The 56,077-nt window shown below is 67.3% G+C and carries 53 protein-coding genes and 2 tRNA genes (1 of these 55 cut by a window edge); 23 read left to right on the top strand and 32 right to left on the bottom strand.

What is annotated here, in order from left to right:
- Positions 1–83 precede the first annotated feature (83 nt).
- From ACFVUS_RS04145 to ACFVUS_RS04170, 6 genes are all read right to left on the bottom strand, one after another.
- Complete coding sequence (locus ACFVUS_RS04145; protein WP_387761688.1) at positions 84–1,307, bottom strand: hypothetical protein; 1,224 nt, start codon at positions 1,305–1,307, stop codon at positions 84–86.
- Positions 1,304–1,528, bottom strand: coding sequence for a hypothetical protein (locus ACFVUS_RS04150; protein ID WP_387761689.1), 225 nt, complete (start codon positions 1,526–1,528; stop codon positions 1,304–1,306). The genes ACFVUS_RS04145 and ACFVUS_RS04150 overlap by 4 nt, the downstream gene beginning before the upstream one ends.
- A 99-nt stretch (positions 1,529–1,627) precedes the next feature.
- Positions 1,628–3,994 carry a GMC family oxidoreductase N-terminal domain-containing protein gene (locus ACFVUS_RS04155; RefSeq protein ID WP_387761690.1) on the bottom strand — a complete coding sequence of 789 codons (2,367 nt, stop codon included), beginning with the start codon at positions 3,992–3,994 and terminating at the stop codon, positions 1,628–1,630.
- Positions 3,995–4,011: 17 nt separating this feature from the next.
- Entirely contained in the window at positions 4,012–5,025 is a 1,014-nt protein-coding gene (locus ACFVUS_RS04160; protein ID WP_387761691.1) for a hypothetical protein, read from the bottom strand.
- 10 nt (positions 5,026–5,035) lie between these two features.
- On the bottom strand, positions 5,036–6,565 hold the full coding sequence (locus ACFVUS_RS04165) for an aldehyde dehydrogenase family protein (RefSeq protein WP_387761692.1): 1,530 nt from the start codon (positions 6,563–6,565) through the stop codon (positions 5,036–5,038).
- Between the two features lie 131 nt (positions 6,566–6,696).
- The gene (locus tag ACFVUS_RS04170) at positions 6,697–7,416 is read right to left on the bottom strand and encodes a FadR/GntR family transcriptional regulator (protein WP_387761693.1); all 720 of its coding nucleotides are present in this window, start codon (positions 7,414–7,416) and stop codon (positions 6,697–6,699) included.
- A gap of 176 nt (positions 7,417–7,592) precedes the next feature.
- Between ACFVUS_RS04170 and ACFVUS_RS04175 the strand changes: the two genes are divergently transcribed.
- Complete coding sequence (locus ACFVUS_RS04175) at positions 7,593–8,723, top strand: glycosyltransferase (RefSeq protein WP_387761694.1); 1,131 nt, start codon at positions 7,593–7,595, stop codon at positions 8,721–8,723.
- Here the strand turns inward: ACFVUS_RS04175 and ACFVUS_RS04180 are convergent, their stop codons facing one another.
- Positions 8,724–9,839, bottom strand: a complete 1,116-nt coding sequence (locus ACFVUS_RS04180; RefSeq protein WP_387761695.1) for a hypothetical protein — start codon at positions 9,837–9,839, stop codon at positions 8,724–8,726. It abuts the gene before it with no gap.
- Positions 9,840–9,990: 151 nt separating this feature from the next.
- Between ACFVUS_RS04180 and ACFVUS_RS04185 the strand changes: the two genes are divergently transcribed.
- The 3 genes from ACFVUS_RS04185 to ACFVUS_RS04195 all read left to right on the top strand — a co-directional run bounded on the left by ACFVUS_RS04185 (position 9,991) and on the right by ACFVUS_RS04195 (position 12,072).
- Complete coding sequence (locus tag ACFVUS_RS04185; RefSeq protein WP_387761696.1) at positions 9,991–10,500, top strand: hypothetical protein; 510 nt, start codon at positions 9,991–9,993, stop codon at positions 10,498–10,500.
- A 35-nt stretch (positions 10,501–10,535) separates the two neighbouring features.
- Positions 10,536–11,081 (top strand): AAA family ATPase, encoded by a 546-nt coding sequence (locus tag ACFVUS_RS04190; protein ID WP_387761697.1) that lies wholly within the window; start codon positions 10,536–10,538, stop codon positions 11,079–11,081.
- A 127-nt stretch (positions 11,082–11,208) separates the two neighbouring features.
- Positions 11,209–12,072 carry a DUF4389 domain-containing protein gene (locus ACFVUS_RS04195; protein ID WP_387761698.1) on the top strand — a complete coding sequence of 288 codons (864 nt, stop codon included), beginning with the start codon at positions 11,209–11,211 and terminating at the stop codon, positions 12,070–12,072.
- Here ACFVUS_RS04195 and ACFVUS_RS04200 read toward each other — a convergent pair.
- The 8 genes from ACFVUS_RS04200 to mihF form a co-directional block, all read right to left on the bottom strand.
- Positions 12,062–13,477, bottom strand: coding sequence for an amidase (locus ACFVUS_RS04200; RefSeq protein ID WP_387761699.1), 1,416 nt, complete (start codon positions 13,475–13,477; stop codon positions 12,062–12,064). The genes ACFVUS_RS04195 and ACFVUS_RS04200 overlap by 11 nt on opposite strands.
- 49 nt (positions 13,478–13,526) lie before the next feature.
- Complete coding sequence (gene mgrA / locus ACFVUS_RS04205) at positions 13,527–14,570, bottom strand: L-glyceraldehyde 3-phosphate reductase (RefSeq protein ID WP_387761700.1); 1,044 nt, start codon at positions 14,568–14,570, stop codon at positions 13,527–13,529.
- 27 nt (positions 14,571–14,597) lie between these two features.
- Positions 14,598–14,981 carry a hypothetical protein gene (locus tag ACFVUS_RS04210; RefSeq protein WP_387761701.1) on the bottom strand — a complete coding sequence of 128 codons (384 nt, stop codon included), beginning with the start codon at positions 14,979–14,981 and terminating at the stop codon, positions 14,598–14,600.
- Between the two features lie 116 nt (positions 14,982–15,097).
- Positions 15,098–16,114: an Rpn family recombination-promoting nuclease/putative transposase gene (locus tag ACFVUS_RS04215; protein ID WP_387761702.1), complete on the bottom strand. Its 1,017-nt coding sequence runs from the start codon at positions 16,112–16,114 to the stop codon at positions 15,098–15,100.
- A 130-nt stretch (positions 16,115–16,244) separates the two neighbouring features.
- Entirely contained in the window at positions 16,245–19,046 is a 2,802-nt protein-coding gene (locus ACFVUS_RS04220) for a tetratricopeptide repeat protein (RefSeq protein WP_387761703.1), read from the bottom strand.
- A complete protein-coding gene (locus tag ACFVUS_RS04225) occupies positions 19,046–20,839 on the bottom strand; it encodes an HSP90 family protein (RefSeq protein WP_387761704.1) in 1,794 nt (597 codons plus the stop codon). Before ACFVUS_RS04225 ends, ACFVUS_RS04220 begins: the two co-directional genes overlap by 1 nt.
- 74 nt (positions 20,840–20,913) lie before the next feature.
- Positions 20,914–21,001, bottom strand: a tRNA-Leu gene (locus ACFVUS_RS04230).
- A gap of 151 nt (positions 21,002–21,152) precedes the next feature.
- Positions 21,153–21,467, bottom strand: coding sequence for an integration host factor, actinobacterial type (gene mihF / locus ACFVUS_RS04235; RefSeq protein ID WP_067563442.1), 315 nt, complete (start codon positions 21,465–21,467; stop codon positions 21,153–21,155).
- 251 nt (positions 21,468–21,718) lie between these two features.
- On the opposite strand from mihF, the gene ACFVUS_RS04240 reads away from it, so the two are divergent.
- A complete protein-coding gene (locus ACFVUS_RS04240) occupies positions 21,719–22,552 on the top strand; it encodes a tetratricopeptide repeat protein (protein ID WP_387761705.1) in 834 nt (277 codons plus the stop codon).
- Positions 22,553–22,631: 79 nt separating this feature from the next.
- On the opposite strand, the gene ACFVUS_RS04245 is transcribed toward ACFVUS_RS04240, so the two are convergent.
- A complete protein-coding gene (locus tag ACFVUS_RS04245; protein WP_387761706.1) occupies positions 22,632–24,920 on the bottom strand; it encodes an ATP-binding cassette domain-containing protein in 2,289 nt (762 codons plus the stop codon).
- A gap of 176 nt (positions 24,921–25,096) precedes the next feature.
- Here ACFVUS_RS04245 and ACFVUS_RS04250 point away from each other — a divergent pair, with 176 nt between their 5' ends.
- The 3 genes from ACFVUS_RS04250 to ACFVUS_RS04260 all read left to right on the top strand — a co-directional run bounded on the left by ACFVUS_RS04250 (position 25,097) and on the right by ACFVUS_RS04260 (position 26,568).
- Positions 25,097–25,414, top strand: coding sequence for a hypothetical protein (locus ACFVUS_RS04250; protein ID WP_387761707.1), 318 nt, complete (start codon positions 25,097–25,099; stop codon positions 25,412–25,414).
- A 71-nt stretch (positions 25,415–25,485) separates the two neighbouring features.
- Positions 25,486–25,569 (top strand) — tRNA-Leu (locus tag ACFVUS_RS04255).
- A 201-nt stretch (positions 25,570–25,770) separates the two neighbouring features.
- Positions 25,771–26,568 (top strand): SDR family NAD(P)-dependent oxidoreductase, encoded by a 798-nt coding sequence (locus ACFVUS_RS04260; protein ID WP_387761708.1) that lies wholly within the window; start codon positions 25,771–25,773, stop codon positions 26,566–26,568.
- 9 nt (positions 26,569–26,577) lie between these two features.
- Here the strand turns inward: ACFVUS_RS04260 and ACFVUS_RS04265 are convergent, their stop codons facing one another.
- The 3 genes from ACFVUS_RS04265 to ACFVUS_RS04275 all read right to left on the bottom strand — a co-directional run bounded on the left by ACFVUS_RS04265 (position 26,578) and on the right by ACFVUS_RS04275 (position 29,211).
- A complete protein-coding gene (locus ACFVUS_RS04265; RefSeq protein ID WP_375967292.1) occupies positions 26,578–27,762 on the bottom strand; it encodes a hydroxylase in 1,185 nt (394 codons plus the stop codon).
- Positions 27,763–27,872: 110 nt separating this feature from the next.
- Complete coding sequence (locus tag ACFVUS_RS04270; protein ID WP_387761709.1) at positions 27,873–28,493, bottom strand: cytochrome b/b6 domain-containing protein; 621 nt, start codon at positions 28,491–28,493, stop codon at positions 27,873–27,875.
- The gene (locus ACFVUS_RS04275; RefSeq protein ID WP_387761710.1) at positions 28,477–29,211 is read right to left on the bottom strand and encodes a molybdopterin-dependent oxidoreductase; all 735 of its coding nucleotides are present in this window, start codon (positions 29,209–29,211) and stop codon (positions 28,477–28,479) included. The genes ACFVUS_RS04270 and ACFVUS_RS04275 overlap by 17 nt, the downstream gene beginning before the upstream one ends.
- Before the next feature lie 97 nt (positions 29,212–29,308).
- On the opposite strand from ACFVUS_RS04275, the gene ACFVUS_RS04280 reads away from it, so the two are divergent.
- On the top strand, positions 29,309–29,503 hold the full coding sequence (locus tag ACFVUS_RS04280) for a hypothetical protein (protein WP_387761711.1): 195 nt from the start codon (positions 29,309–29,311) through the stop codon (positions 29,501–29,503).
- Here the strand turns inward: ACFVUS_RS04280 and ACFVUS_RS04285 are convergent, their stop codons facing one another.
- Positions 29,504–30,322 (bottom strand): SDR family oxidoreductase, encoded by an 819-nt coding sequence (locus ACFVUS_RS04285; protein ID WP_387761712.1) that lies wholly within the window; start codon positions 30,320–30,322, stop codon positions 29,504–29,506.
- Between the two features lie 246 nt (positions 30,323–30,568).
- On the opposite strand from ACFVUS_RS04285, the gene ACFVUS_RS04290 reads away from it, so the two are divergent.
- The 3 genes from ACFVUS_RS04290 to ACFVUS_RS04300 all read left to right on the top strand — a co-directional run bounded on the left by ACFVUS_RS04290 (position 30,569) and on the right by ACFVUS_RS04300 (position 32,671).
- Positions 30,569–31,213, top strand: coding sequence for a DedA family protein (locus ACFVUS_RS04290; protein WP_387761713.1), 645 nt, complete (start codon positions 30,569–30,571; stop codon positions 31,211–31,213).
- A 73-nt stretch (positions 31,214–31,286) separates the two neighbouring features.
- Positions 31,287–32,162, top strand: coding sequence for an SGNH/GDSL hydrolase family protein (locus ACFVUS_RS04295; RefSeq protein WP_387761714.1), 876 nt, complete (start codon positions 31,287–31,289; stop codon positions 32,160–32,162).
- Positions 32,163–32,218: 56 nt separating this feature from the next.
- Entirely contained in the window at positions 32,219–32,671 is a 453-nt protein-coding gene (locus tag ACFVUS_RS04300; RefSeq protein ID WP_387761715.1) for a T6SS immunity protein Tdi1 domain-containing protein, read from the top strand.
- 34 nt (positions 32,672–32,705) lie between these two features.
- Here the strand turns inward: ACFVUS_RS04300 and ACFVUS_RS04305 are convergent, their stop codons facing one another.
- Positions 32,706–33,524: a class I SAM-dependent methyltransferase gene (locus ACFVUS_RS04305; RefSeq protein ID WP_387761716.1), complete on the bottom strand. Its 819-nt coding sequence runs from the start codon at positions 33,522–33,524 to the stop codon at positions 32,706–32,708.
- 63 nt (positions 33,525–33,587) lie between these two features.
- Here ACFVUS_RS04305 and ACFVUS_RS04310 point away from each other — a divergent pair, with 63 nt between their 5' ends.
- From ACFVUS_RS04310 to ACFVUS_RS04325, 4 genes are all read left to right on the top strand, one after another.
- A complete protein-coding gene (locus ACFVUS_RS04310; RefSeq protein ID WP_387761717.1) occupies positions 33,588–34,178 on the top strand; it encodes a TetR/AcrR family transcriptional regulator in 591 nt (196 codons plus the stop codon).
- Between the two features lie 73 nt (positions 34,179–34,251).
- On the top strand, positions 34,252–34,665 hold the full coding sequence (locus ACFVUS_RS04315; RefSeq protein WP_387761718.1) for a nitroreductase family deazaflavin-dependent oxidoreductase: 414 nt from the start codon (positions 34,252–34,254) through the stop codon (positions 34,663–34,665).
- A 224-nt stretch (positions 34,666–34,889) separates the two neighbouring features.
- On the top strand, positions 34,890–36,398 hold the full coding sequence (locus tag ACFVUS_RS04320) for a PucR family transcriptional regulator (RefSeq protein WP_387761719.1): 1,509 nt from the start codon (positions 34,890–34,892) through the stop codon (positions 36,396–36,398).
- Between the two features lie 77 nt (positions 36,399–36,475).
- Positions 36,476–38,104: an amidohydrolase gene (locus tag ACFVUS_RS04325; RefSeq protein ID WP_387761720.1), complete on the top strand. Its 1,629-nt coding sequence runs from the start codon at positions 36,476–36,478 to the stop codon at positions 38,102–38,104.
- Between the two features lie 154 nt (positions 38,105–38,258).
- Here ACFVUS_RS04325 and ACFVUS_RS04330 read toward each other — a convergent pair whose 3' ends face one another.
- The 3 genes from ACFVUS_RS04330 to ACFVUS_RS04340 all read right to left on the bottom strand — a co-directional run bounded on the left by ACFVUS_RS04330 (position 38,259) and on the right by ACFVUS_RS04340 (position 41,552).
- A complete protein-coding gene (locus tag ACFVUS_RS04330) occupies positions 38,259–39,413 on the bottom strand; it encodes a polyprenyl synthetase family protein (RefSeq protein ID WP_387761721.1) in 1,155 nt (384 codons plus the stop codon).
- A gap of 155 nt (positions 39,414–39,568) precedes the next feature.
- Entirely contained in the window at positions 39,569–40,549 is a 981-nt protein-coding gene (locus ACFVUS_RS04335; RefSeq protein ID WP_387761722.1) for a hypothetical protein, read from the bottom strand.
- A gap of 433 nt (positions 40,550–40,982) precedes the next feature.
- Entirely contained in the window at positions 40,983–41,552 is a 570-nt protein-coding gene (locus ACFVUS_RS04340; RefSeq protein ID WP_387761723.1) for a TetR/AcrR family transcriptional regulator, read from the bottom strand.
- A 74-nt stretch (positions 41,553–41,626) separates the two neighbouring features.
- Here ACFVUS_RS04340 and ACFVUS_RS04345 point away from each other — a divergent pair, with 74 nt between their 5' ends.
- A complete protein-coding gene (locus ACFVUS_RS04345; RefSeq protein ID WP_387761724.1) occupies positions 41,627–42,841 on the top strand; it encodes an FAD-dependent monooxygenase in 1,215 nt (404 codons plus the stop codon).
- A gap of 87 nt (positions 42,842–42,928) precedes the next feature.
- Complete coding sequence (locus ACFVUS_RS04350; protein ID WP_387761725.1) at positions 42,929–43,378, top strand: nuclear transport factor 2 family protein; 450 nt, start codon at positions 42,929–42,931, stop codon at positions 43,376–43,378.
- Here ACFVUS_RS04350 and ACFVUS_RS04355 read toward each other — a convergent pair.
- The 3 genes from ACFVUS_RS04355 to ACFVUS_RS04365 form a co-directional block, all read right to left on the bottom strand.
- Positions 43,336–44,076, bottom strand: coding sequence for a hypothetical protein (locus ACFVUS_RS04355; RefSeq protein WP_387761726.1), 741 nt, complete (start codon positions 44,074–44,076; stop codon positions 43,336–43,338). The genes ACFVUS_RS04350 and ACFVUS_RS04355 overlap by 43 nt on opposite strands.
- Before the next feature lie 14 nt (positions 44,077–44,090).
- A complete protein-coding gene (locus tag ACFVUS_RS04360) occupies positions 44,091–44,669 on the bottom strand; it encodes a hypothetical protein (RefSeq protein WP_387761727.1) in 579 nt (192 codons plus the stop codon).
- Positions 44,670–44,743: 74 nt separating this feature from the next.
- Complete coding sequence (locus ACFVUS_RS04365) at positions 44,744–45,619, bottom strand: LLM class F420-dependent oxidoreductase (protein WP_387761728.1); 876 nt, start codon at positions 45,617–45,619, stop codon at positions 44,744–44,746.
- 184 nt (positions 45,620–45,803) lie between these two features.
- Between ACFVUS_RS04365 and ACFVUS_RS04370 the strand changes: the two genes are divergently transcribed.
- Entirely contained in the window at positions 45,804–47,039 is a 1,236-nt protein-coding gene (locus tag ACFVUS_RS04370; protein WP_387761729.1) for a transcriptional regulator, read from the top strand.
- A gap of 230 nt (positions 47,040–47,269) precedes the next feature.
- Positions 47,270–47,677, top strand: coding sequence for a DUF779 domain-containing protein (locus ACFVUS_RS04375; protein ID WP_387761730.1), 408 nt, complete (start codon positions 47,270–47,272; stop codon positions 47,675–47,677).
- Positions 47,678–47,737: 60 nt separating this feature from the next.
- Here ACFVUS_RS04375 and ACFVUS_RS04380 read toward each other — a convergent pair whose 3' ends face one another.
- The 3 genes from ACFVUS_RS04380 to ACFVUS_RS04390 form a co-directional block, all read right to left on the bottom strand.
- Complete coding sequence (locus ACFVUS_RS04380) at positions 47,738–48,742, bottom strand: immunity 49 family protein (protein ID WP_387761731.1); 1,005 nt, start codon at positions 48,740–48,742, stop codon at positions 47,738–47,740.
- Positions 48,743–48,841: 99 nt separating this feature from the next.
- Complete coding sequence (locus ACFVUS_RS04385) at positions 48,842–50,395, bottom strand: succinic semialdehyde dehydrogenase (RefSeq protein WP_387761732.1); 1,554 nt, start codon at positions 50,393–50,395, stop codon at positions 48,842–48,844.
- Positions 50,396–50,597: 202 nt separating this feature from the next.
- Positions 50,598–51,446: a hypothetical protein gene (locus ACFVUS_RS04390; RefSeq protein ID WP_387761733.1), complete on the bottom strand. Its 849-nt coding sequence runs from the start codon at positions 51,444–51,446 to the stop codon at positions 50,598–50,600.
- Between the two features lie 151 nt (positions 51,447–51,597).
- On the opposite strand from ACFVUS_RS04390, the gene ACFVUS_RS04395 reads away from it, so the two are divergent.
- From ACFVUS_RS04395 to ACFVUS_RS04405, 3 genes are all read left to right on the top strand, one after another.
- Positions 51,598–53,025 (top strand): MFS transporter, encoded by a 1,428-nt coding sequence (locus ACFVUS_RS04395; RefSeq protein WP_387761734.1) that lies wholly within the window; start codon positions 51,598–51,600, stop codon positions 53,023–53,025.
- A gap of 11 nt (positions 53,026–53,036) precedes the next feature.
- Positions 53,037–54,005 (top strand): sigma-70 family RNA polymerase sigma factor, encoded by a 969-nt coding sequence (locus tag ACFVUS_RS04400; RefSeq protein ID WP_387761735.1) that lies wholly within the window; start codon positions 53,037–53,039, stop codon positions 54,003–54,005.
- A 145-nt stretch (positions 54,006–54,150) separates the two neighbouring features.
- Complete coding sequence (locus ACFVUS_RS04405; RefSeq protein WP_387761736.1) at positions 54,151–55,050, top strand: alpha/beta fold hydrolase; 900 nt, start codon at positions 54,151–54,153, stop codon at positions 55,048–55,050.
- Between the two features lie 86 nt (positions 55,051–55,136).
- Here ACFVUS_RS04405 and ACFVUS_RS04410 read toward each other — a convergent pair whose 3' ends face one another.
- Together ACFVUS_RS04410 and ACFVUS_RS04415 are read right to left on the bottom strand one after the other, a co-directional pair.
- Complete coding sequence (locus ACFVUS_RS04410; protein ID WP_387761737.1) at positions 55,137–55,712, bottom strand: hypothetical protein; 576 nt, start codon at positions 55,710–55,712, stop codon at positions 55,137–55,139.
- A protein-coding gene (locus tag ACFVUS_RS04415) for an alkaline phosphatase (protein WP_387761738.1) crosses the window boundary here: on the bottom strand, positions 55,709–56,077 show its end. It continues 1,134 nt past the right edge of the window; only the last 369 of its 1,503 coding nucleotides appear in the window; its start codon lies beyond the right edge, outside the window — the gene reads right to left on this strand; it ends in the stop codon at positions 55,709–55,711. Before ACFVUS_RS04415 ends, ACFVUS_RS04410 begins: the two co-directional genes overlap by 4 nt.

The raw sequence follows: 56,077 nt of genomic DNA on the forward strand, positions 1-56,077 counted from the left end.
ACCGTTCACCGAATTCGGTGGCTGACCCGCCGATCCGATTCGGACCCGCCGCGATACGCGGCGGGTCCGAATCAGGTGCAGGGTCAGTGCGTGATGCGCAAGGTGGCAGCCAGTGCCGAAAGCTGTTCACCCAGCTGAAGATCGGCGATGCGCTGCTCCAGCGCGCCACGTTCGGAATCCTCCAGCGCGGACCACACCTCGCCGATCCGCGATTGGGCATCGGGTTCGGCGACCGCGAGGATGCGCAGCAGCGGCGTCCACAGCTCCGCCGCGGTGAGCACCGCCGGAAGCTGCGCCAGCACTGCCCCGTCCAGGCGGGACAGATTGCCGCCGATCCGGCGGGTGGCCGGAGCGGGTGTGCGGTCGGCCAACTCCAGCAGGCCACGCCATACCGCGGCATCGCTGTCGATATCGATCGCCGCGGTGAACGCGTCGACGGACTCGGGTTCGGCCACCGCCGGATTGGCGGCGAGCCGATCCAGCGCCGCGGGGCTGAGCTGTCCGACGAACCGCATCGTCTCGGGCACCACCCCGGCGCTGACGAAGGCGCGAATGAGCGCGCCGATGTCCTCCGGCGCGCCCTCATCGAACAGAATGTCGCCGATACCCACGATGACATCGGCGTCGCAGCGCGAGAACACCGATACCGCCGCCAGTTGGAGTTCGGCCGAGCCGCCCAGAATGGTGCGCACCAGTTTGGGAATCCGCTGGAGGTTCCCGTTGAGCAGATGCCGCACCACCGTGGAGATGCTCTCGCCCGAGTAGGCGTAGGCGGCCGAACGGATCAGGCCCTCGTCGTCATGGGTGCCCTTCTCCACCGCCGCGATCAATGCCGGTGTGGCATAGGCCAGGAACGGTCCGGCCGTCACATAGTCGCGGCGGCGCAGGATCTCGTTCACGATCCGCACCACCGGTTCGGGCGGTGCGATATCGGCGAGCTGACCGACCGCGTGCGGATCCATGTACGGCGCACCGTCGGCGGCGTAGTCGGGGGTGAGAATGGCCAGCGCCTCGGCGGCCTTGCGCGGATGGTCAACGCCGATCGCCCCGGCCGCGCGCCCGGCGATGAGCGGGGGCACCAGCCGCTGCACCAGCGGCAGTGAAATGCTCAACGGAATCACCGGCACCAGCATGCTCAACCGGGAGAAGGTCTGATTGTGCTGGGCGAACATGACTTTCGCCAGCGCCTCCTGCAATTCGTGCAGGTGTTGTGCGCCCAATCGCTCGAGATGCGCCAGGCGCTCCTCGGGCACATGCAATGTCCGCGACAGCAGGGTGATCTGCGCGCGGGTGACCAGATCGCTCATCCGAGCTTGTTCCCGAACATGATCTTCTTGGCCGCCGTGCTCAGCGGCCACGGTAGCGCGCCGACGGTCTTGTCGACCGCGGCCACCATATCCGCGGTCTCGGTGCGCTGTGCCTGCCGGAAAACCGCCAGCAGGTCGGCGGTTTCGGCCGCGGTGAGCAGTTCCAGCGCGGCCAGCGGCCCGCCCAACTCCCGCTCCAGTTCGGCTTTGGCGTCCACCATGACTCCCCTTGTCCCCGAATGACCCGGATCACTCCGGTCTCGCCCCCAAGGTGTACCAAGATCGCCGCCACCGCGCCAGCCCCGAAGGATCGTTGGTGCTCAGCGCAGTTCGGCGGCGATCGCGTCGGCCGCCCGCAGGGCCATGGCCATGATCGTGACCTGCGGATTGACCCCGAGGGAGGTGGGCACCACCGAACCGTCGGCGATGTAGAGGCCCCTGGTACCGAAGACCCGGTTCTCGAAGTCCACCACCGCGGTGCGGGCATCGCGGCCCATTCGCGCGGTGCCCAGGGGATGCGGACCCATCATGCGGAATTGCCGTGGCGTGAGCGGTGTTTCGGCGACCGCGCGGGCCTGCTCCAGGGTGCGGATGGGTGGCATGCCCGCGATCGGCAACGCCACCGCCTCCGCACCACCGTGCAGGAACAGCTCGGCCAGGCCCGCGCAGGCGTGCTGGAGCGCGGCCTGTACGCGCGGAGTCACGGTGTAGCGCAACAGGCTTCGCCCGCCCGGCCCGTGCTGCACGCTGCCGCTGCCGGTATCGCGGACCATGGCCCCGAACTGCTCGGTGTACGCCCACCGATTCATCCACTCGGTGAGCTGCGCGCCGTGGAACGGCAGCACCCCGGCCGCGAATTGCGGTGGGATGGAAACCCCTTCGAACGTGCACAGCGGATCGCCCAGGCCGGTGACGTGATAGCCCTGCGGAATGCCCGTCCACGGGGTGCCCGGGGTGGACATCATCGCGACCGCGCCGAGCGAGGGATGCACCGACAGGTTGCGTCCCAGTGCGGGCAGGTCGATGCCGTTGCGGCGCAACAGCAGTGGCGTCATGAGCGTTCCGGTGGCGACCACCACCGCGCGTGCCCGGATCTCCAGCGTGCGCGGCGCGCCGTGACTGTCCTGGCCTTCGGCGAGCACGCCGACCGCCCGCCGGTCATTGAGCAGGATCCGGGTGACGGTGAGGTTGGTGTACAGCTGCGCACCGGCTTCCAGCGCGCGCGGCACCCAACTGACATTGCTGCTGCGTTTGGCATCGGTGGGACAGCCGTACACGCACTGGCCCTGACCGTCGCAGCCCACCGCATTGCGCGGCAGCGGCCCGTGCGTGGCCCCCAGCGCGTCCGCGCCCTTGCCGATGATGTCGGCGACCCGGCCCAGATAGCGCGAATCGGCATGGGCGATACCGAGTTCGGTCGCGACCTCGTCCAGGTAGGAACCGAAGATCTCGGGTTCGAAATCGCCCGGGAATCCCGCGTCGAGCCATTCGCGCAGCACCGCGTCCGGGGTGCGGAAGGCGGTACCGGAATTGATGGCCGTGGTGCCGCCGACCAGCCGGCCGGTGCTCACCCCGAGTACCGAATTGCCGATCGCGAGGTTGTATCCGCCGTCGCGCCAATACTTCTGGGTGCGGTCGTGCAGTTCACCGCGGAATTCGGTGCGGCCGGCGTAATCGCCCTCCTCGACCATGACCACGCCCAGGCCCTGTTCGGTGAGCCGGGCCGCGACCGCCGCGCCGCCCGCTCCGGTCCCGATCACCACCACATCGCATTCGATGAGGTCCTGGCCGGGCAGCGCGTCGGGGGTGGTCATATTCGCCAGCCAGCCGGGCTTGCGTTCGAGCACCGGCTCCCGATAGCCGGGCGCGCCGATGGCGTCGAGGTAGCGGCGATCACTGAAATGCGCTATCCGCACCGGTGTTTCGACTGCCGCCACCGCGTGTTGCAGGGCCGGATTCGTGCGCGCGGCCTCGATGAACTCCGCTCGCTCGGTCTCCCCCAGCGCCGCCAGCCCGTGCCGGTAGCGGGCGCGCGCGGCGGTATCCAGCCCGCGCAGCGCCAGCCGCAGGCCCGACTGCATGATCGGGGTCATATTGCCGATGTACTCGTCGACCCGATCGACGGTGCCCGCGTCCACGGGCGGCACCGCGCCGCCCGGTTCGATGAGCGCGGCCGCCACCGCGCGCAATATCGAGCGCTGGGCGTCGGTCAGGACACCGGTGGGCTTCGCGCCGTCCGGCAGATCATCGCGCAGCGAGGTCCACGGCTGGAACGAACGCAGGAAGCTCGGATAGTCATTGGCGAAGAACTGCATTCGCCCCGAGGCGATTTCGCGGTCCTCGCACCACAGCGTCGCATCGAGGTTGGTCAGGCTGGCGTGTGCGCGGCGCAGCCAGCGCACATCCTTGTGCCCGCTGAGCCGCCACGCACGCCCGTCATCGTCGCGGAAGCTCACCTCGTACGCCATCAGCCGCTTGGTCACCGGCAGGGCCACCAGGGTGCCGGTCACGGCCGCGCCGTCCACCCAGGGCAGCGCGCGAATGGTGCCGGTCAGGCGGGAGCGACCATTGGTGACGAAGCCCAGCGCCCGCCCCGATTCGCAGCGCAGATCCATGGCGACGTGATGCGGGTGGCCGTCGGCGTCCCGCAGTTCGCCGCGCATGGTCTCGAAGAAGGTCAAAGGCATGGTTCGGGGCTTTCCGCTCAGACGATGGGTTGTACGGCCGGAACCGGCTGCGGGGCAAGGAATTCCAACGCTCCGCCGTGCGCGCTACGCAATTCGAAGGCATTGCCGTTGATCGGGGCCACATGCACCGATACCGCGGCGGTCTTGGAATTGAGGCAGTAGCTTCTCGCGCGGGCCGGATTGCGGTAGGCCAGGCACACCATCTGCGCGGGATCGGCCAGCATGCGCACCTCGGCGGTGCCGTCGCGCCCGCGCATGCGCAGCGTCCACTGCGGGAAATCCAGGTGCGGGCGCTGCCGCCACAGATCGGCGATGCGGTCGAAGCGGTATTCCTGGTCGCCGCGGCGGATCACCAGCATGGACAGCAGCGGGGACACCTTGCCGCCGATGCGGGTGCGCCCGGACGCGCCCTCCATGACCGCGAACGGGGCGTCGGTGCCGGTCTCGGTGAAAACGCTGTGGCCCCAGGCATATTCGGGGCTGTGCTCCGCGCCCCAGTTGTGGCCCTGCATACCGTGCCAGCCGTGCAGGTCCCAGCGTTCGCCGTCCCAGTCCAGGTGTCCGGTGACGGTGGCGACCGGGAACGGGGTCACCAGCTTGTTCTTGGGAAAGCCGGCGTCCAGCAGTCGATCCGAGGGCAGCATGGACAGCGGTGCGCCGATCACCGCGACCCGGGTGAATTCCAGATCCCAAGAGATGGTCGAGGTGTCGTCCGCCAGCGTGCCCTGCGAATCCCCGCCGCGCCCGGTCAACTGCATGCGCAGCGGCCCGGCCGTGATCGCCTGCCCGAGCGCGTTCTGCTCGAATCGTGCTGTGTCCAGGGGAATGTCGGTGCACCAGGCGCGCGTGCGGTCACCGTCGAACACACTGCACCACGCCTGGGCCAGGGCGGTGCCGTCTTTACCGGTGAGCACGGTGGCCTTGATCCACACCGCGCGCGGGGAATACGGGTCATTGGCCCGGATGAACCAGGATTCGACGTGATCGGCGCCGGGCCGCAGCCGGGGCGCGTTCTGTTCGGTGGCAATCATGCGGTGTCCCTCAGAGTTTCGGTGTGCGGCTGAGCATGCCGAGCAGCTGCTGGCCGGCGCGGCCGTAACCGCGCAGGCGGGCGATGGGGCGGGGTTCGGCGAAGGTCGTGGCGAGCGCGCGCATGGCGTCCTCCAACTCGACGCCGTACGGGTACCACCAGGGGCGTTTGGGGCCGAAGGCCGGGCCGCGCGGGGATTCCACGATCTGCACCCAGGCCGCGTCCAGCAGGGCGTCGGTGCCGTGCGAGCGGCCGAACCCGGAGCGGGCGACACCGCCCCAGGGGAATTCGGGGGTCGAATACATGGTGGCGGCAACATCATTGATCGCCACCGCACCCGCGTGCAGCCGCCGGGCCAGGGTCCGGGCGCGGGCGGTGTCGGCGGAGAAGATGCTGGCGGTCAGTCCGTACTCGGTCGCATTGTGCAGGGCGATCGCCTGCTCATCGGTGTCGAAGGCGGCCACGGCCACGACCGGGCCGAACGTCTCCTGCTGCCATACCTCGGACGCGGTGACCTCGGGGCCGGTGATCACGGTGGGCGCGTAGCGGCGGCCCGGCAGCACCGCGCCGCCGTCGACGGTGAGCCCGGCCTCCCGGGCGGCGTCCACGTGCTGCCGCCAAATGTTCTGCTGCCGTTGATCGATGGCGGGCGCGAGATCACGGCCGGTGTCGATGCGGCGCAGTTTGTCCCGCAGGCGCACCACGAAGGCGTCGTGCAGATCCCGGTGCACCAGGACCCGCTCGATCGAGCAACACGCCTGTCCGCCATTGAAAGTCGCGCCCCAGGCCACCGCGGAGGTGGTGAATTCCAGATCCGCGTCGTCCAGCACGAGCGCCGCGTCCACCCCGCCCAGTTCGAGCCCGACCGGAATCGGGAATCGCGCGGCGGCGGCCATCACCTTGCGTCCGGTGGCGACCGAACCGGTGAACAGCACCTTGTCCGGTCCGGCCGCGACCAGTTCCGCGCCCAGCGACCCGTCACCGACCGCGAGTTGGAGCACCCCGGCGGGCAATTCGCATCGCGCGATCACTTCGACCAGCACGGCCGCCACCTTCGGGGTCAGCTCGGACGGTTTGAGAATCACCGAGTTTCCGGCGATCAAGGCGGGCAGCACCTGGCTGAACGGAATCAGGAACGGCAGATTCCACGGCGCGATGGCGACCACGACCCCGTAGGGGTGATGCAGTCGCAGGCCCGTGCGATGCGGTGCGCTGGCCGAGGTGATCTTGGCCGGTCCCAGCGTCGCGACCGCGCTCTCCAGATGATGCCGGGTCAGCGCGATGGCCGGAACCGCCTCGTGCGCAATGGCTTCCACCCGCGGCTTGCCATTCTCCGAGCTGATCGCATCCGCGATCCGATCCAGCTCCGCCAGCAGCAGCCCCGGCAATCCGGCCAGTGCCCGCACCCGCCCCTCGACCCCGAGCGCACCCCACCCGGGCTGCGCGGCCCGGGCCGCGTCGATCAACGCCTGCGCGGTCGCCGACTCCGGCACATCGCCATCGGCGGCCGTGTCCCGCACCGCCTGCTCGAGGGGCGTCATATGCATCCCGCCTGTTCACAGAGATTCGATCTTGGCCAGATGGCCAAGTGGTCAGACCACTATATCCATGCGAACGGATAAGGCAACAGTTGCCGTGGACTATCCCAACCGCCCGGCCCGGACGGCGGCGCTCAGGAGGTGCGGACCTGGCCCAGTACCGTGTCGAATTGCTTTGCGGCCAAGGACAAGAGGGATTCCGCCGCCGCTCGGGCCGCCACGCCGTCACCCGCGATGACCGCGTCCGCGACCGCCCGATAGCGCTCGACCTGGCTGACCTCGGCGGCCATCAAACCGGCCAGCGCCGCCAGCGCGGGCTCGTAGACCGCGCGCAGATCGTTGTAGAGCAGCCGGAACACGATCGAATCGGCCCCATCGACCAGGTGATCCCAGAAGGCCATCGCCGTCACCTGCTGCATGATCGGATCCGACTGCGCCGCAAGCGCTTCCAGCGCCGTGCCCAGCTCCCCCGCCAGCCGCGCCCCGGCGCGTTCGGCCGCGAGCCCGGCCACCTCACGTCCCAGTACCAGGCGCGTTTCCAGGATCGAGCGAATCACCGCAGGATCGACCTCGCCCTGCCGCACCAGCAGCCGCGGCAACATATCCATGCCCGCATGCCGCCGGAAGTCGCGAACAGTGGTGGACCCGCCCTGCCGTACCTCCACCAATCCGGTATGCGCCAATCGCTGCAATGCCTCCCGCACGGTCGGTCGCGACACCCCCAGCGCCTCGGCGAGCGCCCGCTCGGCGGGCAATGCCGCCCCGGGTGCCAACTCCCCGTCCAGCACCTCGTCCACGAGCTGCTCGAACACGGTATCGGGCACCGTCCGCCGATCGATCCGCCTGATTGCCATGCCCCGAACGTAGGTCCGCCTGGTCAACAGGTCAAGCGGCCAGACCAGTGGGTGGCCGATTCGACACCGCGCTGAAATCCCCGAGGTCGTGATGTGGCGGGGTCTTCGGCGGGTGTTCATGTGGCGTTGGTCGGTGGGGTGCCGCAGGTAACCCGTTGCCCTGCACGATCAGCGACGTGCGCATCGTGCAGCTGGCGAACTTTTATGGGCCGCGGTCGGGTGGGCTGCGCACCGCACTGCATCACCTGGGTGAGGGGTATGTGGCGGCGGGGCACGAAGTGGTGCTGATCGTGCCGGGGCCACGGCGTGGCGAGGAGTTGTTGCCGTCGGGGGTGTGGCGAATCACGGTGCCCGCGCCCGCGATTCCGTGGACGGGCGGATATCGGGCGGCGCATCCGCGCCGGGTGGCCGATGTACTGTCCGGACTGCGGCCCGACGTGCTCGAGGTGTCGGATCGTTTGACGCTGCGGGGATTCGGGCGCTGGGCGCGGCGGCGCGATGTGGCCGGGGTGATGATTTCGCACGAGCGACTGGATCGACTGCTGGGGCAGGTGCTGCCCGGACCGGCCGCGCGCCGGGCGGCCGACGCGGCCAATCGGCGCACCGCCGAGAACTACGACATCGTCGTCTGCACAACACAATTCGCGCGCGAGGAGTTCGAGCGCATCGATGTGCCGAACGTGGAACTGGTCCCACTCGGGGTGGATCTGGACATGTTCACCCCGTCCCGCTGCGACGTCCGGTTGCGCACCGACCTGGGCGCGCAGGACTATCCGCTGCTCGTGCACTGCGGGCGACTGTCGGTGGAGAAGCGGGTGGATCGCAGTATCGAAGCCGTCGCGCGATTGCGCCGCGAAGGCGTCGACGCGCGGCTCATCGTCGCCGGGGACGGCCCGCGCCGTGAGGCACTGGAACGCCGCGCCCGCACCCTGGCCCCGCTGCGCGATGGCCTGCCGGCCGTGCATTTCACCGGATTCATCAATGACCGAACCGAATTGGCGACCCTGCTGGCCACCGCCGATGTCTCCCTGGCTCCCGGCCCGCACGAAACCTTCGGCTTGGCCGCCCTGGAAGCGCTGGCCGCGGGCACCCCGGTGGTGGCCAGCCGCTCCTCCGCACTCGCCGATATCGTCACCGCCGACTGCGGGGCCGTCGCCGCCGACCACCCCACCGCCTTCGCGCACGCCGTCACCGACGTGCTGTCCCGCCCGCTCCTCGAACGCCGCCGCGCCGCCCGCACCCGCGCCGAGCAATTTACCTGGTCCGCAGCCGTTTCCGGAATGCTCGGCCTGCTCGGCTCGGCCTGATCAGTCGCGCGTCGGGTCCGGCTCCCACGGAACATACTGGCGCGCTTCGGATTCGGCCGCCACCCGCGCGGAGTTCAACTGATACGGGGTGATGCCGCCGGGCTGCCACGGTCCTACCGAACCCGAGGCGATCGCGGCCTCGGCCTTGGGTACGAGCCCGATCTCAGTGCGCACCACCGATATTGGGCGATCGGCCAGATCGAACCAGTCCTGATCCAGGAAGTCATGACTGCCCTGGGTGAGCGCGCCGCGCCGCAGCGCGTCACCGAGCCGCCCCGCCATGCCCGAGGCCCGCAGATGCCCCGCGTCCGCCTCGAACAGCCCGGCCCCGGCCCGCAGATACCCGGTTTCGAACAGCGAGATCACCATCGCCAGCAGACTGAACGCCCGCGGATCATCGTTGGCGCGCGCCATGAACGCGAACACCTCGATCTCGTTCTCCAACGTGGTGCCGTATCCGGCCAGCACATGCACCCAATCATGCTGGGCCAGTAGCGGAGGCGCGGAACCCGGCAAACCGGGCGTGACGAAGCCGCGGTCGCGATAGAAATCCGCCACCCCGCGCCCGAGCGTACCCATGGGCAGCTCCCGCAGTTCTGCCCAGCGGGCTGCCAGCACCGGATCGTCGACCACCGCACTCCATGAACTGTCCAGCTCCGAGGTGTGCAGCGCGTGCAGCCGTCCCGCACCGAGCCCACCGAGATACCCGTTGCGGGAGAAATCCACCGCCGCCAGATCCTCCGCGCCGTCGGCGTATTTGCGTGCCACCGAGATCATGTCGTCGTCCACGTCGAGCGCGTCGGCGAACACCCGCAGCTTCTCGGCCACGCTCGCGGGCAGCGGCCGCACCACCAGCGCGGCCAGCAGCATGGTCTGGATGACCCGTTCGCGGAAGATCCGATTGCGCCGGGTCAGGCCGTGCGCGTATTCCTCGGCGGTGATCGGGGCCAGGCTGTCCAATTCCACCGGGTGCCCGGTGAGGGACAGGAACAGCGCCGGAATCAGCAACTGCTGCAACGGGGTGAGTCCCTGCTCGCCCTGTGCCGCGGTGACCACCCCGCGCGCCACCAGGTGAACCTCGGCCGCATCGGGCGGGGTCAGCAGCACATCTGTCATCGGACACCTTCCGGATTCGAGTCGAACCCTGACATTGTGTCCGCGAAACCATCAGGCTGCGTGTTCATTTCACTTAGCGCGTATGAGTGGCCGCGCCCGCCGACCGTGCCTACAATTCGTGGTTCGATCCGAGGTGAAGGGGGCAGCCCCAATGACTTCCATACCTCCGCATCCCGCCGTGGCGGCGGCCACCGCCCGGCTGGCCGCACTCGACCAGGGCTTCCAGCCGGTCGCGCTCATCGAACATGGCGACGGCGCGGCCGCGGTACTGCTGGAGAGCCGGGATTTCCGCGTCATCGTCATCGTGGAGCATCGCGACGACGAATGGATAACCCCGGCGATGGTCTCGGGCACCCCGCGCCCGGTGTCGCGCGCCCGGCCCGCGCGCACGCTCGACCATCGCCCGCTCCTGCGCATGAGCCGAAGTCGCATGGTGCATCCGGACACCGACGGCAAACCGGCTGAGACCGGTTGGTCCGCCGTGCTCGGCACCGCCGCGGCCGATGCCACCACGCTGACGGTCATTTCCACCATCGACAGCTACACCGCCCCGATCGCCCCGAACGGCCTGGCGTTCGCGCTGGTCCGCACCCGCAACGGGGAACATCCGCTCATCCACGTGCACACCGCCGACGGCCGCATCGTCCCCGTCGCCTCCTGATATCGCCACGTGTGCCGCCGGATACGGTGGGGGCGATGACGAATGGAGATGACGGAGCGACCCGCGCGGTGCTGGTGGTGCTGCGCGGGAATTCGGCGTCCGGAAAGTCCACCACCGCACGGACTTTGCAGCATTCGATACCGCGCGGCAGCTGCGTGGTCGTGCCCCAGGATGTGGTGCGCCGCCAAATGACCTGGGAGCCGGACGAACCGGGCCGGATCAATGTCGACCTGATCGAGCACATCGCGCGGTTCGCGCTGGCTCGCGGCCTGGTGACGATTGTCGAAGGCATTCTGGACACCCGCCGCTACGAGGCCATGCTCGAGCGTCTGGCCGGAGCCGCCCCGGCGAGCCTGTTCTACGGATTCGATCTCACCTTCGAGGAGACCCTCGTCCGGCATGCGAGCCGACCCCTGGCCGCCGAGGTGCCGGAGAGTTCGCTCGCCGAGTGGTATCACGGCTGGCAGCCACTGGGATTCGTCACCGAGACCCGCATCGACGCGAGCTGGGATCTGTCCGCAATCACCGAGCGAATTCACCGCGATATCGAGATCGCGCGGGCGACCCGTACCGATCGATGAGAGTCATGCGGTCGCCACCCGTCCGGTAGTAGGTGTCACATCGGCGCGTTACCGGGCAATTCTCCCGTTCCGGACTACATTCGGGCACGACTGAAGACGGCTCGAATCCGAAAGCGGGTGTGATCACATGACGATGGGTGAACCGTGGCCCTCCGGCGGCGCGGAGTGGCAGCAACCACCGGGCAGCCAGGAGTGGCAGGGCGGTGAGACGCTGGTCGAATTGGATGTCTTTCCGCCGGAACAGCATCGGCGCTGGACGGTGCTGTTGCGCGCGCTGCTGGTCATCCCGCAGCTGATCGCGCTGTGGGTGCTGGGCATCGCCGCGTTCGTGGTGGTGGTCTGCGGCTGGTTCGGCGCGCTGTTCACCGGGCGACTGCCGGAATGGTGCGGCGATTTCCTGCGCGGGTACTTCTCCTACAGCACGCGGGTCTACGCGTACGGCATGCTGCTGGTCGACGCGTACCCGCCGTTCGCCTGGAATCCGCCGGATTACCCTGTGCGCGTGCTGTTTCCGGCACCGACACCGTTGAACCGGCTGGCGGTGCTGTTCCGGCTGATCCTGGCATTCCCGATCCTGGTCTTCACCAGCTGGCTCACCGGCGGCTGGGCGGTGGTGTCATTCGTGCTGTGGCTGATCGTGCTGATCACCGGCCGCATGCCGCGCCCGGTCTTCGAGGCGACCAGCGCTGTGCTGCGCGCCGAACTACGCACGCAGGCCTACACGTATCTGCTCACCCCCGCCTACCTCAAGGGCGTCTTCGGTGATCAGACCGGTGTTCCCGCCGCGGCCGGCGCGGAGTGGGTGCCGTCGGTGCCGCAGCAGTCCCCGACCCGGCCGCTGCTGCTGTCCCGGGCCGGGCAGATCCTGCTGATCGTCATGCTGATCCTGGGTATCGTGGCCAGCCTGCTGCAATCGGTCACGACCAGCACCGACGACGATTCCGACGACTACTCACTGTCGCCGGGCACCTCGCAGCCGCTCAACCCTTAGCGCGCCGGGTGATGGACGGAAAACGGTGTGCCGCTTCGAGTTCGAAGGCGGATTCCAGCAGTGTCCGTTCATCACCGTAGGCCGCGGAGAGTTGCACGCCGATGGGCATGCCCGCACCGGTCATGCCCATCGGCAGCGAGATCCCCGGGGTGCCCGCCACATTGTTGATCGGGGTGAAACCGACGTAGTTCATCAGCCGCGTCAGTAGTTCATCGAATTCCAGTGTGGGACTGAGGTATCCGATCTTCGGTGTGGTGTGACAGAGCACCGGGGACAGGATCAGTTCGTGTTTGGCGAACATTCCGGCCACCGCGTCCGCGGTACCGCGCAGCCGCCACAGCGCACCGGGCGTGCGATGCAGATTCGCCCGGTGATGGGCGCGCAAACCTCTTGTGAGGCCATCGAATTCGGCGGTGTCGAAGGATCGGTCGAAGGTCAGCTTGCCCGCCGTGCCGATCAAATCGGCCAGTAGCGCCCACAGTTGCACGAAATCATCGGCCCAGCCGCGCGTGACCGGCAATCGCACCGGTTCGACCCGATGTCCGGCATGCTCCAGCAGCGCCGCGGTGTACTCCAGTGCCGCCCGCGTCTCGGCATCGATGGGCTCGCCCATCAGCGTGTCCGTGACCAGCCCGATTCGCAGCCGACGCCGGGCCGGGCCCAGTACCGCGCCGATCGGCGGCAGTTTCGGATTGCGTCGAAAATCCTCCGCGGCAGCCACATACGCGGCGGTATCGCGCACCGTACGGGTGAGCACGCCCTCGGAGACCAGGTTGATCGGCATCATGCGCGCCATTTCGCCGTCCACATGGCGGCCCCGGCTCGGCTTCAACCCGACCAGTCCGGCGCATGCCGCCGGGATTCGAATCGATCCGCCACCGTCATTGGCGTGCGCGATCGGCACCACGCCCGCCGCCACCAGCGCGGCCGCGCCGCCGGAGGACGCGCCCACCGAATACTCGGTGTTCCACGGATTGCGCGCGGGTTCGGCGGTCATGAATTCGGTTGTGGCACTGAATCCGAACTCCGGCAGCCGGGATTTGCCCAGCACCGTCATACCCGTACCGAGCAATTGGCTCGTGTACACGCCATCGGCGCGTGCGGGCCGTGCCCGGAACGCGGTGGTGCCGTGATTGCTCGGCATACCGCGCACATCGGTGTTGTCCTTGACGAACGTGGGCACCCCGTACAGTGCCGCGGATTCGTCCTCGCCGTAGCGCGGTTGCTCGTAGTCCGCGTGCACGATCGCGTGCAGCGCCGGATCGACCTTGCGGGCGCGGGCCGCGGCGGCCGCGGCCAGTTCGGCCGGGGTGGTCACCCCCGCGCGGACCGCGGCGGCCGCTCCGACCGCGTCGTGATGGCCCAGGGCGTCATCGGCGAAGGCATCTAGTCGACTGTCCAGCATTAGCCGAGCATAGAGAGCGGCCACCGCGCGGGGGAAGGCTTACGGGCGCTTACAACTCGCCCTTGCGGGCCGCGCGCCACAGATCGACGGTGCCGTCGTCATCGAGCAGGGCATCGATCGCCGCCAATTCCGAATCGGTCAGATCCGGTCCGGCCAGCGCGCCGACATTCTGATCCAACTGCTGTACCGAGGATGCGCCGATCACCAGCGAGGTGACGCGCGGATCACGCAATGCCCAGGTCAGTGCCAATTGCGCGAGCGTCTGATCGCGTTTGGCGGCGATATCGTTCAAGCCGCGCAGGCGGCCGAGCATCTCCTCGGTCAGCCATTCGGTTTGGAATGATTTGTCCTGGGTGGCACGCGAACCCGCCGGGATCCCGTCCAAGTACTTTCCGGTGAGCAGTCCCTGTGCGAGCGCGGTGAATCCGATGACCCCGAATCCCGCGTCGGCGGCGGTATCGAGCAGCCCCTCGGTTTCGATCCAGCGATTGAGCATCGAATAGGACGGCTGATGAATCAGCAGCGGGGTGCCGAGGTCCCGAAGCAGTTCCGCCATCGCCGCGGCGTTCGGCGCGGTGTACGAGGAAATACCGACGTACAGCGCTTTCCCCTGTCGCACAGCGGTATCCAGCGCCCGCGCGGTCTCCTCCAGGGGAGTGTCCGGATCGAACCGGTGCGAATAGAAGATATCGACGTAATCCAGCCCGAGCCGGGTCAGCGACTGATCGAGCGATGCCAGCACATACTTGCGTGACCCGCCGCCCTGCCCGTACGGGCCCGGCCACATATCCCAGCCCGCCTTGGTGGAGATGACCAATTCATCGCGATACGCCGCGAGATCCTCCCGCAGAATCCGCCCCGCGTTGATCTCCGCCGCACCATAGGGTGGCCCGTAGTTGTTCGCCAGATCGAAATGCGTGATCCCGGAATCGAAGGCCCGCAACGCGATTGCCCGCTGCCCCGCGAACGGCCGATCATCCCCGAAGTTGTGCCAGAACCCCAGCGACAGCACCGGCAAATCCAGCCCGGACCGTCCACACCGTCGGTAACGCATGGCCCCGTCGTATCGGGCCGGATCAGCAGTGAATGTCATCCCGAACTATTAGCACGTCCCCGCCGCTCAGTTCCCATCCAACGCGGTCACCGGAACCCCGTACGGCAGAAACCGCACCCGCCGCCGCACATCGGTATTGTCCCGATGCGCCCGCAAAGCCTCCAGCTCACTCGGGAAAACCTGCTCCACCAACGCGACCCCCGCCTCATCGAGACTATAAATAGCCCACACCCCACTCCCGGTCTCCCCGGTCGTCTCCTCCTCCACCTTCGTCGCCCGCCCCCGCTCCGGCTGCACGAACTGCCCCAACAACCCCGCCAAAGAATTCACCCCCGCCCTGTCAATAATCTCCCCCGCCTTCCCAATCAACCCCCCGATCTCAACCCCCGCCTCCCGCAGCGCACGCTCGAAATCTTCCGGATCGATCCCAAAGGGCTTGTCAGACGCCATAGCAACTCCTGAAGACGATTTCGTTGAGACGCCCCCAGTCTCCTCCCGAACCACAGCCTTCGCCACGACGACAAATCCGAACCCAGGATCGAGCCCCGCAGTCGCTGAATTGAAACCTACTGCCGGAAAACCTCATCCAAATCGACCGCGGTGAGCACCCGCGCCGCCCAAACCCGCAACTGACCGACGTCCGCCTCATGAACGGTCGCCGCAACCTCATCGGGCACCGCCCCGAACTTCAACGTCAGCTGCTCGAGCAGAATCGCGACCCGCCCCTGCGCCAGGCCCTCAGCCCGTCCGCGTGCTTCGCCTCTGGCTTCACCACGTGCTTCGCCTTCAGCACGAAGTTGATCCGCAGTAGTCACGATAATCTCCTTGGCGTGCGGTCCGATCCGGTCGAAGACAGGTGCCAGCTCGGCAACGCCGGTTTCACTGACACTCATAATGTACGTGGCCACACACTCGAGCGCCTCGAGTCCGCCGGGTGAGGATACGAGTGCTTGCAGATCCTCCAACAGCGGCGTTATCTCTCTGACCAGCTCGCGGTTGCCGGTCGCGACCTTCAGCATGACCAGCAGCACCCGCGTTGCGGGCGTGAGGTCGCGCGCGCGAATCGCGGACACCGAGCACGCGGAGAGGTCGTCCAAGACGAATCTGAAACTAGGCAGGTGCGGGCCCAGCGCGGCGCGTGCCGCAGGGTCTATGTCGATCAACTCCGACAGTTCGTGTGGGGTATCCCAACGGCGACCGGTCGGGTTGGCGTGGACCACGAGCGGGATCACCGCAGGCAGAGTCTTGGCCTTCGGATGGTCACGCAAGTGGCGGTTCCAGATACCGATCATGTATTCGAGCATCCGCATCGGCATCAGCGGGTCCGGGCGGCTCTGATGCTCGATCAGCAGATAGACGTAGGCGTCATGGTTGTCGAGGCGGGTGCGGAACAGCAGGTCGCTATACCGTGACCGCAGGTGCTGGGAGACGAAACTGCAGGGCTGCAACGCAAGTGCGTCCCAATCCAATCGCGGAACGACAGCCGGTGGAAGATTCGCACGCAACTCGCTGGCAGCGTCGGCGGGATGGGAAAGCGCCTGTCTGAAGTACGCGTCGTGCGGATTGGACGGTGTGTCAGCCACAGTCGGGCAACGTACTCCCAGTGTGATTGCGACACGCAGATTTTCGCTTGGAGGCGGTCTGGTCAGTCGACAAGCCGAAAGAACGCAACCGCCACCAATCCCGCGGCGAGTGAATCAAGGCGGCGGCGTTTCAGAGGTGGGCTCGGGCGTGGGCCAGGGCTTCGAGCAGTGCGGTGCGGAGGGTTTCGTCGTCGGTGATCTCGGTGAGGGTCGCGTCGAGCAGGCGTATCGCTTCGGCCGGTTGCTGTAGTTCGACCAGGGTGCGAGCGTGACCTAGATCGACCCGGGCCGCCTGAACGGGTTGGCCGATCGAGCGGAAGTGGGCCGCGGCGGTCGTCGATTTCGCCACCGCCTCGTCGAGGCGGCCCGCACCGCGCAGGATGCGCGCGGCATTGTGGTCGAGTCGTGCGTTATGCCATTGCAGCACTTCGGGGTTCGGGTCGGTGGCGGCCAAAGCGGCGAGGGCCTGCTCGGCGGTCTCGAGCGCATCCAGCGCGTCCTGGGTCGCGCCGCTCCAATGCAGGGACAGGGCAGCGCAGTAGCGGGTGTAGGACACGCGCAGCGGATCGTCTGCCAGTTCGGCCGCTTCGGCTGCCCGCCGGTAGTAGTCGGCGGCCTGGGCGTCGCGATCGAGCCCGTCGAGGAGATCCGCGGCCAGCGCGAGAGTGTAGCCCAGGGCTGCGTGATCGTCTGTGCCGCTGTGGAATTCGATGATCTCGTCGTAGACCGCCAGCGCCGCCTCGGGTTCGCGCAGCTCGCGATGCAGATCGGCGAGCAGGAACCGGCAGCTGTTGACCGCGTGCAGGTAACCGCGCTCCTCGAGTCCGGCGATCGCCTCTTCGGCGGCGTCGGCGGCGTCGATGAGCTGGCCCGTCTTGCGATATGCCTCGGCCAGCGCCCATTTCGTGGCCGGGATCTCGTCGGGATCGTCGCTCAGCGTGAGAGCGGCAAGCAGTTCGCCGACCGCTTCGGCGTCGCGATCGACCTGCCGCAGCAGCTGACCGCGGAGTTTGTGCAAATGTGCGCGCGCACCGGCCGGGATCTCCGGCGATGCCTCGGCCAGTGCTTCCTCGACGAGAACCAGCCCGGCGTCGTAGTCGCCGCGACCGGCGTGCACTTCCGCCATCCGGCTGGCGACGAGCGCCCGCATGAGTGGCGGCCCGGACACGCGGTAGGCCGCCAGCGCGCGAGCACCGGCCTCGAGTGCCTCCTCGTGCCGGTGTCGAAGGTCCTCGAATTCCATCTGCTCGTAGGCGATATCGCCGATCAGCACCGGATCATCGGATGCCGCGGCGATCTCCCGGCTCTGCTCCAGCAGGACCGGGATCTCGTCGAGGGCGACAGCATCATCACCATTACCCACGGCGTCGCCGAGTCCGCTGATCAGACGCAGCACCACCAACGCCCGGTGGTTGGTGGATGCGACTCGGTCCAGGTCGGCGTATGCGGCGCGAAGCAGCGCCAAGCCCTCGGACAGATCGCCCCTACCGCACAGTTTCGCGCCGAGGCGCGAGACAGCGACCGTGCGACGCTCCGATTCTCTTGCGGTGGTGAACAATTCGACCGCCTGCCGCAGCAATGCTTCCGAGCGCGCGTCCTCGCCACTATTCGCGGCATGGGACGAAAGAAGTGCCGCGATCCGTCCCGCCAGCACGGGATCGCCGGGATCGTGGTCTTCGAGCTGCCGCACCAGCGGACCCATCGCCGCCAACGCCTGGGCGTCCTGCGCGGATTCGAGGCGTTCGACAAGTTCGAGCACCGGCAGTTTCGGCACTTCCAGGACGGCGGGCGGGTCCAGGACCGGGCCCGGCCGAACCGGAATCGACAGCGGCAGTTGGTCGGCCACCGGCTTTTGATCGAGCAGCTCACGCACCGAAGCGGTTTGGCGATCGGTGCCATTGCGCCGGTCGAAGCGTTCGGCGATCGCCAGCGCGTGACCGCGCATCTCCTCGAACAGCACTCCCGCGGTGAGTTCGGTGGCCGGGCGATCCGCGTGCGCGGGCCGCCGGATCATCGTATCCGCGTGCCCGGCCTCGGCGACCGTGCGCAGCAGCAGTGCCGCCGATCCGGCGAATCGCATGGCCGCCAGCGGATTCGGCGCTCGATCCAGCCAGGACAGGTGACGCTCCAGAATTTCCAAACCGCGCGCCTGATTACCCGAGAGCGCGCAGAACTCCAGGTGCTGCGCCATGGCGGACAGATCCTGCGGTCGGGTGCGCAGTATGCGATAGGCCCGGCGATGCGCGTTACGCGCCTGCTCCCACTGCCCGGTCCGCAGATAGGGCAGCATGAGCTCGCTCAGGATTGTCTGCGGTTGTTCCCGGCACGTCAGCTCACCCGCGAGCACCGGCGTGGCGACCTCGATCGCCTCGTCGTCACGTCCGATCCCGGCGAGGTAGGCGACCTTCTGACTGGGATCGCAACCCGCACAGTCGGAATTGTGGTCGTACGGGCTGGTGCACCAACGCTGATACCAGTCCTCGGCGGCCGTCGGATCACCCAGATGCAGTGCGACGCGATGGCGATGCGCGTAGACGGCGTGCGGGCTCTGCCCCTCGGACTTGTACCGCCGCTCCATCTGATCCAGTGCCGCCAGCGCCCGATCCTTGGACACCTCGGGAAAGTTCACCATCCCCTGCACGGCGAACTTGAAGAACCAGCGCAGCCGCCGCCCCGCCCACTCCGGATACTCCGCCGGATTCCGGTCGTAGTCGGCCAGGCAGCGCGCGAAGGGCACGAACAACTTCGACGGCTGCATGCCCGCGGAGTACGCGTCGATCAGATCCATACGCGTCGCGAACGCCAGCATCCGATGGTCACCGGCCTCGGCGTGCCGCAGGATCTGTTCCAGCGCGGCGTCTTTGCCGTCACTCTCGGGTAGCCGTCTGGCCTGGGCGCGCAACGCGTGCAGGTCCTCCTCGCTGGGCGCCATCAGAACTTCTCCTCCGGATCGTGCACCGCCCAATCGAGCAGTCCGACAAACGATTTGGTCAGCAGCGCACTGTCGATCGGGCGCAGCGGATGCTGGCCGAGCAGCAGCGCGTGGCTGTAGAGCGCTTCCACCGCGGTGGTCACCAGCCCCGGATCGGCGAGCCCGCAGACGCGCCGCACCAATGGATTTCGGTAGTTGAGCAGCAGTTGCGGCCGGTCCGGTCCCGGGCCGGTGTCGAACGCGCCGAGCACGTCGGCCCACAGCTCATCGACGACCTCGCGGGTGGCCCGCAATTCGGCCCGGTGCGCGGCGTCACGGTCCAGCAGATACAGCGCGCCCAGCGACGGCGGATCGAATTCGCGCAGCGCGACCTCGCAGTCCAGCCGATCCAGGCAGCGCTGCGCGATCGACAGAAACGGTCGCAGCGCGAGTTCGGTGGCCGGATCCAGCAGATCGAAATGCGTCGCGAGTTCGGCGGCATCCAGGCGGGAGACCCGAATATCGGGATCGATCGCGGGCAATCGCTCCACGATTTCGCTGAGATAGGAGTAGCCGCCGTTCACCAGTCCCAGACCCTGCGCGCTCGACACCGCCGCGAGCTGACGGAACTCCTCCACCGACGGGGTGTACCGCACCGCGCCGAAGCGACGCCGGAACTCCGCGAGCGGAATACGCCCGGCATTGGTTTCCACCGGCAGCCATCGATCGACCAGCCGGAGCATATCGTCGTCGTGCAGCGCGAGCGCCTTCACACCCATGTCGTGCACCTGCAGGAACCGGGACAGCCCACCCGGATCGGTGGTGGAGAGCTCGACCAGCCAGTCCCGGACCCGCGCGCCGAGCGCCTCACGCGTGGCGTCGAGCAGATCGTTCTCGTAGAGCGCCTCGCGGCTGGCCGTCGGCCGCAGCTCACCGGTGTCGACCACACAGCGGATGAAGAAGGCCCAGTCCGGCAGCAATCCGGTGAGGTTCTCGGCCAGCAACATTCGTTTGAGATAGACCCGATGTCCGGCGCGCGCAGCCGGATTGGCGGCGTGCGGCAGCACGAAGGCCACGCCGGTGAGTCCGGCCTCGGCGCAGGACAGGTCGAAACTGGCGAACGGGACGAACCCGAAGGTGTCCTCGGCGTATCTCGCCAGCGCGGCCTGCCGGTCGTCCGGGGTGGGATGGTGTGCCTGCCAGGGCAATACGGACTCCGACACCGAGTGTCCGTCCACGGTCACCGGAAACGGCAGCAGACCACCGAACAGGGCCGCGAGATCGGCGACGGTGGTGCGGGTGACCCACTGCTCCATCCCCGAGCGCGGCAGCAGGGTGACGGTGGTGCCGGGCTCGGTGCGATCCTCGACGGTCTCGACCCGAAAGCGGCCGTCGGCGTATCCGGTCCAGCGCACGGTCGGCCCGCCCTTCGCGGACCGGGTCACCACCAGAGCTTCGTCGGCGATCATGAAGCACGACAGCAGGCCGATACCGAACTGCCCGAGGAACTCATGCCGGGCGAACCCGAGTTCATCGCGTTTGGCGCTGCGGCCGATGGTCGCGAGAAAAGTGTGCACCTCGGATTCGGTCAACCCGATCCCGCTGTCGTACACCCGAATACTGCCGTCGCCGGTGATATCCGGAGTTTCGATCCGCACCACGGCCGGTGCGTCCGGTTCGAGCGCGCGGCGCGCGGTCATCGCGTCCACCGCGTTCTGCAGCAACTCGCGCACATACACGCGCGGACTGCCGTACAGGTGGTGACTCAGCAAATCCACAATCCCCCGCAGATCAACCTGAAAGACCTGCTCCACCTGAACCTCCGAGCCCACTATCGATAAAAAAATGGCGTGAATCCCTGTGTCATTCAACAGGAATTCACGCCTCGTGGTGTCCGGAGGGGGACTTGAACCCCCACGCCCTAATACGGGCACTAGCACCTCAAGCTAGCGCGTCTGCCATTCCGCCACCCGGACCGGTGTGCAGCCAGGCTATCGGATGCGATGGTCTGGACAAAATCATCCAGCCCGGTCGCGGCCGGTTTATCGCGCGTGCGGGAGACGTTGGAGCATCGGGAGCGGTTGCCGCCGGGCTGATTTGCGGCCCGGGCGGCGACCCCCCGAAAACTCAGGCGCTCAATGCCTCCAGCAGAGCCGCGCGCTGGCGAGAGCCCAGGCCACCGATACGACGATCGGCCGGGATTTCCGCCTCATCCATCAACTTGGCCGCCTTGACGGGGCCGATTCCCGGGAGCGCCTTGATCACGGCCGCTACCTTGGTCTTCTTGACCAGGTCTTCCTTGTCTGCGCGCTTGAGAACCTCCGCCAGACTGACCGATCCCTGCTTGACCTGCGCGATCAACTCCGAGCGGGCCTTGCGCACCGCGGCGGCTTTGGCCAGCGCCTCAGAGCGTTGTTCGGGGGTCATGGTGGGCAGAGCCATATGTCCTTACCTTTCACTCGTTCGCTGGTACGTCGGCGTCGAGTAAACATGACGCCAGGCCCGCAACCGGTACGACACACCGCGTGTTTCGGCTCAACACGTCGAGCGACCTGCTGAAACCGCCTCGTTACGCCGGTCAATTGTCCAGGAGTTTGCTGAAAAAGACACCTGGCAAATACGCCGCTCATCGGCCGGGATCGGTATTACGGTGGGCCGGAAAGACGCACGCGCACCGGTGAAAGGCGGGGCAGATGACAACCACGTATCAGTACGCCAGGTGGGCCACCGATGAACCACCGCTGGCGCACCGATACGACAGCGCCGAGCCCCTGACCTGGAATGGCGCGAAGGTTTACCCCCTGCATTCGCAGCATGTGGGCGTCTCCCCCACCACCGTCACGCTCACCCTGCGCTCGGCCGCACCGCGCCGCGGGGTGCGCGGGGTGGGCATGGGATTGGCCGTGGAGAGCGGGCACGTCCTGCTGAACGGCCATCAGTTGAGTGGGGTTGACGTCTGGGCCGACGCCATGTCCGGCGGCATCGAACTGCGCGTATGCCCCGGCTCCCGGGATGCCGCCATCTCGCTGACCCCGGTCTGGGTGGACGAATTCGGCGATGTGGTGTCCTGGTCCGGCAATTACGGCATGCTCATCACCCGCGAGAGATCGTGCCTGGTGCTGCACTGCAGCACCGGTGTCGGCCCGCCCGACTTCACCGAACTCGTGGTCGAATTGGCCACCGCCCCCACCCCGCCGGACCCCATCCCGGCCGCGGACGCCGGACGCTATACCGGTGCGCTCTACGACCTCGGCGTGGCCCTGCACCATCGCGGTGACGACCGCAAAGCCTGCGAGTTATGGCGGCAGGCAGCCGGTTTGGGCAATATGAGCGCCGCCTACGATCTCGCCGTCGTGCTGCTGCGCCTGGGCCAGCTCGCCGAATCCGAACAGTGGTGGCGGATCGCCGCGGAGCACGGTGACACCCGCGCCATGGCCGGACTGGCCGATGTGCTGGACCGCCGCGGCAATCCGGCCGAGGCCCGCATCTGGCGCGCTGCGCTCGCGGCCGATTCACCCGCACACTGACCGGAAAATACTGCGGCCCCGCCATTTCGGATCAGCAGGGCCGCAGTCTATGCCGAATGGCAGTCAGTGCCAGCGCATCTCACTTCCCCCGTACGGCGGACCCGTCCTTGTAGAGCCGCAGGTACTCACCGGTCAATGACTTCGGATGCCGCAGCAGTTCGGCCGGGGTGCCGGTGAATACGATCTCGCCGCCGTTCTTACCGCCGTCCGGACCCAGGTCGATGACCCAGTCCGCGTGCGCGACCACATCGAGATTGTGCTCGATCACCACGACGGTATTGCCCCGTTCGACCAGGCCGTCCAGCAGTCGCAGCAGGGTGTCGACATCGGACATGTGCAGTCCCGTGGTGGGTTCGTCCAGCACGTACACCGCCCCGCTGTTCTGCAATTGCGTCGCCAGTTTGATGCGCTGGCGTTCCCCGCCGGACAGCGTACTCATCGCCTGCCCGAGGCTCAGATAATCGAGCCCGACCTCATTCATGGTGCGCAACTTGGCATTCAACGCCTTTTCCGGGAAGAAATTGACGGCGTCTTCGGCCGAGAGCTCCAGCACATCGGCGATCGACTTACCGCGCAGCCCGAGCCCGAGCACCTCCTCGGAGAACCTGCGCCCGTCACAGGATTCGCAATGCGTGGTCACCGGATCCATGTACGCGATCTCGGTGATGATCACCCCGCGGCCGCCGCATTCGGTGCACGCGCCATCGGAATTGAAGCTGAACAGACTCGCGGGCTTGCCCGTGGCCTTGGCGAAGAGCTTGCGAATCGGATCCATCAACCCCAGATAGGTCGCGGGTGTCGACCGTGACGAGGCCGCGATGGCCGACTGGTCGACGAATACCGAGTCCGGGTAGCGTGCCATGAACTCATCGCGGATCAGACTGCTCTTGCCCGATCCGGCCACCCCGGTGATGGCGGTGAGAATGCCGGTCGGCACCCCGACGGAGACGTTCTTCAGATTGTGCGCGTTCGCATTGTCCACGCGCAGTTCGCCATTGGCGGCCCGGAATGCCTCCTTGACGGTGAATGCGCGCCGCAGCGCCTGCCCGGTGAGCGTCTCGGCGACCCGCAGTTCCGCGAAACTGCCGGTGAACATGATCTCCCCGCCGTGCGCACCGGCCCGCGGACCGACATCGACGATGTGATCGGCGATCTGGATGACATCGGGATCGTGTTCGACCACCAGCACCGTATTGCCCTTGTCGCGCAGCGCTTCCAGCATGCGATTGAGCCGCCCGACATCGCGCGGATGCAATCCCACGCTGGGCTCGTCGAAGATGTACGTCATCCCGACCAGCGTGCTGCCCAGATGTTTGATCATCTTCAACCGTTGGCCCTCACCACCGGACAGCGTCGAGGTCGGCCGGTCCAGACTCAGGTACCCGAGGCCGATATCGGCGACCCGTCCGAGCGCGACCCGCGTCGCCTCGGCCAGCCCCAGCGCCGCCGGGTCCTGGATCTCGCCGAGCACCTCGATCAGATCGGTGATCTGCAATCCGGTCCAGTCGGCGATATTGCGCCCGTTGATCTTTGTGGCCAGTGCCTTCTCGTTGAGCCGTGCCCCATGACAGGCCGGGCACACCCCCTCGGTGAGGAATTTCTGAATCTGCTCGCGGGTCTTGTCCGAGAGCCCCGAGGTATCCCGCTTGACCCGCGATCGGGTGAACTTATCGGCCAGCCCTTCGTAATTGGCCTTCCAGGTGCCCTTGTTGAAAGTCAGCTCCACTTTGCCGCCGCTGCCGTGCAGCAGATCGTGCCATTCCGAATCGCTGTATTCGGCGAGCTTCTTATCAAGGTCGAAGCGCCCGGAATTGCCGTACAGCTGCCAATCTCCGCTGCCCACACCGTATCCGGGCAGCAGGATCGCGCCTTCGTTGAGCGATTTGGTCCGGTCCACCAGCTTGTCCGGATCTGCGGTGATGGTCATGCCCAGGCCGTCGCATTCGGTGCACATGCCCTGTGGCGTATTGAACGAGTAGTCGTACACCAGCCCGGTCGAGGGTGATCCGAACCGCGCGAACAGCGCGCGAATGAGCGCGTAGATATCGGTCATGGTCCCGACCGTCGAGCGCGGTCCCCCGCCCACCGACTTCTGATCGATGATCACCGGCGCGGTCAGGTTCTCGATGGCCTCCGCGTGCGGGCGCTCGTAGCGGGGCAGGAAGTTGAGGATGAACGCCGGGAAGGTGGCGTACAGCTGGCGCTGGGATTCGATGGCGATGGTGTCGAACACGATGGACGATTTGCCCGAACCGGACACGCCGGTGAAGACGGTGATCTTGTTCTTGGGGATGTCGAGGGAGACGTTGCGCAGATTGTGCTCGCGGGCGCCGAGGACCCGAATCGTTTCAGCGGAAGCAGCGGACATACCTCTCACCATGCCATCCGTGTACCCCCAAATGTGCGGCAAATTGTGATGCAAATCACACTAAATCCGCCAAATATCAGGGTCCAGCCAGGATTGCCGATCGGTCGCGCCGTTCTACAGTGGCGGTCGATCGCGGCGGTCGGACACCGTCGCGCGCTACCCCGAGGGACATACCGATGAAGACCATGCGCTGGACCGCCGGCCTCGCCGCCGCCGCGTTCGCCGTCACCTTGATGTCCGGCTGCAGCGAGATCAAAACCGCTGTGAACCAGGGCGGCGACACCAAATGCAGTGACTACCTCAAGCAGGATGCGGACACCCAGCGCATCACCATCACCAAGTTCATCAAGCAGCAGACCAACACTCAGAACGAGCCGTCCGGCACCAACGTCGATATCGGCATGGCCTCGGTGCAGACCCTGTGCCAGATCCAGGCCAACGGTGAAACCCCGATCCGGAACGCCGACATCGCCGGAATCTTCATCAGAAAGTAGCCCGAAACCGCCCGCTACCAGCCGATTTCTTATTTCCCCGCATTCTCGGCTACTGTTGTCGAGCACACCGAGTCGGGGTGGCGGAATGGCAGACGCGCTAGCTTGAGGTGCTAGTGCCCTTATTGGGCGTGGGGGTTCAAGTCCCCCTCTCGACACAGAAAAGAGCCCTCCTTCGGGAGGGCTCTTTTTGTTTGCCCGAGCAGATTCCAGGGACCTGCGCGCGGCGGCGTACCGCCGATTACGGCTGGCGGCGGATGTGCGCCGGCACCCGCCGAAGTTAGCGTTCGACCTGCGAATCACTCGTTCTTTGGAGTTGTCATGGCATCTCTGTCCTTGATCTCATCGCGGGCCCGATCATGAGGGCGCTCGTCACCGGCGGCACCGAGGGGATTGGCCGCGAGATCGCGATCGGACTCGTCGGCTCGGGCGCGCAGGTGCTGGTGACCGGGCGCGACGCCGCGCGCGGTGCGGCGTTCGCGGCGCACACCGGCGCGACGTTCCTGGCTGCCGAACACGCGACGGTGCACGGAAACCTCGAACTGGCCGCGGCGGTCGCGCACACCACCGGCGAACTCGATGTTCTCGTGAACAATGTCGGCGGTATGGCGTTTCCGAATCGAACACTGAATTCGGAAGGGCACGAGGTCATCTCGGCGCTCAACTACCTCGGCCCGATCACCCTCACCGATGCGCTGCTGCCCATCCTCACCCCGAACGCGCACATCCTGCAGATCGTGTCCAGCGCGCTCCTCATGCACAAGGGCGACCCGTTCACCGAGCCCGACGCCTACACCGCGATCGGCGCCTACGCCCGAGCCAAACAATTGAACCTGCTGGCCATGCTCTCGCTGGCCCGGCGGACCCCCGGCGATCGGTCGATCAACGCGGTCAACCCCGGAACCGCCTGGACCCCCGGCGTCCGGCAGCTCACCCCCGACACCGTCCCCGCCTGGCGTCTCATCTGGCCGATCGTGCGCGCCGTACAGAAGCGCGCACGGCCGGACAGAGCGGCCCGGGTTCCCATCCGCCTGGCCCTGGAAAGCGTTGGCAGCGGCCAATTCTTCGAGAGCAAGGGCAAACCCGCATCGCTACCCGAGCGTCTCCAGGACCCGCGCCTCCAGGACCGGGCGTGGGAGGCCGCACTGGTCCACTGACGACCCGTATCAGATCAGTGCGCGCAGCATGCCCTGTGGCTCGACGCCCATCGAGGTCAGGGCGTCGGAGTGGTAGATCGATCCCGGGATGTGGATGGCGTGTTGCAAACCGACGTGCGCGTCGCGCCAGAAGCGTTGCAGCGCATTGTTCTTGCGTACCGCGTTGCCGCCGGAGCGGGCGAAGATCTCGTCCACGGCCGCGACCGCGCGCCAGGCCGAGCGAACCTGGTTGCGGCGCACCACCGATCGGTCCTCGAAGGCGATGGTCTTGCCCGCATCGGCCAGATCGTAGAGGCGGCTGATGCCGTCCAGGAGTTGTGAACGGGACGCGGCGATCTCCGAGGCTGCCTCGGAGATGGCGTAGAGCACGTACGGATCGTCCTTGATGGCGGTGCCCATCGCGGTGATGCGATTGCGCTGATAGTCCAGATGCGCGGCCAGCGCGCCCTCGGCGATGCCGATGACCGCGGCGGTGATGCCGAGCGGGAACATGGCCCAGAACGGCAGCCGGTACACCGTTTCGGTGCGCCCGGCGCGATCGGCGGCGATGGTGCCCGAGGCGACCTCCTCCGAATCGATGGTGCGGTAGTCGGGTATGAACGCGCCGTCGACGCTGACGTCCTTGCTGCCGGTTCCGCAGAGCCCGATGACATCCCACGAGTCGTCGACGATCGTGTAGTCCGCACGGGGCAGCACCACGTGCAGGGTGCGCGGCGGCATGACGGGCGTGCCGTCGGGGTTACCGACCAACGCGCCCAGGAAGATCCAGTCGCAGTGATCGGTGCCGGAGGAGAAGCTCCAGCGGCCGCGCAGAATGTATCCGCCGTCGGTCGGGGTGGCCACGCCCTGCGGCGCGTACGGGGAGGCGATCCAGGTATCCGGGTCGGTGCCCCAGACCTCCTGTTGCAGACGGCGATCCATCAGCGCCATCTCCCAGGGGTGCACGCCGCCGACCCCGCATACCCAGCCGGTGGAACCGCAGGCGGCCGCGGTGGCCATCACCGCTTCGGCGAAATCCCTGGGATGCGCGGCGTATCCGCCGAATTCGGTGGGTTGCAGCATGCGCATCACCCCGGCCTCGCGTACCAGCGCGACACTCTTCTCGGACAGTTTGCCCGCCCGTTCGGTCTCCTCGGCGTGCGCCGCCAACTGGGCGGCGAGCTCCTCGACCCGCTGAACAACCTTGTGCGACATGCCCGCACCTTTCGAACCAACTCACGACCTCGGCCCCGCCGTGCGACGGGGCTACCTCGAAGCTAGCCGTGACGGGGGCCACAGCGGGCGGAGTTCCCGGTGACCGGGTCTCAGGATGTCTCGTCGGTGGAGTCGTGTTCGGCCGCCCACAGCATGTGCTCGCGGTCGGCCCAGCATCGTGACACGGTGCCGGTGAGCATGCCGCGCATGGCTTCTCGATCGCGCAGCGCGTACATGAGATGCCCCACCACGAGAATGCCGAAGGCGAGCGCGAACCAGTCGTGCATGAGGGTCGCGCCGGTGCGCCAGACCAGTCGTGTCCACTCCGGGAAGTACATGATGACGCCGGTGCCGAACAGTACGAAGATCGATCCGGCACTCAGCGCGGCATTGAGTTTCTGCCCGGCATTGAATTTCCCGACATCGGTGCCGAACAGACGGCGCGCCTTGGACCGGAACCACAGCCGATCCGCGGCGGTGAATCGATTCAGCCGCGACAGATCCGCGCGGTAGGCGCGCGAGAGCAGGCCGAGCAGAATCGGCACGGGCAGCGCGAAACCCGAATAGACGTGCACCAATTCGACAATGTGCCGATTGCCCACCAGCACCGCGAGTGACCCGTTGTACAGGATCGCGGCGGTGACGACGCAGATCAGCACGAGCACCGCGACCAGCCAGTGCACCCAGCGCTCGACCCGCCCGAAGCGGTGCAGCTCAGCTGGTCGGGTCATCATCACGCCCGTTCGACGCGCCGACCCAGCCGTCGATCGAATAACCCCGGCGCTCCCAATAGCCGGGGACGACGTCGCTGGTCAGCTCGATTCCGGAGAGCCATTTACAGCTCTTGTAGCCGTACATGGGCGCAACATACAGCCGAACCGGTCCGCCGTGATCGTGGCTGACCGGCCCGTCGATCATTTCCAGGGCGACGATGACGTCATCGCGCCGGGCCTGGTCGAGGGTCAGGCTCTCGGTATAGGTGCCGTCGAACGAGGTGAAGCGCACCGCGGTGGCCGTGTTCTTGACCCCGGCCCCGTCCAGTAGATCCGCCAAACGTACTCCGCGCCAATGGACTTCGGGCACCCGCCAGCCGGTGACGCACTGGAAGTCACGCACCAGCGTGGTTTGCGGCAGCGCGCGCAGTTCGGGCAGGGTGTGACTGCGCGGGGTGTCGACCAGCCCGGTGATATCGAGCCGATAGTTGCTCTCATCGCGCCTGGGCGCGCCGCGGGTCACCGAATAGAAGCGGAAGGTATTGCCCACCGGCAACAGCCCGATCAGTCCCGTCGGATCGTGATTGCCGATGGGGCCGAGCACCGCGGCGAGTCCCCGTTGAATCGATGCCCCGCCCAGCACTCCGGCCGCTCCGGCCGCGAGCAGGCCCAGCACCACCCGTCGCCCGACGGGTGCGCCTGGATCGTCGGGCTGGGAAGCCTTGTCGGCGGGCACGACTCCACTATCCACCGCCCGCACCGGTCCGCCCACTCGGGGCGGCTACGGTGGTGTCGAGAACCGCTTCCGCGCGGTGCCAACGAAAGGCCCGGCTATGCGCAGCCCCATCCTCGTCGCGCTCGGTGTCATCCTCGCCCTGGCCGGAGGGCTCTGGGCGCTCCAGGGCTTCGGCGCCATCTCCGGCAGTCCGATGACCGGCACCGTCACCTGGTCGATCATCGGCCCGATCGTCTTCATCGCCGGTGTGCTGCTGGCCGTGCGCGGCTGGCGCGGTACCCTGCGCCGCTGATCAGTTCCCCTGTGCGGCAGCGGAAACCGGCTGCCACTCCCGCCATACCGCGAGCCGGGACTCGTAGTCCGCGGTGGCGATGGCGAGCGGGACCTCGCCGAGGAAAATGCGCAGCGGCGGCTTATCGGCATCGACGACCTTGAGGATCGCCGCGCCGGTGGCGGTCGGATCGCCGGGACGGTTGGCCGAACGCTGGGCGGCGCGGGCCGCGCGAGCGGGTTCGTACGCTTCGATCGGGGCGGCGTGTTTGGCCGACGGCCCGGACCAGTCGGTCCCGAAACCGCCCGGCTCGATCAGGGTCACGTGCACCCCGAACGGCGCGACTTCCTGCGCGAGCGATTGCGAGAAGCCCTCCAACGCCCACTTCGAGGCGTGGTACGCGCCCAGATTCTGGAAGGCGGAGATGCCACCGATGCTGGAGACCTGCAGAATGTGCCCGCTCCCCTGCGCCCGCAGAATCGGCAGCGCCGCCTGCGTAACCCACAGCGCGCCGAACACATTCGTCTCGAACTGCGTCCGCAGTTCCTCCTCGGACAGTTCCTCGATCATGCCGAACTGTCCGTACCCCGCATTGTTGACGACCACATCGAGCCGCCCGAACCGATCGGCGGCCGCGCGCACGGCAGCGAAATCACCCTCCCGATCGGTGACATCGAGCTGGATCGCCTGGAATGTGTCCGGATACTTGGCGACCAACTCGTCCAGTGTGCTCAGATCGCGCGCGGTACCCGCGACGCTGTCGCCCCGCTCCAATGCCGCGACCGCCCATTCGCGGCCGAATCCTCGTGAGACGCCGGTGATGAACCAAACTTTGCTCATGCGACCACGGTAATCAGCTGGAGTGCACTCCAAGCAACCCTCGATCGCGGCGAATTCTCGCGGTGCGGATGGTGCCCCGGTCGCGGCGGTAGTCCGCGGAACTGGTCCCGGGGCTGGTCGATGGGGTGCCCAGCGCGTTGCCGCCACGCGAGGCCGGTGCATCGGCACGGCCGCGAACGGGATTGTGCCGGGCCGGGTAGCGCATTCGATATCCGCCGCAGCGGTCGCAATGGGTAGCGTGGCGGCATGAATTCGCTGCTGCACCGGATCTTGGACATCGCACCGGTGTGGATCTACTTGATTGTCACCGCACTGGTTTTCGTCGAGGACGCCATCTTCGTCGGCTTCGTGGTGCCCGGGGAGACCGCCGCGGTGCTCGGCGGTGTCGCGGCAAGCCAAGGGCACGTGGCGCTTTGGGCCATGATCGTGCTGGTCGTCCTCGCGGCGATCGTCGGCGACAGCGTCGGGTACGAGGTCGGTAAGAAGGTCGGTCCGCGGCTGTTGGGCGTGCGGATTCTCGACAAGCATCGCGGTCGGGTCGAGCAGGCGCAGGACTTCCTGGCCCGGCGCGGCGGCTGGGCGGTGTTCCTCGGCCGCTTCACCGCGTTCTTCCGCGCCATGATGCCCGCGCTCGCCGGAACCTCGAAGATGCCGTATCGCCGCTTCCTCGCGTTCAACGCGTTCGGTGGAATCGTCTGGGGCACAACATTCGTGGTACTCGGTTTCATCGCCGGTAATTCCTATGAGCGGGTCGCGAAGACCGTCGGCCGCGATATCGCCATCGGTGTCGCGGTACTGGTGGTCGTGGGCCTGATCGTCTGGAAGGTGCGCGAACGCCGCCGCGAACGCACCTTCGAGGCGAAGTACGAGGCCGCGCACGAGGCCGACTGATCCCGTAGCGAAACTCCCGTGCGCGCGGAGCCGGTGCGACACAATGGAACTCCGGCGGGATTCGGGGTGTCGCATGCGGACTCTTCCACTGTTAGCGGCCGCGCTGCTCGGTGTGTCGCTCGCCCTGACCGCGCCGGCGCAGGCTGCTCCGAGTATCGGAAGGTATGTGGCGCTCGGGGATTCGTTCGCCTCCGTCGGTGATCTGACCGCGCTGAACGGCCCGCCCGGCTGCTTCCGGGCGGCGGACAACTATCCGAATCAAGTGGCGGCCGCGCTCGCCCCCGCCGAATTCGTGGACAACACCTGCGGCGGCGCGACCACCCGCGATATGACCGAGGCGCAATCGGCGTTCGGCGATGTGAATCCGCCGCAGTTCGACGGTCTCACCGCCGAGACGGACCTGGTGACGCTGACCATCGGCGCGAACAATCTGGATCTGCTGCGCACGCTGGTGCCCTGTCTGATCCCCTCGCTCGCGGAAACCTCGTTCACCCCGCGCATCGGTAACCCCTGCGAACAACGCTTCACCGCCACCGGCGTCGATACCTTCGCACAGCGCATCGACGATGAGGTGCGCCCGGCGGTGGCCGCGGTGCTGCGCGGGATTCGAGATCGCGCGCCCCGCGCCACGATCGTCGCGGTGAACTATCTCGCGCTGGTTCCGCCGACCTCGGACGAGTGCGGGTACTGGCACGGTGTCGCCAAGGGCGATATCCCCTATCTGTTCCGCGCCCTGCGCCGGCTGTCCACCATGCTGATGGATGAGGCCGCGCACGCCGGAGACATCGGTGTGGACGCGAATGTCATTGCCGGACACGATATGTGCCAGACCCACGACAAGCGCTGGGTGGAATCGATCTACCTGCCGCAACCCGCCACGCCGTGGCACCCCAATTCGCTCGGCATGCGCGCGGTCGGCGCGCTGGTGGTGGCCGCGCTCCGGAATTGACCGTTTCGCGGATGCCACCCGCGATGCGCTCGGTCCACTCTGGTTGGATATGGCCAGTGACCAGCGTTGCTTTCAAACTCGTCGGACCGCATCACTTCGATCAGGTGATGCCGGCGTGGGCGCCGCAGTTCCCCCGCTTCAATCGGGTGATCGGCTACACCGACCTGGGTCACGCACTGCTCATGAGCACCGGCACCGGCGAATACGCCATCATGGACCCGTATTTCCCCGGCACCAAGGTCTACGGCACCTTCGACGACCTCTCCGCGTTCGTGGATCGCGTCCTGTTCGACCCCGACGTCATCACGTATATCCTGCAACCCCAGCATGTTTCGGCCATTCGCCGCCGACTCGGCCCGCTTGCCGCCGGGGAGGTCTACATCGCCGCGCCCTATCCGTTCATGGGCGGCTCGGAGCATCCGGACTCGTATCACAAGGGCGGTGTCTGGGCCTTCTACGATCTGGTGGCCCAGGCGCACGGCTTCGACAGCGACGCCTTCAGCGAGTAGGTGACAGGCCGCGCGCCTGAGCCCGGCCGAAAACTCAGTCGCGGGTCGCTGTGACCACAACGGTCGTATAGCGCACGGTCGCAACACCACCGGTCGCGTCGATCGCCGCACCGACCTCATCGAGTATCCGTGCCAGCGGTTCCGGCGCGAGCTGGGTGAGCGTGCCCTGCGACGGTAGTAGGTCCAGGTATTCGGCACGGGTGTAGGGCTGTTCCCATTCGAACCGCCACACCTCGGGCTCGGTGAACCGGCCCGACTTACGCAGCCCATCGGTGGCCCGGTCGGTGACCGCGCCGGACCCGCCCGCGCCGCGCCGCATGGCGGCCGTATCGAACGGCGAGTCGGGCAGTACCCGCTGGTAGGCGGCGATGAAGGAGTCGGTCACCTCGGTCGGTGCGTCGGCGACATTCCAGAACGCGGCGAATCTACCCGTGGGGACAAGGATGTCCGCGGCTTTGGCGGCCCCGATGACCGGATCGACCCAGTGCCACGCCTGTCCGGCGGTGACGATATCGAATGTCCGACCCGTGGGATCCCAGGTTTCGAAGGTGCCGACCTCGACGTTCACCCCCGTGTCGCGCGCGAATTCGGCCATCCGCGCATCTGGCTCGACGCCCAGCACGTCGCACCCCGCCGCCCGTAGCTGGCGCGCCGATATACCTGTGCCGCAGCCGATATCGAGCACCCGCCGACCGGGACCGGCGGCGGCCACCCGCCGCACCATGTCCTCGGGATAGCGCGGGCGGGCGCGGTCGTAGCGTGCGGCGTCCACTCCGAAGGATTCGGCGACATCGCGATGCGTATGCGGCTCCGGTGCACGCGGAACCGAGGGTTCCGGCGGTATTGTGGGCATGTGCCCACTCTAGTGGGCGCATGCCCACTCGTCAACGATCGCCCTGTGAGAGAAGGATTTACGGTGCCCACCGGTGTAGCCCTCCGTGACGTTCGCGAACAGTTGTTCGCCGCCGCCGAACGCGTGCTGTTGCGCGCGGGTCCCAGCGGTTTGACCAGTCGCGCCGTCACCGATGAGGCGGGCTGTGCGAAAGGCGTTCTGCACCGCCACTTCTCCGATTTCGACGATTTCCTCGCCGAACTGGTCCGCGACCGGATCGCCGTACTCGCCCGCGACGCAACCGAACTGCGTGAATCCGCGGGTATCGGAACCGTCGACGACAATCTCGCCGATGCGGTCACCAAGGTGTTCGGCCCCGTCGCGGTGGCCATCGTCAGCCTGATCATCTTCCGCGACGAACTACGCACCCGGCTGCGCGGCACCCGCCCGATCGGCGTCCCACTGCTATCGGACGCGACCGTCATGGTCTCGGAATACCTCACCGCCGAACGGGAATTGGGCCGTCTCACGGCGGATGCCGACGTGGACACCCTCGCCCCCACCCTGATCGGGGCCGGGCATCTGCTCTTCGCCGATCGCACCGGCACACCGCCGGACGCGGTCGCGGTGCGCCGGATGGTGGCCACGGTGTTGTCCGGATCCCAGATCCGCTAGGGGCGGAATTTCGCGGCCACGGCCGGGGTTGGTGCCGGGAGACCGCAGCACGACAGGCAACAGGACGGGTGAGATGAACGCCTTCAATGAAAATGTGATCGAAGAATTCCGCGCCAATGGCGGTAAGGTCGGCGGGCCGTTCGAAGGCAATGCGAATCTGGTGCTCATCACCACGACCGGCGCGAAGTCCGGACGGGCGGTCACCAGTCCGCTGGTCTACGTGTCCGACGGTGACCGCATCGTGCTGATCGCCTCCAACGGCGGCGCGGACAAGCATCCGGCGTGGTACCACAATCTGCGCGCCAACCCGGAGCTGACGGTCGAGCTGGGGACCGAAACTTACACGGGCAAAGCCGAATTCGCGTCCGGCGAACAGCGTGCGGAGTTGTACGATCGCATGGTTGCGATCATGCCCCAGTTCGACGACTACCGGCGCAACACCACCCGGGAGATCCCCGTCGCCGTGGTTCACCGCCAACCGGCCTGACCTCGATACGCGAGGGAACGGAACAGCCTCGTACAAAAAATTTCGTACAAAAAACCCAGACTCGCCGGTAACCACGCGCCGAAATGGTTATTCGAAGAGCGTGTCTTCGACATTCTGTACACTCGCTCCCCTACTGTGAAAGTACTGGGAAATAAAGCGCCCGCGTTGCATTCATGGAACTCGTAATTTTCGCGATTCGCGGAAGGGGTTGAGTGTCCGTACCGGTGAGCTGGGTCCTCTCGCAGCCCGATCTGGAGATTCCGCTGCGCGGCGGCGTCGCGGGCATCGCCCGGACCATCGCACTGGTACTCACCATCGAATCGGAGAACCCGTTCGGCTGGCTGTCCGGTGGTGAGCTGGTGCTCACCACCGGAACCCGATTACCCGCGACCCCCGCCGCCCGCGCCGCCCACCTGCGCCGTCTCGATGAACGAGGCGTCGCCGCAATGGGTTTCGGCATCGGCCCGGCCCATGCGGAGATTCCCGCGGATCTGATCGAGGTCGCCGACGAGATCGGCCTGCCGCTGTTCGAGGTCGCGATATCGACTCCGTTCGCGGCAATCGTCGCCCGCATCGCCGCGCGTTCCGCGCAACTCCGGCACGATGCGCTGCTGCGCGCCGCGCGCACCCAGCCCCGCATGACCCGCGCCCTGGTGCGTTCCGGTGCGCGCGCCATCGTGCGCGAACTCGCCACCGCGCTGCGCGCCACCGTCCTGGTGCTGGACGCGGAGACCCGGGTCACCGATGTGCACCCCGATACCCCCGATGATGAACTGCTGCATACGGTTCGCACCGCCATCGCCACCGATCCGGGCGCGACCGGCGGTGTGCACACCGATCAGGGCCGCTCGATCACCCATCAGCGCATCGGCGTCGGCGGCCGGGTGCACGGCAGTCTGGTGGTGGTGAGCCCCGCCCCGCTCAGCGCGGTGGATCAGATTCTGCTCGGCCACGCGAACTCGTTGCTGGCCTTGGATTTCGAGAAGCCGGCGCGACTATGGGAGGCCCAGCATCGACTGAACAGCACCGTGCTGGGCCTGCTGTTGAGCAGCGAATCCGATCTGGCCCCGGCCTGGACGCATCTGGCGCAGGCCGCCGACGCGGCGGGGCGAATTCGAGTGCTCGCCGCTGAGTGCGACAGTCTGGACGCGGTCGACGAGATTCGCTCGGTGGCCGAGAGCATGGCGGTGCGCTCGGGTCATCCGCTGTTTCTGCATCTGCTCGCGCGCCGGGTGCTGGTGGTGCTGCCCGGGGTCGCCGCGGTCGCCTTCGCCCGCGAACTCGCCGCCGATCTGGGTGAGGGAACCAGACGGTCGGTGCGCTTCGGTCTGAGCGGTGAGCATCCGCTGCCCGAACTGACCGTCGCCGCCGACGCCGCGGGCCTGGCCGCCGCGGCCGCCGAACGCGGTAGCGCCCCCTCCGAATTCGGCGCGCTCACCGGTAGATCGCTGCTGTCCTTCGATTCCACCCGCCGGGTGCTGGACACCCTGGCCAATACGGTGCTGACCCCGCTCATCGATCATGACGCGGCGCACGGCTCGGATCTGCTGTTCTCGCTGCGCGCCTATCTCGAGGCCAACGGCCAGTGGGAGGCGGCCGCCGCCGCGACCGGTGTGCATCGCCATACCCTGCGCAAACGCATTGCGACAGCACAGGGTTTGCTGGGGTGCGATCTGGACAGCGCCCGCGTACGCGCCGAACTGCTGCTCGCGATCCTGGCCCGGGGCAGCTGACCCGGTCTCGGGTGCGGGATGGGACGCTGGTTGATTATGAGCCGCAACCGACTTCCAGCGCTGTCAGGAGCAGTTTCATGTCCCATGCCGACCTAGTGTTCACCGGCGGCGCGGTGCTCACCATGGATTCCGCGCGCAGCCGGGCGACCGCACTGGCGGTGACCGGCGATCGCATCAGCGCCGTCGGGCACGCGCGAGCGCACGCCGCCATCGGCCCGAGTACCGAGGTGGTCGAGCTGCGCGGGCGCGCGCTGCTGCCCGGCTTCCAGGACGCGCACGTGCACGCCGCCGCCGGTGGTATCGAACTGGCGGCGTGCGATCTGAGCGGGACGGTCGAGCTGGCCGAGTATCAGCGCCGGATCGCCGCCTACGCCGCGAAAAATCCCGCGCGCGAATGGATTACCGGCAGCGGCTGGTCCATGGAGAGCTTCCCCGGCGGGCAGCCGACCCGCCAACGGCTCGACGCGCTGGTGCCGGATCGGCCGGTGTATCTGGTCAACCGGGACCATCACGGGGCCTGGGCGAATACCCGGGCGCTGGAGCTGGCGGGCATCACCGCCGCGACCCCCGATCCCGCCAATGGCCGGATCGAACGCGAAACCGACGGCGGCCCAACGGGAATGCTCCAGGAAGCCGCCATGGCCCTGGTCGAGCGGGTACTCCCGGAGATCACCCCGCAGGACCGGCTGACCGGACTGCTGTGCGCGCAGGAACTCCTGCATTCGCTGGGCATCACGGGCTGGCAGGAGGCGATCGTCGGCGGCTACGACCGCAATATGGACTCGGCGGCGACCTTCGCCCGAGCCGCCGAACAGGGGCTGCTGACCGCGCGCGTCACCGGCGCGCAGTGGTGGGAGCGCGATCGCGACGCCACTCAGATCGAAGCGATGCTGTTGCGCCGCAAGCAGTTCGGCAGCGAGCGCTTCCGCCTGGACACGGTCAAGATCATGCAGGACGGCATCGCCGAGAATTTCACCGCCGCCATGACCGAGCCCTACCTCGATCACCGGGGCTGCTGTACCGCCAACGCGGGCATGAGTTTCGTCGATCCGCGCGCGCTGCGCGGCTATGTGACCGAACTGGACGCGCTCGATTTCCAGGTGCACTTCCACGCCCTCGGCGATCGTGCCGTGCGGGAGGCGCTCGATGCGGTCGAGGCCGCGCTGACCGCCAACGGCCCGCGCGGTAATCGGCATCAGCTGGCGCATCTGCAGGTAATCCATCCGGACGATATCGGCCGCTTCCACCGGCTCGGCGCGGTCGCCAATCTGCAACCGCTGTGGGCCGCGCACGAACCGCAGCTCGATGATCTGACCCTGCCGTTCCTGGGCGCGGGCCTGCGCGATCGGCAGTACCTGTTCGGTGATCTGCTGCGCGCGGGCGTCACGCTGGCCGCGGGCAGTGATTGGCCGGTCAGTGATCTGAATCCGCTGTCCGGGATTCACACCGCGGTCAATCGCGTCACCCCGGGTTCGGCGCTCCCGCCGCTGCTGCCCGAGCAGAGCCTGGACCTGATGACGGCCCTGGCCGCGTACACCGCGGGTTCGGCGTATGCGAACCGCCGCGATGACACGGGCAGCCTGCGCACCGGAATGCTCGCGGATCTCGTTGTGCTGGACCGTGATCCATTCGAGCACCCGACGGCGGAGATCGCCGATGCCAAGGTCGAGCAGACCTATGTCGGCGGTGCGCGGGTGTTCGGTTAGGTCGATTTTCGACGGAGGTGCCACGGCGCGGCGGGCGGGATGCTATGGTCGTATCCATCAGCCGCCCGTCGTGCGCGGCGAATCCCCTTCTTCGGTAAGAGTCAAAGTATGTGTAACCGTCGGTTACACATAAATCGCCTCAACCCCGTGCGTGCTATTTATCCCGGTAGGCGACCAGATGAGCCAGTGCCGTCAGGTCGGCGGTGGCCATTCCCGGCGGCAGTACGCCCAGCGCCGATTCCAGCGCCGTTGCAGCGCGGCCCAGGGTGCGCTGGCGGCCACCGGCCTCCTCGATCAGGTTCGCCGCGCGTGCCGCCCGCTGCGCCGTCATCGGCTGGCGCGCGTGATAGATCCGCGCGAACTCCCGCCCGGGTCCGGTATCGGAGGCCAACGCACAGACCACCGGGAACGACTGCTTGCGTTGAATCAGGTCGCTGTGCGCCGGTTTTCCGGTCACCTCGGGATCACCCCAGATATCGATGGCGTCATCGACGAGCTGGAACACCAGGCCCAATTCGCACCCGAAGGTGTGCATGGCGGACACCACTCGATGATCCGCCCCGGCGCACAGCGCGCCGAGCGCGCAGGCACAGCCGAGCAGCGCCCCGGTCTTGCCCGCGGCCATGGTCAGGTATTCGTCGACCGATACCGAGGAGCGCGCCGCGAAGGCGCAATCCTCGTACTGCCCCCGGCACAGCGTGACGGTGGCGCGCGCCAGCCGGATCACCGCCTCCGCGGTCACCGCCTCGGGCACACCATCGGAGAGCACGCCCAGGGCCAGCGCCTGTAGCGCGTCGCCGAGCAGGGTGGCATTGGTTTCACCCCAGACCCGCCAGACCGTGGGCCTGCCGTGCCGGAAACGGTCCTCGTCCATGACATCGTCGTGCACCAGGGAGAAGTTGTGCAGCAGCTCCACCGCGGCGGCCGCGTGCGTGGCGCTGTCGATGGTCCCGCCGCATGCAACCGCGGCCGCGAAGGTGAGGGCGGGACGCAGGGCCTTGCCCTGTAGTCCGGTGATCTCCACGCCTTCGGCATCGCACCAGCCGAAGTGGTATCCGGCCATGCGATCCATCGGTTCCGAGAGTGAGGCGACCGCCGCGCGCAACACCGGTTCGATGGCCAGCCGCGCGGCGGTCAGCTGTCCGCGGGCCGCGAGGTGCGCATCGCCGTCGGGATGTTGCTCGTATTCCGCTGGGCGCTGGCGTATCTCGCTGTGGCCGATGGTTTTCATCATGGTCGGCCGGGTCAGACCCCAGCGGCGCATGCCCTCGAGTCGTTGTCCCGCTGTGTTTCCGGTCGGTTTCGACACTCGCATAATCGGCCCCGCTCACTCGCACACGGCCTCCGTAGCCACCCGGCGGTGATTGGGCGGCCATGCATAGAAGATCCCAATCGTCCCATCCGAACGTGAAAACGCGGGACCGCCTGTGGATTTCATTTCGGCAACGGCGACTGCGCCGCAGTTCAGGTGAGTGGCAGGCCGTGTTCGAGCGCCTCCACCGGCGCGCTGGTATAACGGGCCGCCTGATAGTGGTAATCGAAATTCGCCCGAACGTACACCGTGTAACTGATTGCGGTGGCCAAAGTGTCGGCGCGATCACGATCATCGAGTCCGGCGTCGGCGAGTTCGGCCGGAAGTCGCTCGAGTGCTGCGGTCATGCGGTCTATGCACTCGGTGAGCAGGGTGTTGACGAGCTCGAGTGCGCGGGTCCGGTTGTGCCCGTGGTGGTATTCGGCCAGCAGCACCGAGTTGTACAGGTAACCTGAGGCCTCGTCCGAGGCCACCGACAGCACATCGTTGAACAGGCCCATATGCTCGACCGCCGCCTCGCGCAGACCACGCATGGCCGGGAGGTAGCGGGCGGGAGCGCACAGGTCTATCCCCTCGGCGCGCTCGCTGATATCGAGAAATACGAAGAGCGCCACGCCATCTCGGCGATGCGCGCGATAGGTGTCCAGATCCGGAAGATTTCCGGAGAGCCGCCCCACACTCTCGGTGTAGTACGTCCAGAGCCAGTCGCGGATCTCCGCCTGTACGGCCTCGCACCATTCGGGTGAACGGCCGTGGCACAGTCTCCGCCACAGATCAGCGAACGCCACCGCCAGCACGCCGGAAGGTTGCCTGGCGCTGTCGAATACCGCGTTGAGCGCGCGCACGGCCTCCAAACAGCGCTGTGGATCGGGGATTTCAATATCGAACTGATCGTCCACCACGAAAGCCCAAGCCGTGTACTGGCTGAGCAGCGTGAGTTCCTCGATATCGGCCTTCGGGCACCACAGCGCGTACATCCGCGCTGGTCTGGTGCGTTCCATCCGCCGGCGCGTCAGTTCGGTGGGCACGAGCTCGAACGCCTCGAGCCACTCCCACATACCCGCCTCTGCCTCCAGCTCCAGCGGATTGAGGTCCACCGGGGCGTACGGCATGAAAAAATCGGTTGGCTCCATCGAAACTGCCTATCTCCCAACCAGTTTACCCGCCGCTCTGACCATACCGGCGTTTCGGCTACAACCGGCGATCTGACCGCTATTCGGCCGGTGGTGCGAGCGCCGCGTGGAGTCGGATAGCTGTCAGTGGGTCCACCCCCCGCCGGTACCAGTCCGGTCATGCGCCGGAAGACTGATCAGCCCTGCCACTTTCGCCGAGTCTATCGCGTGTTTCAAGGCCGTGCGGGGTGGCCGAACGCCGGTGTGGCGGAGCTGACTGCGCACCGAGAGATCAAGGCCGACAAGATCTTCCGTGATCAGCACGTTCGCCGCGGTGTACGTGCAAATGAGATTGCCGATGTGTGATCCGGCGGCGGAATCCGTGCGGCAGGCCGCGAAATGTATTGCGAGACACTCTCGTTGCGAATCGGCCAGCATGCGGACCGCCGCCGCGTCACGTGCCGGACCCCACGCGCCCGCCCGCTCCGGTGATCCGGCGCAGCCCGTCTGCGAGATCGCTTGCGGTGGGCGCGGTTTCCGGATCGATCAGATACTGCGCGGCCACACCGATGAGCAGCGCCTGGTAGACCAACCCCGCGGTGCGATCCTGCTCGGTGTCACCGCCGCCGAACAGGCGAGCCAGGCCCGCCCGGGCCTCGGGCATGGTCGCGGCCAATCGCGCCCGTGAGTCCGGGTGCGAGAGGGCGTCGAAGGTGGCCGCCCATACGCCGCGGTGGTCGGCGATCGACTCCCGGACCGCGTCCCATCGGGCCGTGAAGCGGCGCAGCGCGTCCGGGTCGGTGATATCGGTCGCGGCGAGCGCGCGCGCCAGTTCGTCGCCCCACTCCCGGGTCGCGGCGGTGAGCGCGGCGGTGAGCAGGGCTTCCTTGGATCCGAAGTGGTAGCCGATGGCGGCCATGCTCACGCCCGCCGCGGTGGCGATATCGCGCACGGTGGTGCGGGCGAAGCCCTTGTCGAACAGGCAGGTGCGCGCGCCGGCCAGCAGATCCTCACGGTTTCCCATGTCGAGCAGACTAGCGCAAACGCCTCAGACAAAAGTATTGCGCAAATGCCTAAGACATTTGTACAGTTCTGACCATGCGAACCATGGCCAACCAGAACGTCCTGATTTCCGGTGCGAGCATCGCCGGTCCCGCTCTCGCCTTCTGGTTGCGGCGGTACGGTTTCCGGCCGACCGTCGTGGAGAAGGCCCCGGCGCTGCGCGAGGGTGGTCAGGCCATCGATGTGCTCGGCACCGCGACCGAGGTCATTCGCCGGATGGGGCTGCTGGAGCAAGTGCACGCCCTGCAGACCGGGAAGCGCGGCTCCTCCTATGTGGGCGCCGACGGTGCGGTCAAGGCCAGCATCAGCAGCGAGGTGTTCAACGGCGTCGGGGCCGACGGTGATACCGAGATCGCTCGCGGGGATCTGGCGCGGGTGCTGTACGAGGCCACTCGCGATGATGTCGAATACCTCTTCGGCGATTCCATCGCCGAGCTCACCGAGACCGCGGACGGGGTGCACGTCGTCTTCGAGCACTCCCCCGCCCGCACCTTCGATCTGGTGATCGGCGCGGACGGTGTGCATTCCCGCACGCGCGCACTGGTTTTCGGCCCGGAGTCGGATTTCGTCCGCCATATGGGCTACTACATCTCGATTTTCACCATCCCCAATCTGCTGAACCTGGATCACTGGGAACTGGACTACAACACCCCCGGCAAGATCGCGGGCAGCTACAGCGCGCGGGAGAACACCGAGGCCAAGGCGATTTTCGCGTGGGCCTCCGACCAGCTCGACTACGACTTCCGCGATGCGGACGCCCAGCGGCGCATTCTGACCGACACCTTCGCCGATCAGGGCTGGGAGGTGCCGCGGCTACTGGCGGAACTGGCCGACGCGCCGGACTTCTATTTCGACGCCATGGCGCAGATCAAGATGCCGACCTGGTCCCGGGGCCGGGTGTCGCTGGTCGGTGACGCGGGGTACTGCGCTTCCCCGCTTTCGGGCCAGGGCGCGGATCTGGCGCTGGTCGGCGCGTATCTGCTCGCGGGCGAATTGGCCGCCGCCGCAGGTGATTACCGGCTCGCGTTCGCCGCCTACGAGCGGGAGATGCGGCCCATGGTCGATGCCTGCCAGCAGTTCGCCGAGGGGGTGGGCCAGTGGTACGCGCCCGGTAGCAAGACCATGATCCGGGTTCGCAATCTGAATGTGCGATTGCTGCCGTATCTGCCGTGGCGCGGTCTCATCGGTGGCGCGCCGCAGAAGGTGGCCCGCACCGTCGCGGCCAAGGACTACGCGGTCGCGCCGTTCTGATCTTTCGGAAAACACAAGATCAATCCGCGACGCGCCGTACGCTCGGGCACCGAACACCAGCTGTACAGGCACTACCCGGAGGCGAGCATGCTGTCCCTGCAAGAGATTTCGGATCGGATGGAAATCCAGGACCTGATGGTCCACTACTCGCACGCGGTGGATACGCGGCAGTGGGATTTGCTCGATGGGATTTTCACCGCCGACGCGCATATCGACTACACGGCGATGGGTGGTCCGGCCGGGGATCTGGCCTCCACCAAGGCGTTTCTCGCCACGGTCATGCCGAATTTCACGGCGTTCCAGCATTTGATCGCCAACTCCGCCATCGAGGTCGAGGGTGATACGGCGACCGCCCGCACCATGTGCCACAACCCGATGGTGGTGGCCGGTGCGGACGGTCTGCCCCGCTTGATGCTGTGCGGGCTCTGGTACCACGACTCATTCGTCCGGGTGGACGATCAGTGGCGGATCAGCCGGCGAATCGAGGAGAAGTCCTATATGTTCGTCGCCCCGCCGGCCGAGGCCGTGATCAGCTGATCGAACAGGTCGCGATAGCCGCGTAGCGCCTGGCGCAATTCCTCGGTGTCCGAACCCTTTTCCTCGTGCCAGCGCTGTTCGAGCGCGTGCCGTCGCTGGGCGAAGCTGTCCACCAGCGCCTGGATGCCGCCCTCGACCAATTTGTCGGCGCGGGTGACCGCGTCGCGGGGGTCGTCGACGAACATGGTCTGGACTTCACGCCACTGACCGCGCAGCTGGTTCGGATCGACCCCGTGCGCACTCTGCCCGGTGCCGGGCTGCCCGTCGGCAACCAGGCCGCCGTTGTGCTGTCGCTGGGCGGCTTCGTTCGCGCCGGGGCCACCGTTGCCGGGGCCACCGTTCGGCTGCAGCTGTCCGCCTTCGTGCGCCCGCTGCGTACTCGCCGACGGTTGCTGTGCGGCCGCGCGGAGCCGCTGATCGGCCTCGACGTTCTGATTCGGCTGTCCGTGGACCGCGTGCTCCGGCGCGTGCGCCGCCCGGGGGTCGGAGGCCTGCGCCGCAACGGAATCGGGTGTCTGCACCCCGAGAGAATTCGGATCGCGGCGGGGGTCGAGCGATTCCGGCGTGCCCCGCTGGGCGTCATCGGATCGGCCGGTGTGCTCGGGCCGGTCCGGGGAACCGGCGGCGCGGGCATCGCTGCCGGTCACCGTATTCGCCTGTGCGGCGGCTTGTTTCGCTTGCTCTTTGTCGGTGCTCATTGGTCGTACCTCACTTATCGGTTATCGCGTGCGGAGCGTTGGGTGGCGGTTTCGGAGCCGTTGCCGTCCACCAGTTCCGCGAAGAGCTGCCGGTAGTCGACGATCGCGGACCGCATATCCTCGGTGGACACCTGCCCGCGTCCGGCCTGTCCGGCGATCTGATGCGCCCGGCGGAATCGGTCCAGCGGCTGCGCGTGCTCGACCGACAGATCCGCGACCCGCTGGTCGGGGTCCTCGGTCGGATAGCCGCGATCGGCCATCGCCAGGGTGAGCAGGCGGTCGGCGTTCTCCAGCGCGTGCGCCGGATCGTCGACGAACTGCTCCTGCACGTGCGCCCACTGCATGGTGTAGCGGCGCTTCTCGTCGTCGGTCAGCTCGCGCAGGTTCAACTGCTGATGCCGCTTCTGCCGTTCCGCCAGTTCACGTTCGGCCTCGCGGCGGCTGTCCGCCTGTTCGAGCGTGCGGTCGTACTCCGGCCCGAACCGCTCCTTCAATTTGCGACTGCGCATGCGTGGCATCAGCGCCAGCGCGATCACGATTGCCGCGGCGATCACCACCACGATGACAATCACGGTTACTACTGCACCCGACATCTTGCTCCTCCTCGCCGAGTCCGTCTCTTGCGGACGTAATGCCTCGACGCGGCGGGCTCAAACGTATGAGCGGATCATTCCCCGCGCAGCAACTCGATGACCGGAGCGAGTTTTTCCATATTGGGCTCCAGCACGGTGATGTAGTTGAACCCCAAGGTTTCCCGGCGTTCGCGCAGCGTATCGGCGATCTGCGCGGGCGTGCCGAGCAGCAGCACCGGCAGGTCCCCGAGGTCGCCGTCGAACTCGAACGGCAAATGCGCGGCGAGGGAATCGGCTGCGGCGGAACGCTCTTGGTCGCCGATGACGGCCTGGACGAGCAGATTGAATTCCACCGTGCGCCCGCCCAGATGGTCGCGCACGTAGTCGGTGCGCTTGGCGAGGGCGGCGCTGTCGGCGAGCGTCAGGCGACCGTTATCGCTCGCGCCCGCACCGGTGAAGGCGACGATATCGGCGTGCGCGGCGGCCAGCCGCAGTGATCGGTCACCCCAGGCCGCCATCAGCAGGGTGGGGCCGCCCGGCTGTACCGGGCGCGGGGTGTATTCCGGGTCGGCGAACAATCCGCGCAGTGTGGTGACGGTGCGCTCGAGATGGTCGACTCGTTCCCGGGCGGAGGGGAAAGACATTCCGGCGGCGTCGAATTCGGCCTTGACGTAGCCCGCGCCGAGTCCGAGTTCGACGCGGCCGTCGGTGAGCTGATCGAGTCCGGCGACATCGCGCGCCAGCAGCACCGGGTTGTAGAACGGGGTGTTCAGGACGAAGGTGTTGAGCCGGACCCGCTCGGTCGCCTCCCCCGCGAGCATGAGCGCGGGGAACGGCGCGGCCAGGCCCAGATGATCCGGAACACCGATCACATCGAAGCCGAGTTGTTCGGCCCGGCGACACCTCTCGATCCAGGCGGTGCGTGATGACGGGGCAATCATGTTCACACCGAAGCGGAATGGGTACGCCATACCTACTGTCTACCAGTCGAATCCGTACAAGATCACAAGCACTGAGTTCCGGCCGCCCGGCGAAGCCTGCGAAGGCGGCCGAATCGAATTAACGCGTGGACTCCACCGAATGGGGTACGGGCGGGGCTCAGGCGCGCCATCATGGGGTATCGCATTTCCGAGGCGCCCGCGAGGAGTTTGCGCGATGACACAGCTACCGGCCATCTTCCAACAGCGTGCGGAGTTGGAGAAGGTGTGGGCGCGGTGGGCGACGGGGACGCAACAGCTGCCCGCACTGCCCGCCGCGAGTACACCGGTGCCGGTGCTGCGCGAAGAAGTGGTCGAGTCGTGGGAGCGCTCACTGCGCACCGTCGATCCGGCGCGCGCGGTGGCCCCGGCGACCGATCGGGATGAATTGGGTTCGCGCTGGGCCGAATCGCCGCTGCGGATCCCGGTCACCGAACTCGCCGGGGAGATCCGCGCCATCGCCGAGGACGCCGGAATGATCGCGGTGGTCACCGATGACGAGGGCACCGTGCTGTTCAGCTGCGGTGACCGCGCGGTGCGGCGGCGCGCCGAAACCGTGAACCTCGCGCCCGGCGGTTGCTGGGACGAGCCCTATATGGGGACCAGCGGTGTGGCCCTGTCCCTGCACACCGGCCGCCCCAGCACGGTGTGGGCGGCGGAGCATCTGGTGGAGGCGCTGCACGGCTGGGTCTGCTACTGCGCCCCGATTCGTGCCGCCGACGGCCGTCAGATCGGCGTGCTGGACCTGTCGACCTATTGGGATCGATCGCATCCGATGATCCTGGCGACGGTGCGGGCGCTGGTGACCGCCATCGAATCCCGTTTGCACACAGAACAATCCAGACCGGTGGCGCGCACCCGGCTGGAATGCCTCGGGGTGCCGCGCCTGTACAAGCAGGGCCAGCAGGTGGCCATGCGCCCGCGGCAGGTGGAGATCCTCACCCTGCTGGCGCTGGAGCCCGAGGGTTTCACCCCCGAGCGTCTGCACGCCGCCGTCTACGGCGACCGGTCGGTCTCCCCCAGCACCCTCAAGGCCGATGTCTCGCGCCTGCGCCGCGCCACCGACGGCCAGATCGCGGACCGCCGCTATATGCTCACCGATCCGCTCGCCTGTGATGCCACCGAATTGCTCGCGGCCCTGGAGGCGGGCGATCTGACGACCGCCGTACGGCTGTATCGTGGTCCGCTACTACCGGATTCCGATATTCCCGGGATCGTGCAGTGGCGCGAACATCTCGACGTCGGTCTGCGCACGGCGGTGCTCGCGGATCGGAATCCCGAGCACGCCTTGCGATTCGGGCAGCGTTGCCCGGACGATATCGAAATCCACGAACACGCACTGCGTTTGCTCGCCCCGGGCGACAGTCGCCGCGCCTTGGCGGCGGCCCGGCTGCACACCGCATTACGCGCGTAGTTGGTCGATACCGGCCCGCACGGGACCGGTTCGGCGTATAGGACACGACCGCCCGCGGGTTGGCGCATCGTTGCGCCGAGGTTGCACTGAACAGCCTACTTTTCACCAACCGCACGCCAACCCTGTGCCAACCCGGCGGGTTCATAGTGACCCCGGTCACCGCAGAGCGGCTCGGGTTCCTCTGAGGCCCAACGCTTCCGAAGACATCCGAGCATCACTGGAGGAGTCAGATGAAGACGGGTTCGGTCACCCGGGTGGCCATCACCGATGCCGCGGCCGATGTCCTGCAGGGCCTCATCTCGCATCACGGCCCGGTCCTGTTCCATCAGTCCGGCGGCTGCCGCGACGGTAGTTCACCCATGTGCTACCTGCTGGGTGATTTCCGGGTCGGCGCGGCCGATGTCCTGCTCGGCCGTGTCTTCCCGGATACACCGTTCTGGTTGAGCGCCGGTACTTTCGAGCACTGGCGGCACACCCATCTCACCGTGGACGTGGTTACCGGCCGCGTCAGCGGCTTCTCCCTCGAGATTCCCGAGGGAGTCCGATTCATCATCCGGTCGCGGTTGTTCACCGATGCCGAGGCGGCGGTATTGGAGGCGGCTCCCAGGCCGCCCCGAGGCGCCGACCTGACCGGATGAGAAAGGTGGCGCGGCCGGTTTCTCCGGGCCGGCCGCGCCACCGCCCCACGTGTGAAAGCCCTACTGCGGCAGAAGTTCCCAGAGCCCGTCGATCCCGAGCCGAAGCGGATACAGCGGGTGCCCCTGATCGTCGTGCGTCACCCTGGGGCGCACCACGATCTCTTCCGCGAACGGAATCGTCCATGCGCGATCCAGCAGCGCGGGCGGTAGATAACCGGATTCGACGGTCACCGGCAGTCCGCGATCGGACGCGAAACCGGCCAGCCCGAGCAGATGCCAGGAGACGAAACCCACCGGGGCGAGACATCGTTCGCGCGTACCCCAGAACCTTCGATGTTGCTGTAGCGCTTCGGCGATCGCGGCATTGAACTCCGTGGCCGAACCCGCGGCGGCGTACTCCAGCGCCCGGATCGCGGGCGCGGCGCACAGTACGGCGTACTCGTCCGAACTGTCCGTGGCCGCATCCCAGGCCGCGCGCAGGGTGTCCCGAACACCTGCTTCGCCCCGGTGGAGTTGCTGCCAGCCCAGCGCCCACAGTGTCGCGTAGTCATTCGCCCCCGGTAGCGGGAACGCGGGCCGATCGACGGTGCCCACCAGGAATGCCAGCAGCCGCGGATCACGCGTGATCGAGCCCAGCGACAGCGCGGACACGAAATCCGATGCGGCGGGGCCGGGTTCGTTCCCGCCGATGCCGGGAACCCGGTACTGGTCATCTTCGATGATCATGGTGACGGCCGCGCCGCCCACCGGTTGCCGCGCCGCCTGTAGTCGCCCCACCAGCGCGTTGGCCGCCGATTCGGTGTACGAGCGAATACGCGTGTGCCCGTCACCGAAATCGGCGAGACTGTAATACCCCGCGAGCCCGAGGAATTCATTGGCGACCGCCTGCAACCCGATGAAGGGTTCGGTCGCCAGGTCCTCCTCGAGAATCGCGTGCGCGGTCTCCCATGCCCCCGAGATCTGCTCGTGAACCAGGTCGATCGCGTCATCCAGCCGACCGCCGGGCCGTTCCGCGTCCGGATCGCAGGGATAGTGCCGCCCGATCTGCCCGGTGCTCAGCGTCATTGGCCCTCCTGAAGTCGAAACAGGGTGCCGGACATCGCCGCCCGCCCCCGTACCGAAACATACCGTTGGTTTCGTGCGGGGGCTGGCGGTCGGATCAGATCAGCGGCCGGGCAGGTACTTGATGGCGCGGGCGACGCCCATCAGGAAGGGCTGCCACTTGTCCTGCGAGATCAGCGGCGGCGCATCGAGATTCAGGAAACGGGTGACCACGACCGTCTGCGGTTCGGTGAACTTGAGCAGCCCGTCCGGACCGTGCCGGCGGCCCACGCCGGAGATGCCCATACCGCCCATGGGAGCGCCGGTGGAGCCCCAGGCGGGGGCGTATCCCTCGTCGATATTGACCGTGCCCGCGTGCAGGCGTTCGGCGATGCGCTCGCCCTCGGCCTTGCTGCCCGCCCACACGCTGGCGTTGAGGCCGTATTCGGTGTCGTTGGCGCGGGTGATCGCCTCTTCGACATCGGCTACCGGGTAGATGGACACCAGCGGGCCGAAGGTTTCGTTGCGGCCGCATTCCATGGTGTCGGTGACATCGGCCAGCACGGTCGGCTCGTAGAACAGCGGGCCGAGGTCGGGGCGCGGGTTGCCGCCCGCGAGCACCTTCGCGCCCTTGGAGACGGCGTCGGCGACGTGCTTGGTGACCGTCTCGAGCTGGGCCTCGGAGATGAGGCTGCCGATATCCTCCGAATAGTCGTAGGCCGCACCGACTTTCGCGGCCTTCACGGCGGTGACGAACTTCTCGGTGAATTCGGCGGCCACGGACTGTTCGACGTAGAGGCGCTCGATGGAGATGCAGAGCTGACCGGCGTTCGAGAAGCACGCGCGCACAGCGGCTTTGGCGGCCTTGTCGAGATTCGCGCCCGCGGTGACGATCATCGGGTTCTTACCGCCCAGCTCGGCGGAGAAGCCGATCAGGCGGCGGCCGCACTGTTCGGCCAGCGTGCGGCCGGTGGTCGAGGAACCGGTGAACATGAGGTAGTCGCAGGCCTCGACGATGGCGGTGCCGACCACCGTTCCGGGCCCGGTGACCACGGCGAACAAGTCGCGCGGCAGTCCGGCGCGGGCGAACAGTTCGGCATTGGCCAGCGAGGAGTACGGGGTCTGGCTGTCCGGTTTCACCACGACGCCGTTACCGGCCAGCAGCGCCGGGATCGAATCGCCGATCGAGAGCAGCATCGGGTAGTTCCACGGCGCGATGACGCCGACCACGCCCTTGGGCACCGCGCGCACGGCGGCCCGGTTGAGCACCGGGAACGCGCCCGGCACGCTGTGCGAGGCCAGCAATTGCGGTGCGACACGAGCGAAATAGCGGGCCGCCATCATCAGGCCCATGATCTCTTCCTGAGCGGCCCAGCGCGCCTTACCGGTCTCGGCCTGCACCACGTCCATCAGGTATTCGCGGTTCTCCACCACCAGATCGCGGTACCGACTGAACACCGCGGCCCGATCCTTGACCGGGCGGGCGGCCCATTCCGCCTGCGCCGCACGCGCTTTGGCGACGGCGGCGGTCACGTCGGCGGCCGTGCCCACCGGCACCGTACCGAGCGTCTTTCCGGTGAACACCTCGGTGATCGCGCGAATATCGCGGTCCTCGGTGGTATCCACGGCCGCGAACGTCCGTAGACGTTCGAACACTGCGGCTGCCGGCACAGGCATCGTCGCCTCCTACTTACAGGTAACTTCGGGGTACACACAATCTACCCCCACCGGGCACCCGTGACGGCTGAGTCCGATATCCGGCCGGTCGAGCCGGGTTTCCGTCCGAAAATGTCGGCAATCGCGGTGCCGCCGCGCACACGGAAACACGGCCGGTGCGACTTCGAGAAGTCGCACCGGCCGTGCTGATTCGAGTGGGATATCAGGGCTTGGGCGCGCAATTCGCGGGCGGCACGATGCCCTGGTTGGCGACATTGTTGCCGAGCAGCACCGTGGTCTTGGCCTCCACCGACGCCTGACCGGGCGCGGAGATCTTGATGGTGAAGGACTGGGTCTTCTCCTGCGGGGTCGCGGTGCACAGTGCGGTCCAGGCGATCTTCTGGCCGTTATCGATGATCGATGCGCCGACGTAGTTCTTCTTCGGCTCCGCGCTGGTCACCAATTCGATCTTCGGGGTGACACCGGCCGGGGCGTCGACCAGTTCGGAGATCGGGGTCTCGGCGCGCCCGAAGGTGTTGACCGAGGCCACATCCGTCTTGGCGACCAGCTGGTTGCCCTGCGCGCCACCGGCGGAGACCACGACGAGGGTGTTCGAGGAGGCGTTGGTGTCGAACGCGCCGTTCGGTGCGAAGCCCTTGACCACCGCGTCACTGGAGATATTGGTGTTCGGCGGCGTCTGGCCCTCGACCATGACGGTCATGGTCGCGGACGCGGTCTTGTTCTTGGTGACCTCGCCGAGGGTGAACGAGACCTTCTGCCCGCCCAGCTTGTTGCCGCCGGACTCGTACACGGTGCCGTTCGGAATGGTCACTTCGGCAATGACATTGGAGAACGAGTCGTTCCCGGCGGTGCTGACGGTGACGGTGCACGCCACTTCGTCACCGGGGAAGAGCTTGCCGGGGGTCTGCAGATCGCGGCACTCGTACTTGGTGGTCGGGCCCGCCACGGCGTACGCCGGAGCCGCGGCGATCTGGAGCGCGCCGGCGGCGAGTGCGAATGCCGAAGCGACCATCACGGCACGTTTCAGCGCGGGCTTGGGGGCACTGGTCATTGTCTTCTCACCTTCTTGGTGTTCGTTGGTCTGCACCAAGAGTCGGTGAGCCGACTCTGCATCCACCAACGAAGCACTAACGGCTCCGATGAATTCGGCCGGGCTCGCCGGTATGTATTCGCGACACCCCTTCGGAGAAGGACTGCACGCGATGACAATGACCGTCGGTCAGCGCTGGGTACTGGCGCTCACCTCACTCGCCGGATTGATGATCGTGCTGGACGCACTGGTCGTCACCACGGCCATGCATGCCATTCAGCTGGATCTGCACGCCTCGATCGGCGCGCTGGAATGGACGATCAACGCCTACAACCTGAGTTTCGCCGTACTGCTGATGGCCGGGGCCGCGCTCGGCGAACGGTACGGGCGCAGGCGCGTATTGGCCACGGGGCTGACGCTGTTCAGCGTGGCCTCGGCCGGATGCGCGCTGGCACCTGATCTGGGGTGGCTTATCGCCGCCCGGACGGTGCAGGGCATCGGCGCGGCCGCGGTCATGCCGGTGGCCGTGGCGCTGCTGTCGGCGGCGTTCCCGCCCGATCAGCGCACCCGTGCTCTCGGATTCTTCGCCGCCACCACGGGATTGGCCACGCTCGGCGGACCGCTGGTCGGCGGGGCGGTGGTGCAGGGACTGGCATGGCAGTGGATCTTCTGGATCAATGTGCCGATCGGAATCGTGCTGATTCCGCTGGTGCTGACTCGGCTGTCCGAAAGTTTCGGTGCGGCACGACGATTGGACTACGCCGGGATAGCGCTGGTGAGTGTCGCCGCGTTCGGTGCGGTATGGGGCCTGATTCGCGGCAATGAATCCAGCTGGGGCAGTGCCGAAGTCGTCGCGGCCCTGGTGGCGGGTGTCGCCGGACTGATCGGATTCGTGCGCTGGGAACTGCGCACCGCCGCGCCGCTGATCCCGATGCGCTTCTTCACCTCGCGCGCGTTCAGCGCGGGCAATGCGGCGAGCTTCCTGTTGACCGCCTCCATCTTCAGCGGCGCGTTCTTCTTCACCCAGTTCCTCCAGGTGGCACAGCAGTACGGTCCGCTGGGCGCGGGCCTGCGCCTGGCCCCCTGGACGGTCACGCTGTTCTTCGTGGCACCCGTCGCGGGCAAGCAGGTCAACAGGTTCGGCGAACGCCCGCTTGTCGTGCTCGGCCTGCTGTTGCAGGCGATCGGGTACGGCTGGATCGCGCTCATCGCCCGACCCGATCTGCCGTACGCGATGTTGGTCGCGCCCTTCGTGATCGCGGGCATCGGCGCGTCGATGGCCATTCCGTCCGCCCAGAGCGCCGTGCTGCGGGCGGTCCCGATATCGGGCGTCGGGGCCGCGTCCGGCACCTACAACGCGCTGCGCCAACTCGGCGGTGCGTTCGGAATCGCGGTCCCCGCAGCCGTTTTCGCCGCGACAGGCGGATATGCGTCCGCACGCTCATTCACCGATGGTTTCACCGCCGCGATCATCGCCGGTGCACTGCTGGCGCTGCTCGGCGCGGCGGCGGGTCTGCTGATTCCGGCGGGCACGCCCGCCGCGCCGGCTTCGGCTCGCGCCGACGACGCGGCTGTTCCCGCGCTCCCGAGTACTCGGTAGGTTCGTCAATCATGATGGTCAGCGCCGAATTCGCGACCCGCACCGCACCATTCCGCCCGGAACTGCTCGCGCACTGCTACCGCATGCTCGGTTCGATCCACGAGGCCGAGGATCTGGTGCAGGAGACCATGTTGCGGGCCTGGCGCGCCGCGGACCGGTTCGATGAGCGGCGGGCGTCGTTGCGCACCTGGCTGTACCGGATCGCCACCAATGCCTGCCTGACCGCGCTGGAGCAGCGTGAGCGGCGAGCGCTCCCCAGCGGTCTCGCGGGCCCGAGTCCGATGCTGGACACCTCCCCGCCCCGGCATCCGGAGATTCCGTGGCTGGAGCCGATTCCCGATGGGCTGCTCGGCGATTCGGCCGATGACCCCGCCACGGTGGTGGCGGCGCGAAGCGGTGTGCGGCTCGCGTTCATCGCGGCGCTGCAGCTGCTGCCCGCCCGCCAGCGCGCGGTGCTGATCCTGCGCGATGTGCTGGCCTGGTCGGCGGCCGAGGTCGCCGAACTCCTCGATACCTCCCCCGCCGCCGTCAACAGCGCGCTGCAACGCGCGCACGCCCACCTGGAGGAGGTCGCCCCGATGCTCGACCAGATGTCCGAATCATTGAGCCCGGATGAGCGGGCGACGGTCGATCGCTATATGCACGCCTTCGGCAATGCCGATATGCGCGCCCTGGCCGAACTGCTGCGCGACGACGCGGTGATGGAGATGCCGCCCGCCCTGGTGTGGTTCGCCGGGCGTACCCATGTGGTGGAGTTCTTCAGCGCCAAGACCTGCGCGGATCCGAGCAGATGGCGGCTGGTGCGCACGGCCGCGAATACCCAACCGGCCGTTGCCTGTTACCTGCGGGGTGCGGACGGAGTTCATCATGCGCACGCGATTCACGTACTGACGGTGTCGGATTCGGCGATCGAGCGGATCACCGTATTCCTGGATCCGCGCTTGTTCCCACGCTTCGGGCTGCCCCCGGCCCTGCCGTGACACAGCGCGCCGAGTCCGTCGGGGATGGGAATCGAATTCCTCCCCATTGAAACTTATATCGCGGACCCGGGCTTGCCGCAAGCCCCCGGCCGTGGTCCATACTCGCTGCTCTGTGGCTTTTCGAGACCGAAGAACGAGGTGGGAGATGGCTGAGCACAAGGCGATCGGCGTGGGGCCTGCGGGGATCGAGGTGGCCTATGAGACGACGGGCGATCCGGCACATCCGCCGGTGCTGCTGATCATGGGCGCGGGCGGGCAAATGATCAATTGGCCGGACGGGTTCCGGGATGAGCTGGTCGCGCGGGGGCTGTACGTGATTCGCTTCGATCACCGCGATACCGGCCGATCGACCTTCATGACCGATGCGCCCGCCCCGGATATCGCGGCGGCGCTGGCCGGGGATCTGTCGTCGGTGAGCTACACGCTCACCGATATGGCCGCCGACACGGTCGGCCTGCTCGATGCTCTCGGCCTGGACAGCGTGCATCTGGTGGGCGCGTCCATGGGCGGGATGATCGCACAGCTCATCGCGATCGAATATCCCAGCCGGGTGCGGACTTTGACCACCATCATGTCCACCACCGGCGATCCCGCCGTCGGCCGGGCGCGACCCGGTGCGTTCGGCGAACCCGGCGGACCGCCGAGCACCCGGGACGAGTTCATTGCCTGGCGGTTGAAATCCGTTCGCGCACTGAGCTCCCCGGGCTTCGAATTCGACGAGGCCGCGGCCGTCGATACCCTCGGCCGCATCTGGGACCGCGGCTTCGCCTTCGACGCCATGATGCGGCACATGCTCGCGGTGATCGGCTCCGGCGACCGCACCGAACGCCTGCGGGAGCTGGCGGTGCCCGCGCTGACCATGCACGGCGAGGAGGACGGCGTCATCGATATCAGTGGCGGAAAGGCTACGGCGGCAGTGATTCCCGGCGCGAAATTCATCTCGTTCGCGGGCATGGCGCACAGCCTCCCCCGCGAACTCTGGCCCAGCTTCGCCGACAATATCGCGGACTTGATCGGCGCGACGGAGGCGACGGCGGTGCGCTGAAGCTCGCGAATTCGCCGAACAACCAAGCGAGCCCGCGTGCACCAGGTATGTGCACGCGGGCTCGCGAGTGATGTTGCGGTCCGGCGCTATTCGTTCACCAGCACCGGAATCGACAGCACCGCGGCGGACACCGCGGTCCCGGCCGGGGCCGGAATGGTGAAGTCGATGCCGTCGTCGTGCGGGATATGCGTCCCGCCGCCCATGGCCTCCTCATCGGCGTGTTCGAAATGCCCGGTGCCGACGAGCTTTCCGGCCGCGTCGTAGAACGCCGCCTGTACCTCGAGGGCGAGCACATCGCTCACATCGGTGGTGATGGCCAGTCGTCCGTGCACCGTCGATCCGTCCAGCCGGGTGCCGGTCAGCTGGATTCGATCGGTGAACGGCCCGGGCTCGAGGCGCACCTCACCCGGTCCGGCGCTGATCGAAGCCGCCGGTGCCACAGCGGGTTTCGCCGCATAGGACGGCGTCGTCACCGTGGTCGGCGCGCCGGCGGTCTGCGAGTTCGAGCACGCGGTGCCCAGCGTGGCCGCCAGGAGCAGTCCCGCGAACATCGCTACCCGCGCCGCTCCGGACTTCTTCCCCCGCGTCCCGATCCACGCCCCTCGCGGCATGGTCGCGGCCGAGTCCGAACCCCCGAGCCCCGCAACACCATTCATGCTCACGGCAGCAGGGCCTTGTGCATCTTGGTGTACAGCGCGGTGTTGTCCTGGCTGGCGGCGAAGACGTCACCGCCCGGACCGTAGGCGTAGATCATCACGTCCGCGCCGGTGTGGTTGCCGGACAGGTAGGTCAGCCACAGGCTGGCCTCGGGCGAGCCGTCCTTGACCTCGGGCTTGTCATTCGGGGTGCGGAAGGTGGCCGGTCCGAAGTTCTTCGGATCGTTCGCGCCCGCACCGTTGATCAGGCCGCTGGAGCGCGCCGGATCCTTCACGTTCTCCTTGCCGTCGCGCGAGGGCAGCGAGTTGTTGGCGGTGTTGCCCGCGTCCACATTGGTGGGCGGAGCGACGGCCTCGGCATTGGTGAAGGT

It is taken from the genome of Nocardia sp. NPDC058058 (assembly GCF_042885355.1).
In the GTDB taxonomy this organism is placed as follows: Bacteria; Actinomycetota; Actinomycetes; order Mycobacteriales; family Mycobacteriaceae; genus Nocardia.

Coding starts and splice junctions, on each gene's coding strand:
- ACFVUS_RS04180 (WP_387761695.1), bottom strand. CDS start 9,839: ATGACAGATGTGCTGCTGACCCCGCCCGATGCGGCCGAGGTTCACCTG.
- ACFVUS_RS04240 (WP_387761705.1), top strand. CDS start 21,719: ATGACAACCACGTATCAGTACGCCAGGTGGGCCACCGATGAACCACCG.
- ACFVUS_RS04200 (WP_387761699.1), bottom strand. CDS start 13,477: ATGCTGGACAGTCGACTAGATGCCTTCGCCGATGACGCCCTGGGCCAT.
- ACFVUS_RS04345 (WP_387761724.1), top strand. CDS start 41,627: ATGCGAACCATGGCCAACCAGAACGTCCTGATTTCCGGTGCGAGCATC.
- ACFVUS_RS04280 (WP_387761711.1), top strand. CDS start 29,309: ATGCGCAGCCCCATCCTCGTCGCGCTCGGTGTCATCCTCGCCCTGGCC.
- ACFVUS_RS04290 (WP_387761713.1), top strand. CDS start 30,569: ATGAATTCGCTGCTGCACCGGATCTTGGACATCGCACCGGTGTGGATC.
- ACFVUS_RS04260 (WP_387761708.1), top strand. CDS start 25,771: ATGAGGGCGCTCGTCACCGGCGGCACCGAGGGGATTGGCCGCGAGATC.
- ACFVUS_RS04390 (WP_387761733.1), bottom strand. CDS start 51,446: ATGACCAGTGCCCCCAAGCCCGCGCTGAAACGTGCCGTGATGGTCGCT.
- ACFVUS_RS04400 (WP_387761735.1), top strand. CDS start 53,037: ATGATGGTCAGCGCCGAATTCGCGACCCGCACCGCACCATTCCGCCCG.
- ACFVUS_RS04380 (WP_387761731.1), bottom strand. CDS start 48,742: ATGACGCTGAGCACCGGGCAGATCGGGCGGCACTATCCCTGCGATCCG.
- ACFVUS_RS04145 (WP_387761688.1), bottom strand. CDS start 1,307: ATGAGCGATCTGGTCACCCGCGCGCAGATCACCCTGCTGTCGCGGACA.
- ACFVUS_RS04250 (WP_387761707.1), top strand. CDS start 25,097: ATGAAGACCATGCGCTGGACCGCCGGCCTCGCCGCCGCCGCGTTCGCC.
- ACFVUS_RS04195 (WP_387761698.1), top strand. CDS start 11,209: ATGACGATGGGTGAACCGTGGCCCTCCGGCGGCGCGGAGTGGCAGCAA.
- mgrA (WP_387761700.1), bottom strand. CDS start 14,570: ATGACATTCACTGCTGATCCGGCCCGATACGACGGGGCCATGCGTTAC.
- ACFVUS_RS04170 (WP_387761693.1), bottom strand. CDS start 7,416: ATGGCAATCAGGCGGATCGATCGGCGGACGGTGCCCGATACCGTGTTC.
- ACFVUS_RS04185 (WP_387761696.1), top strand. CDS start 9,991: ATGACTTCCATACCTCCGCATCCCGCCGTGGCGGCGGCCACCGCCCGG.
- ACFVUS_RS04220 (WP_387761703.1), bottom strand. CDS start 19,046: ATGGCGCCCAGCGAGGAGGACCTGCACGCGTTGCGCGCCCAGGCCAGA.
- ACFVUS_RS04155 (WP_387761690.1), bottom strand. CDS start 3,994: ATGCCTTTGACCTTCTTCGAGACCATGCGCGGCGAACTGCGGGACGCC.
- ACFVUS_RS04270 (WP_387761709.1), bottom strand. CDS start 28,493: ATGACCCGACCAGCTGAGCTGCACCGCTTCGGGCGGGTCGAGCGCTGG.
- ACFVUS_RS04160 (WP_387761691.1), bottom strand. CDS start 5,025: ATGATTGCCACCGAACAGAACGCGCCCCGGCTGCGGCCCGGCGCCGAT.
- ACFVUS_RS04245 (WP_387761706.1), bottom strand. CDS start 24,920: ATGTCCGCTGCTTCCGCTGAAACGATTCGGGTCCTCGGCGCCCGCGAG.
- ACFVUS_RS04375 (WP_387761730.1), top strand. CDS start 47,270: ATGAAGACGGGTTCGGTCACCCGGGTGGCCATCACCGATGCCGCGGCC.
- ACFVUS_RS04265 (WP_375967292.1), bottom strand. CDS start 27,762: ATGTCGCACAAGGTTGTTCAGCGGGTCGAGGAGCTCGCCGCCCAGTTG.
- ACFVUS_RS04405 (WP_387761736.1), top strand. CDS start 54,151: ATGGCTGAGCACAAGGCGATCGGCGTGGGGCCTGCGGGGATCGAGGTG.
- ACFVUS_RS04360 (WP_387761727.1), bottom strand. CDS start 44,669: ATGTCGGGTGCAGTAGTAACCGTGATTGTCATCGTGGTGGTGATCGCC.
- ACFVUS_RS04150 (WP_387761689.1), bottom strand. CDS start 1,528: ATGGTGGACGCCAAAGCCGAACTGGAGCGGGAGTTGGGCGGGCCGCTG.
- ACFVUS_RS04335 (WP_387761722.1), bottom strand. CDS start 40,549: ATGGAGCCAACCGATTTTTTCATGCCGTACGCCCCGGTGGACCTCAAT.
- mihF (WP_067563442.1), bottom strand. CDS start 21,467: ATGGCTCTGCCCACCATGACCCCCGAACAACGCTCTGAGGCGCTGGCC.
- ACFVUS_RS04350 (WP_387761725.1), top strand. CDS start 42,929: ATGCTGTCCCTGCAAGAGATTTCGGATCGGATGGAAATCCAGGACCTG.
- ACFVUS_RS04210 (WP_387761701.1), bottom strand. CDS start 14,981: ATGGCGTCTGACAAGCCCTTTGGGATCGATCCGGAAGATTTCGAGCGT.
- ACFVUS_RS04285 (WP_387761712.1), bottom strand. CDS start 30,322: ATGAGCAAAGTTTGGTTCATCACCGGCGTCTCACGAGGATTCGGCCGC.
- ACFVUS_RS04295 (WP_387761714.1), top strand. CDS start 31,287: ATGCGGACTCTTCCACTGTTAGCGGCCGCGCTGCTCGGTGTGTCGCTC.
- ACFVUS_RS04340 (WP_387761723.1), bottom strand. CDS start 41,552: ATGGGAAACCGTGAGGATCTGCTGGCCGGCGCGCGCACCTGCCTGTTC.
- ACFVUS_RS04365 (WP_387761728.1), bottom strand. CDS start 45,619: ATGGCGTACCCATTCCGCTTCGGTGTGAACATGATTGCCCCGTCATCA.
- ACFVUS_RS04355 (WP_387761726.1), bottom strand. CDS start 44,076: ATGAGCACCGACAAAGAGCAAGCGAAACAAGCCGCCGCACAGGCGAAT.
- ACFVUS_RS04385 (WP_387761732.1), bottom strand. CDS start 50,395: ATGCCTGTGCCGGCAGCCGCAGTGTTCGAACGTCTACGGACGTTCGCG.
- ACFVUS_RS04325 (WP_387761720.1), top strand. CDS start 36,476: ATGTCCCATGCCGACCTAGTGTTCACCGGCGGCGCGGTGCTCACCATG.
- ACFVUS_RS04370 (WP_387761729.1), top strand. CDS start 45,804: ATGACACAGCTACCGGCCATCTTCCAACAGCGTGCGGAGTTGGAGAAG.
- ACFVUS_RS04190 (WP_387761697.1), top strand. CDS start 10,536: ATGACGAATGGAGATGACGGAGCGACCCGCGCGGTGCTGGTGGTGCTG.
- ACFVUS_RS04165 (WP_387761692.1), bottom strand. CDS start 6,565: ATGACGCCCCTCGAGCAGGCGGTGCGGGACACGGCCGCCGATGGCGAT.
- ACFVUS_RS04395 (WP_387761734.1), top strand. CDS start 51,598: ATGACAATGACCGTCGGTCAGCGCTGGGTACTGGCGCTCACCTCACTC.
- ACFVUS_RS04305 (WP_387761716.1), bottom strand. CDS start 33,524: ATGCCCACAATACCGCCGGAACCCTCGGTTCCGCGTGCACCGGAGCCG.
- ACFVUS_RS04315 (WP_387761718.1), top strand. CDS start 34,252: ATGAACGCCTTCAATGAAAATGTGATCGAAGAATTCCGCGCCAATGGC.